This is a genomic window from Undibacterium sp. SXout20W, from assembly GCF_049340285.1.
Classification (GTDB): Bacteria; Pseudomonadota; Gammaproteobacteria; order Burkholderiales; family Burkholderiaceae_D; genus Undibacterium.
This window is the reverse complement of record NZ_JBMPPH010000015.1, coordinates 1-57,671: the sequence shown is the minus strand read 5'-3', so window position 1 is coordinate 57,671 and position 57,671 is coordinate 1. Positions and strand designations below refer to the sequence as shown.

Annotated in this window: 58 protein-coding genes (1 of these 58 running past the window's edge); 19 read left to right on the top strand and 39 right to left on the bottom strand. The window is 46.8% G+C overall.

The window, feature by feature from the left end:
- From ACO0K1_RS10055 to ACO0K1_RS10035, 5 genes are all read right to left on the bottom strand, one after another.
- On the bottom strand, positions 1 to 85 hold the 5' portion of the coding sequence (locus ACO0K1_RS10055; RefSeq protein ID WP_423025245.1) for a hypothetical protein. It extends 353 nt beyond the left edge of the window; only the first 85 of its 438 coding nucleotides appear in the window; it begins with the start codon at positions 83 to 85; its stop codon lies off the left edge, out of view.
- A 464-nt stretch (positions 86 to 549) separates the two neighbouring features.
- Positions 550 to 1,014, bottom strand: coding sequence for a DUF2726 domain-containing protein (locus ACO0K1_RS10050; protein WP_423025243.1), 465 nt, complete (start codon positions 1,012 to 1,014; stop codon positions 550 to 552).
- 377 nt (positions 1,015 to 1,391) lie between these two features.
- A complete protein-coding gene (locus ACO0K1_RS10045) occupies positions 1,392 to 2,093 on the bottom strand; it encodes an alpha/beta fold hydrolase (RefSeq protein WP_423025241.1) in 702 nt (233 codons plus the stop codon).
- A gap of 82 nt (positions 2,094 to 2,175) precedes the next feature.
- The gene (locus ACO0K1_RS10040; RefSeq protein WP_423025239.1) at positions 2,176 to 2,877 is read right to left on the bottom strand and encodes a DUF1045 domain-containing protein; all 702 of its coding nucleotides are present in this window, start codon (positions 2,875 to 2,877) and stop codon (positions 2,176 to 2,178) included.
- A gap of 10 nt (positions 2,878 to 2,887) precedes the next feature.
- A complete protein-coding gene (locus ACO0K1_RS10035; RefSeq protein WP_423025237.1) occupies positions 2,888 to 3,772 on the bottom strand; it encodes an amino acid ABC transporter substrate-binding protein in 885 nt (294 codons plus the stop codon).
- 342 nt (positions 3,773 to 4,114) lie between these two features.
- On the opposite strand from ACO0K1_RS10035, the gene ACO0K1_RS10030 reads away from it, so the two are divergent.
- Positions 4,115 to 5,269 carry an alpha-D-ribose 1-methylphosphonate 5-triphosphate diphosphatase gene (locus ACO0K1_RS10030; protein ID WP_423025235.1) on the top strand — a complete coding sequence of 385 codons (1,155 nt, stop codon included), beginning with the start codon at positions 4,115 to 4,117 and terminating at the stop codon, positions 5,267 to 5,269.
- Between the two features lie 249 nt (positions 5,270 to 5,518).
- On the opposite strand, the gene ACO0K1_RS10025 is transcribed toward ACO0K1_RS10030, so the two are convergent.
- Entirely contained in the window at positions 5,519 to 6,388 is an 870-nt protein-coding gene (locus ACO0K1_RS10025; RefSeq protein WP_423025319.1) for an SIR2 family NAD-dependent protein deacylase, read from the bottom strand.
- A gap of 372 nt (positions 6,389 to 6,760) precedes the next feature.
- Here ACO0K1_RS10025 and ACO0K1_RS10020 point away from each other — a divergent pair, with 372 nt between their 5' ends.
- Together ACO0K1_RS10020 and ACO0K1_RS10015 are read left to right on the top strand one after the other, a co-directional pair.
- Positions 6,761 to 7,975 (top strand): ABC transporter substrate-binding protein, encoded by a 1,215-nt coding sequence (locus tag ACO0K1_RS10020; RefSeq protein ID WP_423025233.1) that lies wholly within the window; start codon positions 6,761 to 6,763, stop codon positions 7,973 to 7,975.
- A gap of 646 nt (positions 7,976 to 8,621) precedes the next feature.
- Positions 8,622 to 9,038: a hypothetical protein gene (locus ACO0K1_RS10015; RefSeq protein WP_423025231.1), complete on the top strand. Its 417-nt coding sequence runs from the start codon at positions 8,622 to 8,624 to the stop codon at positions 9,036 to 9,038.
- Positions 9,039 to 9,196: 158 nt separating this feature from the next.
- On the opposite strand, the gene ACO0K1_RS10010 is transcribed toward ACO0K1_RS10015, so the two are convergent.
- The 3 genes from ACO0K1_RS10010 to queC all read right to left on the bottom strand — a co-directional run bounded on the left by ACO0K1_RS10010 (position 9,197) and on the right by queC (position 12,269).
- Positions 9,197 to 10,624, bottom strand: a complete 1,428-nt coding sequence (locus ACO0K1_RS10010) for a protein kinase domain-containing protein (RefSeq protein WP_423025229.1) — start codon at positions 10,622 to 10,624, stop codon at positions 9,197 to 9,199.
- Position 10,625: 1 nt separating this feature from the next.
- Positions 10,626 to 11,369: a metallophosphoesterase family protein gene (locus tag ACO0K1_RS10005; protein ID WP_423025227.1), complete on the bottom strand. Its 744-nt coding sequence runs from the start codon at positions 11,367 to 11,369 to the stop codon at positions 10,626 to 10,628.
- A gap of 186 nt (positions 11,370 to 11,555) precedes the next feature.
- Complete coding sequence (queC, locus tag ACO0K1_RS10000; RefSeq protein ID WP_423025225.1) at positions 11,556 to 12,269, bottom strand: 7-cyano-7-deazaguanine synthase QueC; 714 nt, start codon at positions 12,267 to 12,269, stop codon at positions 11,556 to 11,558.
- A 107-nt stretch (positions 12,270 to 12,376) separates the two neighbouring features.
- Here queC and ACO0K1_RS09995 point away from each other — a divergent pair, with 107 nt between their 5' ends.
- Positions 12,377 to 13,672 (top strand): lipopolysaccharide biosynthesis protein, encoded by a 1,296-nt coding sequence (locus tag ACO0K1_RS09995; protein ID WP_423025223.1) that lies wholly within the window; start codon positions 12,377 to 12,379, stop codon positions 13,670 to 13,672.
- On the opposite strand, the gene ACO0K1_RS09990 is transcribed toward ACO0K1_RS09995, so the two are convergent.
- The 7 genes from ACO0K1_RS09990 to acpS form a co-directional block, all read right to left on the bottom strand.
- A complete protein-coding gene (locus ACO0K1_RS09990; RefSeq protein ID WP_423025221.1) occupies positions 13,632 to 15,482 on the bottom strand; it encodes an alpha/beta fold hydrolase in 1,851 nt (616 codons plus the stop codon). The two genes, ACO0K1_RS09995 and ACO0K1_RS09990, sit on opposite strands and share 41 nt — an antisense overlap.
- A gap of 73 nt (positions 15,483 to 15,555) precedes the next feature.
- Positions 15,556 to 18,093, bottom strand: a complete 2,538-nt coding sequence (locus tag ACO0K1_RS09985) for a glycosyl hydrolase 2 galactose-binding domain-containing protein (RefSeq protein WP_423025219.1) — start codon at positions 18,091 to 18,093, stop codon at positions 15,556 to 15,558.
- A 3-nt stretch (positions 18,094 to 18,096) separates the two neighbouring features.
- Entirely contained in the window at positions 18,097 to 19,086 is a 990-nt protein-coding gene (locus ACO0K1_RS09980; protein ID WP_423025217.1) for a DUF1839 family protein, read from the bottom strand.
- On the bottom strand, positions 19,083 to 19,994 hold the full coding sequence (locus ACO0K1_RS09975; RefSeq protein WP_423025215.1) for an amino acid--[acyl-carrier-protein] ligase: 912 nt from the start codon (positions 19,992 to 19,994) through the stop codon (positions 19,083 to 19,085). The genes ACO0K1_RS09980 and ACO0K1_RS09975 overlap by 4 nt, the downstream gene beginning before the upstream one ends.
- Positions 19,995 to 20,014: 20 nt before the next feature.
- A complete protein-coding gene (locus ACO0K1_RS09970; protein WP_423025213.1) occupies positions 20,015 to 21,181 on the bottom strand; it encodes an acyl-CoA dehydrogenase family protein in 1,167 nt (388 codons plus the stop codon).
- 1 nt (position 21,182) lies between these two features.
- Positions 21,183 to 21,422, bottom strand: coding sequence for an acyl carrier protein (locus ACO0K1_RS09965; RefSeq protein WP_423025211.1), 240 nt, complete (start codon positions 21,420 to 21,422; stop codon positions 21,183 to 21,185).
- 108 nt (positions 21,423 to 21,530) lie between these two features.
- Positions 21,531 to 21,908, bottom strand: a complete 378-nt coding sequence (acpS, locus tag ACO0K1_RS09960; protein ID WP_423025209.1) for a holo-ACP synthase — start codon at positions 21,906 to 21,908, stop codon at positions 21,531 to 21,533.
- 462 nt (positions 21,909 to 22,370) lie between these two features.
- Between acpS and ACO0K1_RS09955 the strand changes: the two genes are divergently transcribed.
- Positions 22,371 to 23,291, top strand: coding sequence for an alpha/beta fold hydrolase (locus ACO0K1_RS09955; RefSeq protein WP_423025207.1), 921 nt, complete (start codon positions 22,371 to 22,373; stop codon positions 23,289 to 23,291).
- 27 nt (positions 23,292 to 23,318) lie between these two features.
- On the top strand, positions 23,319 to 23,654 hold the full coding sequence (locus tag ACO0K1_RS09950) for a c-type cytochrome (RefSeq protein ID WP_423025205.1): 336 nt from the start codon (positions 23,319 to 23,321) through the stop codon (positions 23,652 to 23,654).
- A gap of 634 nt (positions 23,655 to 24,288) precedes the next feature.
- On the opposite strand, the gene ACO0K1_RS09945 is transcribed toward ACO0K1_RS09950, so the two are convergent.
- From ACO0K1_RS09945 to pabB, 10 genes are all read right to left on the bottom strand, one after another.
- Positions 24,289 to 24,501 (bottom strand): cold-shock protein, encoded by a 213-nt coding sequence (locus tag ACO0K1_RS09945; protein WP_423025203.1) that lies wholly within the window; start codon positions 24,499 to 24,501, stop codon positions 24,289 to 24,291.
- Positions 24,502 to 24,871: 370 nt separating this feature from the next.
- A complete protein-coding gene (locus ACO0K1_RS09940; protein WP_423025201.1) occupies positions 24,872 to 25,261 on the bottom strand; it encodes a hypothetical protein in 390 nt (129 codons plus the stop codon).
- Between the two features lie 111 nt (positions 25,262 to 25,372).
- Complete coding sequence (locus ACO0K1_RS09935; protein WP_423025199.1) at positions 25,373 to 25,912, bottom strand: hypothetical protein; 540 nt, start codon at positions 25,910 to 25,912, stop codon at positions 25,373 to 25,375.
- A 33-nt stretch (positions 25,913 to 25,945) separates the two neighbouring features.
- Positions 25,946 to 26,122 (bottom strand): hypothetical protein, encoded by a 177-nt coding sequence (locus ACO0K1_RS09930; protein ID WP_423025197.1) that lies wholly within the window; start codon positions 26,120 to 26,122, stop codon positions 25,946 to 25,948.
- A gap of 18 nt (positions 26,123 to 26,140) precedes the next feature.
- The gene (locus ACO0K1_RS09925) at positions 26,141 to 26,527 is read right to left on the bottom strand and encodes a tautomerase family protein (RefSeq protein WP_423025195.1); all 387 of its coding nucleotides are present in this window, start codon (positions 26,525 to 26,527) and stop codon (positions 26,141 to 26,143) included.
- A gap of 359 nt (positions 26,528 to 26,886) precedes the next feature.
- Positions 26,887 to 27,624: an ABC transporter ATP-binding protein gene (locus ACO0K1_RS09920; protein WP_423025193.1), complete on the bottom strand. Its 738-nt coding sequence runs from the start codon at positions 27,622 to 27,624 to the stop codon at positions 26,887 to 26,889.
- Complete coding sequence (locus tag ACO0K1_RS09915) at positions 27,621 to 29,456, bottom strand: ABC transporter permease subunit (protein ID WP_423025191.1); 1,836 nt, start codon at positions 29,454 to 29,456, stop codon at positions 27,621 to 27,623. Before ACO0K1_RS09915 ends, ACO0K1_RS09920 begins: the two co-directional genes overlap by 4 nt.
- A complete protein-coding gene (locus ACO0K1_RS09910; RefSeq protein ID WP_423025189.1) occupies positions 29,453 to 30,520 on the bottom strand; it encodes a branched-chain amino acid ABC transporter permease in 1,068 nt (355 codons plus the stop codon). The genes ACO0K1_RS09915 and ACO0K1_RS09910 overlap by 4 nt, the downstream gene beginning before the upstream one ends.
- 65 nt (positions 30,521 to 30,585) lie before the next feature.
- Complete coding sequence (locus tag ACO0K1_RS09905) at positions 30,586 to 31,749, bottom strand: ABC transporter substrate-binding protein (RefSeq protein ID WP_423025187.1); 1,164 nt, start codon at positions 31,747 to 31,749, stop codon at positions 30,586 to 30,588.
- 130 nt (positions 31,750 to 31,879) lie between these two features.
- The gene (gene pabB, locus ACO0K1_RS09900) at positions 31,880 to 33,769 is read right to left on the bottom strand and encodes an aminodeoxychorismate synthase component I (protein WP_423025185.1); all 1,890 of its coding nucleotides are present in this window, start codon (positions 33,767 to 33,769) and stop codon (positions 31,880 to 31,882) included.
- A gap of 414 nt (positions 33,770 to 34,183) precedes the next feature.
- Between pabB and ACO0K1_RS09895 the strand changes: the two genes are divergently transcribed.
- Positions 34,184 to 35,482, top strand: a complete 1,299-nt coding sequence (locus ACO0K1_RS09895; protein WP_423025183.1) for a diguanylate cyclase domain-containing protein — start codon at positions 34,184 to 34,186, stop codon at positions 35,480 to 35,482.
- 174 nt (positions 35,483 to 35,656) lie between these two features.
- On the opposite strand, the gene ACO0K1_RS09890 is transcribed toward ACO0K1_RS09895, so the two are convergent.
- The 4 genes from ACO0K1_RS09890 to argB all read right to left on the bottom strand — a co-directional run bounded on the left by ACO0K1_RS09890 (position 35,657) and on the right by argB (position 38,759).
- Positions 35,657 to 36,136, bottom strand: coding sequence for a DUF962 domain-containing protein (locus tag ACO0K1_RS09890; protein ID WP_423025181.1), 480 nt, complete (start codon positions 36,134 to 36,136; stop codon positions 35,657 to 35,659).
- Positions 36,137 to 36,250: 114 nt separating this feature from the next.
- Positions 36,251 to 36,826, bottom strand: a complete 576-nt coding sequence (gene slmA / locus ACO0K1_RS09885) for a nucleoid occlusion factor SlmA (protein WP_423025179.1) — start codon at positions 36,824 to 36,826, stop codon at positions 36,251 to 36,253.
- Between the two features lie 226 nt (positions 36,827 to 37,052).
- Positions 37,053 to 37,763 carry a pyrimidine 5'-nucleotidase gene (locus ACO0K1_RS09880; protein ID WP_423025177.1) on the bottom strand — a complete coding sequence of 237 codons (711 nt, stop codon included), beginning with the start codon at positions 37,761 to 37,763 and terminating at the stop codon, positions 37,053 to 37,055.
- A 72-nt stretch (positions 37,764 to 37,835) separates the two neighbouring features.
- Positions 37,836 to 38,759: an acetylglutamate kinase gene (argB, locus tag ACO0K1_RS09875; RefSeq protein WP_423025175.1), complete on the bottom strand. Its 924-nt coding sequence runs from the start codon at positions 38,757 to 38,759 to the stop codon at positions 37,836 to 37,838.
- 99 nt (positions 38,760 to 38,858) lie between these two features.
- Here argB and ACO0K1_RS09870 point away from each other — a divergent pair, with 99 nt between their 5' ends.
- The 5 genes from ACO0K1_RS09870 (at position 38,859) to ACO0K1_RS09850 (ending at position 41,128) form a co-directional block, all read left to right on the top strand.
- Positions 38,859 to 39,425 carry a sigma-70 family RNA polymerase sigma factor gene (locus ACO0K1_RS09870; RefSeq protein WP_423025173.1) on the top strand — a complete coding sequence of 189 codons (567 nt, stop codon included), beginning with the start codon at positions 38,859 to 38,861 and terminating at the stop codon, positions 39,423 to 39,425.
- A gap of 16 nt (positions 39,426 to 39,441) precedes the next feature.
- Positions 39,442 to 39,669 carry a zf-HC2 domain-containing protein gene (locus tag ACO0K1_RS09865; RefSeq protein WP_423025171.1) on the top strand — a complete coding sequence of 76 codons (228 nt, stop codon included), beginning with the start codon at positions 39,442 to 39,444 and terminating at the stop codon, positions 39,667 to 39,669.
- Positions 39,666 to 39,869: a cysteine-rich CWC family protein gene (locus ACO0K1_RS09860; RefSeq protein WP_423025169.1), complete on the top strand. Its 204-nt coding sequence runs from the start codon at positions 39,666 to 39,668 to the stop codon at positions 39,867 to 39,869. The genes ACO0K1_RS09865 and ACO0K1_RS09860 overlap by 4 nt, the downstream gene beginning before the upstream one ends.
- 54 nt (positions 39,870 to 39,923) lie before the next feature.
- Positions 39,924 to 40,631 (top strand): GTP cyclohydrolase I, encoded by a 708-nt coding sequence (gene folE / locus ACO0K1_RS09855; protein ID WP_423025167.1) that lies wholly within the window; start codon positions 39,924 to 39,926, stop codon positions 40,629 to 40,631.
- Between the two features lie 71 nt (positions 40,632 to 40,702).
- On the top strand, positions 40,703 to 41,128 hold the full coding sequence (locus tag ACO0K1_RS09850; RefSeq protein ID WP_423025165.1) for a BLUF domain-containing protein: 426 nt from the start codon (positions 40,703 to 40,705) through the stop codon (positions 41,126 to 41,128).
- 68 nt (positions 41,129 to 41,196) lie between these two features.
- Here the strand turns inward: ACO0K1_RS09850 and ACO0K1_RS09845 are convergent, their stop codons facing one another.
- The 3 genes from ACO0K1_RS09845 to ACO0K1_RS09835 are packed head-to-tail and all read right to left on the bottom strand — an operon-like array spanning position 41,197 to position 42,869.
- Positions 41,197 to 41,856, bottom strand: a complete 660-nt coding sequence (locus ACO0K1_RS09845; RefSeq protein WP_423025163.1) for a BON domain-containing protein — start codon at positions 41,854 to 41,856, stop codon at positions 41,197 to 41,199.
- Entirely contained in the window at positions 41,849 to 42,445 is a 597-nt protein-coding gene (locus ACO0K1_RS09840) for a phosphoheptose isomerase (RefSeq protein WP_423025161.1), read from the bottom strand. Before ACO0K1_RS09840 ends, ACO0K1_RS09845 begins: the two co-directional genes overlap by 8 nt.
- A gap of 25 nt (positions 42,446 to 42,470) precedes the next feature.
- Positions 42,471 to 42,869, bottom strand: coding sequence for a YraN family protein (locus tag ACO0K1_RS09835; protein WP_423025159.1), 399 nt, complete (start codon positions 42,867 to 42,869; stop codon positions 42,471 to 42,473).
- 40 nt (positions 42,870 to 42,909) lie between these two features.
- On the opposite strand from ACO0K1_RS09835, the gene rsmI reads away from it, so the two are divergent.
- Positions 42,910 to 43,824, top strand: coding sequence for a 16S rRNA (cytidine(1402)-2'-O)-methyltransferase (gene rsmI / locus ACO0K1_RS09830; RefSeq protein ID WP_423025157.1), 915 nt, complete (start codon positions 42,910 to 42,912; stop codon positions 43,822 to 43,824).
- Between the two features lie 26 nt (positions 43,825 to 43,850).
- Here rsmI and ACO0K1_RS09825 read toward each other — a convergent pair whose 3' ends face one another.
- The 6 genes from ACO0K1_RS09825 to ACO0K1_RS09800 form a co-directional block, all read right to left on the bottom strand.
- Complete coding sequence (locus tag ACO0K1_RS09825) at positions 43,851 to 45,098, bottom strand: septal ring lytic transglycosylase RlpA family protein (protein ID WP_423025155.1); 1,248 nt, start codon at positions 45,096 to 45,098, stop codon at positions 43,851 to 43,853.
- Complete coding sequence (rodA, locus tag ACO0K1_RS09820; RefSeq protein ID WP_423025153.1) at positions 45,095 to 46,210, bottom strand: rod shape-determining protein RodA; 1,116 nt, start codon at positions 46,208 to 46,210, stop codon at positions 45,095 to 45,097. Before rodA ends, ACO0K1_RS09825 begins: the two co-directional genes overlap by 4 nt.
- A complete protein-coding gene (gene mrdA / locus ACO0K1_RS09815; protein ID WP_423025151.1) occupies positions 46,210 to 48,177 on the bottom strand; it encodes a penicillin-binding protein 2 in 1,968 nt (655 codons plus the stop codon). The genes rodA and mrdA overlap by 1 nt, the downstream gene beginning before the upstream one ends.
- 45 nt (positions 48,178 to 48,222) lie before the next feature.
- Positions 48,223 to 48,741, bottom strand: a complete 519-nt coding sequence (gene mreD / locus ACO0K1_RS09810; RefSeq protein ID WP_423025149.1) for a rod shape-determining protein MreD — start codon at positions 48,739 to 48,741, stop codon at positions 48,223 to 48,225.
- The gene (gene mreC / locus ACO0K1_RS09805; RefSeq protein ID WP_423025147.1) at positions 48,738 to 49,835 is read right to left on the bottom strand and encodes a rod shape-determining protein MreC; all 1,098 of its coding nucleotides are present in this window, start codon (positions 49,833 to 49,835) and stop codon (positions 48,738 to 48,740) included. Before mreC ends, mreD begins: the two co-directional genes overlap by 4 nt.
- Positions 49,836 to 50,131: 296 nt before the next feature.
- Positions 50,132 to 51,175 (bottom strand): rod shape-determining protein, encoded by a 1,044-nt coding sequence (locus tag ACO0K1_RS09800; protein WP_176801730.1) that lies wholly within the window; start codon positions 51,173 to 51,175, stop codon positions 50,132 to 50,134.
- Positions 51,176 to 51,605: 430 nt separating this feature from the next.
- Between ACO0K1_RS09800 and gatC the strand changes: the two genes are divergently transcribed.
- From gatC to ACO0K1_RS09770, 6 genes are all read left to right on the top strand, one after another.
- Entirely contained in the window at positions 51,606 to 51,908 is a 303-nt protein-coding gene (gene gatC / locus ACO0K1_RS09795) for an Asp-tRNA(Asn)/Glu-tRNA(Gln) amidotransferase subunit GatC (RefSeq protein ID WP_423025145.1), read from the top strand.
- 18 nt (positions 51,909 to 51,926) lie between these two features.
- The gene (gatA, locus tag ACO0K1_RS09790) at positions 51,927 to 53,381 is read left to right on the top strand and encodes an Asp-tRNA(Asn)/Glu-tRNA(Gln) amidotransferase subunit GatA (RefSeq protein ID WP_423025143.1); all 1,455 of its coding nucleotides are present in this window, start codon (positions 51,927 to 51,929) and stop codon (positions 53,379 to 53,381) included.
- On the top strand, positions 53,378 to 53,878 hold the full coding sequence (locus tag ACO0K1_RS09785; protein WP_423025141.1) for a hypothetical protein: 501 nt from the start codon (positions 53,378 to 53,380) through the stop codon (positions 53,876 to 53,878). The genes gatA and ACO0K1_RS09785 overlap by 4 nt, the downstream gene beginning before the upstream one ends.
- Before the next feature lie 114 nt (positions 53,879 to 53,992).
- Positions 53,993 to 55,474 (top strand): Asp-tRNA(Asn)/Glu-tRNA(Gln) amidotransferase subunit GatB, encoded by a 1,482-nt coding sequence (gatB, locus tag ACO0K1_RS09780; protein WP_423025317.1) that lies wholly within the window; start codon positions 53,993 to 53,995, stop codon positions 55,472 to 55,474.
- Between the two features lie 48 nt (positions 55,475 to 55,522).
- Entirely contained in the window at positions 55,523 to 56,188 is a 666-nt protein-coding gene (pyrE, locus tag ACO0K1_RS09775) for an orotate phosphoribosyltransferase (protein ID WP_423025139.1), read from the top strand.
- A 140-nt stretch (positions 56,189 to 56,328) separates the two neighbouring features.
- Positions 56,329 to 57,102: an exodeoxyribonuclease III gene (locus ACO0K1_RS09770; protein ID WP_423025137.1), complete on the top strand. Its 774-nt coding sequence runs from the start codon at positions 56,329 to 56,331 to the stop codon at positions 57,100 to 57,102.
- Positions 57,103 to 57,671 lie beyond the last annotated feature (569 nt).

Here is a 57,671-nt window from a genome sequence, read left to right as displayed (position 1 = left end):
AGGGACCAAGCTTAAGTTCCTGCGCATTTGCGGCAGCGATCGAACTTGCCAGGAGAGTTCCAATAAGCAAGGCGCGTTTCATCATATCAACTCCATTGATGCGATCTGCAATTATTGATGTGTATTCGCATGGAATACGCTACTGGATGCTATTTGAAAAAAGCCACGCATTGAACTGCATCCCAAATAAACCACTGATAAGCATCGAATACCAACATCAAACGTAAACAATGTATTTATTTGAATATGATCGATGCAACTGTCATCCATAACAAGTTTTATTTTAACTGATGATGATGAGCCTCAGGCCAGTAACAGCGGATTGCGGTCGTTGATCGGGCCATAAGCGAATAAGAAGCGCTGGGCATGGCCGGATGATTTCATCTGGATAACAGAAGCCGCGATAGAGTAGGCATAATTTGATCTCGCCACCTTACAATATTTTGCCAGCCTCCGTAAGTTGACAATATCTTCAGGCTTACAACATCAATTGCCTACGCTTAGCAGGGAATTTTTTATTATGACAAGCCTTTAACCAACACACGACGATCAGGCATCGCTAGCAAGTAGCAGATCAAATTGTTCATAATAGGCATGATTTGGTGGATTATTTTTGGTGATCGTTGGTTCACTGAACGCGGCTTCGATCGAAGCCTCATCTGGCAATAGTTTGACATGCCAGCGGATGAGCCTTAGACCCGCATCCTTGCAAATCATATTTTTTTTCGCGTCCATTTCTTGTTGCGAGACGTGTTTGTGGCTGGCATCGTCGAGCTCAATCGCAGCAACCACATTGAAATTTTTTTCACACACAATAAAATCAAAACTGAGATGCTGAATGCGCGGTTGCCATTCGTCAAAATCGTAGTCTGGTTTTACATTCAGAATGCGCGAAGCGTGAACCTGCGCAAGAATAATGTGATCGGGAAGTGCATTCTGCAGACGAAAATACAAGACTTGCTCCGCCGCACCCATGGGTCGTTTGACGTAATAGGGCCACGCTTTTTGGTCCATATTTTTGCGTTTCGATTTTTTAAAAAATCCGCTAACGAGCAACGCGGAGATAAAAACAAGCAGAATGAGGATGAGCAACTTCACTGAACACCTCGCAAAAAGTTAAAATATTGACATTAAAATCAATAGTGAGGCATAAATATAAAAAAGGCAATAAAATAATTTTCATCCATTGCTGCACGTCATTAATGTCGACGTAAAATCGCGTAATTTCAATGTTAAAGTCGAACCACAAGCAGCGCAAAGTCAGTTATTTTTGAATGTTACAAACGATCTGGCCAACATGCGTTGAAGTCGTTTACTGCGAAAATGTTTTGATCAAGGTGAACGTATTCGTCTCGGTTGTGGTGAGAGGTTCGCGCCCTGCCAGGGCAGCTCTACGACAAGATAAAATTTCTCAATACCGCTGCTAATTCGTGCGGTTTTTCTAAAGGCGACATGTGGCCGCATTGTTCCAGGATGCAAAATGTAGCGTGTGGTAACGCTGCAACGATATTTTCAGCTTCGTTCAAATCTCGCATTTGATCCTGACGGCTAGCGACCACGAGAGTAGGACAGAAGATTTGCCGTAAATCAGCATGTCCATCTTCGCGGATGAGGCCTAGCTGTCGGATAAAAACCTCGCGCCCCAAGTTAAGGGACATGTTCTGCATCAGCGTCAGCAAAGCCGCATCATCGTTATTATCGGGATGCAATGCCCGTTTCAGCGCCGTCATGGTTTGCCCCTTGTACGGATATTCCTTGAGCATCTTAATTTGTTGCTGATGACGCTGAATTTCTACCACTGTTGTAGCGCGCGCTGAAGTGTTGAGTAACACCAGCTTATTGATTTTGTGTGCCGCCAAGACAGCGATGCGACGGGCAACGTAACCGCCCAAAGAAAAACCAATCAAGATGCAGGAATCGGGCAAATTGGCAATAGTGCGCGCTGCCATTGCCTCAACTGTGTCGCCATGATTGAGATCAGCTAAGTGAACTTGCCCTAATGTCGCTAGTTCGGGACGTATCAATTTCCATAAAGTAGCATCGCACATAAACCCTGGAATCAGTACGATAGGCGGCTTCTTTTGGGCAGGCACAGTCACGTTCGTCTTTCACTTAAGACACTCATTGGTTCGAATGTTCGTCATGCATCCAAGCATGGCACGTAAAACGTTCAGATCAAATAGCATATCCTGGACTGGCGAAAGCATAGCGCCGTAACAGGGTAAATTCATCTCCCGGGTTAGCCTCATGGAACAAGGCAATGCTACTTATTATCAATGGCTCGCCGATATCAAAATGTTTCTGAGCCGCCTGAAAAATTGCGGTGGTGGCGTCCGTATTATTGAGTGCGTCAGTGAGCGTCATATGAAAACGGTATTCTTCTTCCGTATAAGGATAACCCCAATGTTGCAATAATCGGAGTTGACGTGCACTCAATTGCTGTTGCTGACGTCGTGCCAACTCTTCAGGCTTGAGAGGGGCACGCAAATAATCAAAATGACTCACGCAATGCATCGCAAGCTGATTCAGCATTTTTGTATCACCCGAGGGCCGAAGTGCCAGAAAATCGCCCATCCATTCCAATTGTGGCGAAGGTACCACTACCGGCCTTTGTTGCAAACAAAACGCCTCCAATGCCCGTTCCAATTCGTCAAGTTGACAGTCTTGTGCCAAACGAAATGGTGCTTTTAAAGTCGCATGAAAGCCATAACGACGCGCATCGGCAGTCAATCGATGCAGAACATTCGGCATGACTGTCGGGATTCGAATTTGTGTCATTGACTGCGGACTGGCAGGGTCCCGGCCTAGCCAATGGCACCCTGCCAGCCACCATCTACTTTGTTGTTCAGGGGCGAAATAAAGGGCGTAACGACTCATGAGTGTAGTGTTAGTTACCGACCTTGTCGGTTGGAAAACGCAGTGAATCGCGCAATAAAAATCCCATGGGCATGTTCATGTTCGAGCCTTTAGGTGGGATCGGACGCATAAACCAACGGTCATAAATTTTATAAATCTCACCATCGTTGATGATGCGCAGCATTTCAGTATCGACAATTTTTTTAAAGGCGGGATCGTCTTTGCGCAACATAATGGAATAAGGCTCTACCGATAAGGCATCACCGATGATCATGAAATTGTCTGGCTTTTTCGCATCTGCACGCAGACTATAGAGCAACACATCATCCATAGGAAAAGCGTCGGCTTTATTGTCTTCAACCATTTTGAATGATTCTTGATCGCTGTTACCCTCGATCAGTTTGATATTGAGTGAATTAATATCATTGCGATCAGTTAATAGTTTGACCGTCGTCGTGCTTTTGGTAGTCACAATAGTGCGATTACGAAATTGATTCCAATTTCTTATTCCGCTGTCGGTGCGGACGATCGCTTTCACGCTGGAGAAAAAATGCGGTATGGTAAATTCATATTTCTGACGGCGCTCGGCGTTATTCGTCGTACTTCCACATTCAAGATCAATTTTGTCGTCTAACAAGGCACTAAAACGTGTCGTCGAATCCACCGGATAAAACTGTACTTTCATGTTAGGCAGCTTTAATTCCTTTTTAATCGCGTCGGCCACCTTCAGGCACAAGTCAATCGAATAACCCATGGCACCATTATTTGACGTTGAGAACGCAAATGGGGGACTTTCTCTGACACCAACCACCAAGGTTTGTGTTTTGCGGATTTTTGCCAAACTGTCGCCAGCTAAGGAATCAACAGACCACAACAGGCTGAGGACGGCAGAAAAAACAACAACGACAGAACGCATGATGTATCCCTGATGAAATTGACGCAGCACAAAACCACAAGCGGTAATGCAACAACGAGGCTAAAAAACGATAAAGTAAAAAACCAACATAAAAAATAAAAATAAAAAATCATTTACCTTATTTAATTTAACAGCCTATCCTCAATACAAAAGAGTGAATTCGTGAGAATTTGTGAATAAGATTTTGTGCTAAAGAAATAAAATTTTAAAAATTAAATGAATGTTGTAAAAACGATAGTTATTTATTTTACAAAATTTTTCGTCTTTCGATTAAGGTATGAGAAAATTTCATCTCAGGCGTGGTAATCTGCTGCTTGAATTAGTTTCCTTAAGGCAATCTTCATGCATTTTAACGACCACTCTGAATTTTCTATCCGTAACGCCCGTATTGTGACGGCTGACCAGGTATTTACTGGCAGTTTGTCGGTGCTTCGGGGTGAATTCGAGCAAATAACGCCAGGCAGTGGTGGTTTATCTGGTGCAGACTGGCAGGGAGACTACCTACTACCTGGTTTGGTTGAGTTGCATACCGACAATGTGGAAAAACATCTCATGCCGCGACCCGGCGTGTGTTGGCCAGTTCCCTCCGCCATATTGGCACATGATGCGCAAGTCGTCAGCGCTGGTATTACCACCGTATTGGACGCGATTGCCGTTGGTGATCTGGAGCCGGAAAGTTTAAGGACGCAAACCTTGCATTCGTGCGTCAAGGGCTTTGATGAAGCGCGAGATGCGGGTTTACTACGTGCTGAGCACTATTTGCATTTACGTCTGGAATTGGCTGAAGAGAATTTAACATCCTTATTTGCACCTTTATCGCGCCATCCACGACTCAAATTGGTGTCCTTGATGGATCACACACCTGGCCAACGGCAATGGACTGATTTGGGGGCATACCGTACGCAAGTAGCAGGTAGACATGGTTGGTGCGACGAAAAAATCGACGAGATGCTGTCCATTTTTTCTGATCGGCAACAGCGCTATGTAGAACCAAACCGCAAAAAAATTATGCAACTTTGTGCGGAAAATTCAACGCCAATTCCGCTCGCAACACATGATGACACGACACCAGAGCACGTCCTTGAAGGCGTAAAAGAAGGCGTCAGAATTTCTGAGTTCCCAACCACCTTGAGCGCTGCACAATGTGCGCATCAACATGGTTTGGGGATTGTGATGGGTGCACCAAATTCAGTCAGAGGACGTTCGCACTCTGGCAATGTGTCTGCCGCTGAGCTGGCTCGACATGGCTTGCTCGACATTTTATCATCAGATTATGTGCCAGCAAGCTTGCTGCACGGCGCCTTTCTACTGCAAGAAAGTAACTACAGCCTGCCACAAGCGATCGCCACGGTCAGCCGCAATCCGGCTCAACGTATTGGACTGACCGACCGCGGTGAAATTGCGGTCGGGCTCAGAGCCGATTTCTTGCGGGTCAGACTATTTCAAGGTATTCCTGTCGTGCTCGGCGCCTGGAAACAAGGACGCCAGATCGCCTGATCAAATCGTTTGGACCAGCGCAGTCTGCGACGTCACAAATTGTCCACCTCAAAGTGTGCTTCGATGTAGCAAATGCAAATCATCCCTCTTTATTCATTGATCAGTTTCATTGATCAGTTTCATTGATCGATTTCATTGATCGATTTCATTGATCGATTTCATTGATCGATTTCATTGATCGATTTCATTGATCAGTTTCATTGATCAGTTTCATTGATCGATTTCGTTAATCGATTTCGTTAATCGATTTCATTGAGCGATTTCATTGAGCGATTTCGTTGAGAGATAACCGTTTAATGCCTGCTCAATCGCTGTCAATGCCTCAACTGCTCCAGCGGCGAGCCCCAGATCATGTTGACTGGCAACCTGTGACTCACGCAAGTTAATGCGCAGCAAACGCCCACCATATTGACGCACAATTCTTTGACTGAAATGGCGCACAGTCGGAATAGCCGTGCCAGCCCCAATTTCTATGACTAATGGACGCGACACTGTGTCCAACCAATGTGTTTGTCGCGCGGCTTGAGCTTGCTGATAGTGATCGAGCCAATCCCAATCGTCAAACATTAAGATATTCGGACGAGCCATGCCATCGCAACGAGGACAGCGTGGCGCCGCATTTTTCAGCTGACAATGTATTTCATCAACAAGCGGATGAAATTGATGTGCTGACCAGATGGCATCGCCACAAGGCAACATACATTGCAATTGATGAATAGAGCCGTGACATTCATTCAATCGTTGTGGGTCAAATCCCGCCAACTGAAACTGACCATCGACATTGCTGGTAAAAACACTGTACCCAGCGGGTTTTGCTTTCGCCCATTCGAGCAATATCTGAAATCCTACATGGGGCACGGTACGTCGATAGAGCGCAAGTCTATGGCCATAAAATCCCCAGGCTTCTTGTGCTCGTCGCCGGAAGGCGGCAGGACTGGCGATTTCGTGAAATGGAATGTTTCTTGTACCGAGAGCGGGGTAAGCATTCCAAAAACCAGCATTCCCTCGAAAATCCGGTAAACCAGAATCCACGCCCATTCCAGCGCCAGCAGCAATAATGATGGCATCGGATTGCACGATCAATTCGATCGCATGTTGTAACTGGCTTTCAGAGAGCATACGAGGGATAGCAGTAAATAAAACGCTGTAAAACGCTGTAAAACGCTGTAAAAGTGAGCCAGAAATGAGATTAAACATCATCACCAGTGTAAATTAACAACACTTTGCCACTAATGGTACAACTAGACAATAGCCGTCGAACTGCTACTAATTCATCCCCCTAAAAATGAATAGACCTGCGAAGCGCCGCCTGGAGCATGGGAATTAGTTTGCGACAGCTAATAAGAAAAAATTTTATGAGCAACAATCATTCCAAAAAATTTGAATTGCTACCATTTTTCGATAAGCTATTATTCAACGCTGAACACTCTGGTCGTGTGAAAATAGCCGCCCGATAGTGAAAAAATTTCTATCGAAAATCCTGGAGAAAAAATGAGTATCAAACCCCTGGCCATCTTTGCTTTTATCACTGCTTTTCTTTACAGCAATGGTGTTTCTCTGAGTTTCGCTGATGAAGCACCGATACGGATTGGCATTATCGGCCCATTTAGCTCGAAATCGTCATCAGATATGGGTGAAAGTATCCGCGGTGGTGCCCGTGTTTTTGAAAGCGATTTAAATCAGATTGGCGGAGTGCTGGGGCGTAGGATTGAATTGGTCGAACGCGACGATCAGGCCAAGCCTGAAATCGGTGCTGCGTTAGCGCAAGAGTTGATAGAAAAAGAAAAGGTCGTTGCAGTCGTCGGCTTCGCCAACACGGGTGTCGCATTGCAAGCCGCACCGGTATTTCAAAACGCAAAAATTCCCCTCATTATCAGCGCAGCAACCGGGGCAAAAATCACCAGGCAATTTATGCCCCCTGCCGTACCAAACAGTTATATTTTCCGGGTGGCGGCGAGCGATAATTTGCAACCCGTATCGATGCTCAACGAAGTGATTGATAAACGTAAGCTCACACAAATTGCGATTTTGCATGACGATACGCCGTATGGCGAATTTGGTAGTGAAAGTTTGATCGCGGAAATGAAACGGCGTAATTTATCACCTGTTGCCGTTGAGAGTTTTAAAATCGGCGACCTCGATATGACGAAGCAAATTATTCATGCCAAGCAAGCAGGCGCACAAATATTTGTCTCGTATTGCCTCGCACATGAAGGGGCTGCACTGGCAAACAGCATGGGGAAAATCAGAGCAGGTGTTCCATTAGTAGGGTCCTGGACTCTATCGCATCGTGGTTTCATTGAACAAGCGGGAAATAATGCGGAAGGTGTACGGATGCCGGTGACGTTTATAGAAAATGAATCTACCCGAAGCGACAGTTTTATTTTGTCTTATCTGCGCTTAAATAACGTGAAGCGTATCCCATCGGCGGTAGCCGCCGCTCAGACCTACGATGCATTGCGAATACTCAGTCTTGCAATCATGCAGGCGAATAGCACTGCTCCAGATCAGATCAAAGCCGCATTAGAAGATATGAAATACGAGGCAACCTCAACTGTTGTCACACGTTACAAAAAGCCGTTCTCAAAAAATGACCACGAGGCAATCGCGCAAAATATGCTTTTCATGGCAGAAATCCGCCACGGTAAAGTTACCTACGCCTACAAAGAAGATGCCAGCAGCGCATTGATCGTGAGAACAAAATAAAAGTGGTAGATCAGGTCAGGTTAAATTAGTTTAGGTTAAATTGGCATAGGTTAAATTAGCTTAACTTAGGTTAGGTTAGGTTAGGTTAGGATAGATGTTATATCTGATCCGATATAACTCTATAAATTAAGCGTCAGGCAGCGTCAACTTATTTGTACTAGTTCAAACTTGACCTGACATGAACTGTCAGATGAGTTCAAATTCTGAAAGGCCGCTATCGGCCAGAAGCGGCCCTTTAGATACATTTCTAAATAAATATTGTTTAGGTAACTTTTTTATGGAATGATGCTTTAAATTTTTTTGCAATTTTTTATTAAAATATTATGGAATCAACAATTCTCAGCCTTCTGCCGCTAATTCTTATACAAACAATTTACGCGATATTCATTGCGCAAATTGCGAAAAGAACTGAAAAAAGCGTGCTCAAATATGTAGTCATCTCGCTCATACCTTTTATTGGGGCTTTCTTTTTTATCTACGTAATGTGGTCGACTATTTTAGGACTCTTGGACGCTGTCAATCAGCTCAAAGCGCAAATTAGGTCAAGTTGAGATAGAAGTGGTCAAACGGAGGGAAGCGGCCAGCAGCAGTCATGCGATACATAAGGCATTCTTACTCTTAAATTGATTCGAACCTAGGACGAACCGTGTCAGAAATAATTTTAATATTCGCACTGCTGACGACTGAAAGTAGTTATAAAGCGGATGTAGAAAGACCTATGGCAGCTGTTGGGGACACTATACAATTCTCCTTCGGAGCTCAAGGAACCTGGAGGGTTCGTACATTTGCCATGGACCATGATATTCATGTTTATTCCATTGGTACCCAAAATGACAACCACTCGTTTTCGGCAAGCGAAGCCGAGGAGCATATCAATAAGCACTATGGCGACGTATTGCGAAAAATCTACGTCATCCGTTTCAAGAGTCCAGCCAGCGACGCTGAAAACGCTCGTGTATTGCAAGAGAACGGTTTGTCTGGAAAGCTTGAAGTTACGCCAGCAGGCTTTGCTTTCTACAATCCTGACCGTGTTAAATACAAAACACAATCGACTCCGAAGTAAAACGTCGCCAGGACTACTAATTCAAACTTCACGCCAATATCCCATTATTATTGCTTTTGAACGTCCGCTATTGAGAAATGCGACCGACAGCTTAGGGGCGGAAGCCGCCGGTCGTCAGTCGAGTAACGTGTGTCAGGTCAAGTATGAATTAGTACAACTTATTTATCGTTATGCTTGACCACCGTCACCGTACATGCGGCCTCAGCCACTACCTGCGCTGACACGCTGCCGAGATAACGTCGTAAGGCAGAGGTGCCTCGCGAACCAATGATGATGTGATCGACATCATTGTTGTGTGCATAGTCAATAATCGCCATCGCTGGATCTGGCGACTCCAGCACATGGAAAGTAATTTTATCGGAACTGAGATTTAAGGGGCGCGCCCAATGTTTCAGTTCGACCAACTGCTTGACATGGATATTTTCGCCTTGCTGAATCAAACTTTCATCCATACCAATACGACTGGTTTTACGTATGGTAAGACAAGCTAGCCTGGCACCTGGTTCAGTCTGCAGCATACGCCGGGTAATTTGCCGAAGACTTTCGGCCAGTGCTAATGAGCCGTGTGCTAAATCCAGAGCAACCACAATAATAGGCGCTTTCGATAACTGCTCCGAAACACTGTGTTGCAAAACCAGATCAGCACCGACTGCTTTAAAGCGCCGTTTTACCACCGCCAAATAGCCATCTTGCTGGTCTTTGCGGGCGCGGCTCGTCAGTGTTAATTGCTCCGGATATTGCAACAGAAAAGCCAGTTGTGCCGCCGTATCAAAACGCGCATTAGGATCAACTTCAAGACAACGCAAAATAATTTCTTGCAACCAATCAGGAATGTCGGCGCGATGATTACGAGGTGGAATAGGATCGCGGTAAAGGCGTTTCTTTAAACCGGAGACTGAAGTAGGGTGACCAAATGGGCGCTCACCCGTCGCCAGATGATACAGCAACACCCCTAAAGAAAATAAGTCGCTGCGAGGTTCATTGCGCACACCCATCACTTGTTCAGGCGAAATGTAAGGTCCTGTCCCCATCGGTAACCGGAATTCTTCATCCAGCAGATCCGGTAAGCGGTCATGCCGGGATAAACCGAAATCAATTAAAACCGCGAGCCCATTGCGGAACATGATATTACTGGGTTTGATATCGAGGTGAATTACATGCTGACGATGCAAATCCTGTAATGCATTCGCAATTTTAATACCGACGCTCACTACTTCATCCAACGGTAGTGGCGCTTTTTCAAATCGGCTACGCAGCGACTCACCAGCAATGTGCTCCATCACGATATAGGGCTGCGCATCAAAATCACCGGCACCAAAATACCGTGGCACATGGTCACCCTTGAGTTTCGGCATGATCATCTGTTCGACTTCAAATGCCACGATCGCCGTCGGATCATCGCTGGAAAACAGCAACGGCACTTTCATGATCAGCGCTGGTACGCCATTTTCCAGACCGGGTTTATGACGATGACGCTCACGCAAATCGGTCACTCGCCATAGTGCAGCCATGCCACCGGTATGCAATTTTTCTTCTAGCCGGTAGCCGTCGAATTCCATACCTATCTGCAAGCTGCGCGTACTCATTTTAATCCCCCGTTAACAAGCGTGCAGCTAACGGAGCAGGAAGGCCAGCAGCAAGGATTTTCTTTGCCGCCAATTCGTGATCGTAAGGAACCCTGAAATAAGTCAATTCCTGTGTTTCGGTATCAAAAGTAGCGTAGCACGCTGCTGGATTGCCGTCACGCGGTTGGCCAACGGAGCCTGGAATGACGAGCCAGCGGCGTTGCTTACTCAACGGAATGCCATTTTCAGGCGTCGGTAAGAACTCGCCCGTCTTCCCGGTTAAGGTCATGTGATATAGGGTTGGCATATGTACATGGCCGCAAAAAGTGATGGCCGCTTTGCAGGCGTGCATGCTGCGCATTGCTTCCATGACGCCGTCGATGTATTCCCATTTATCGGGCGCCCAGGCATTTGCGTGAACGAATAGCAAATCCTGTAATTCTATGCGGTAAGGCAAGCCGGCGATAAAAGCCATTTGTTCCGCATTCAGTTGCGCCCTCGTCCACTCCACAACCTGACGTGCTACCGGATTCATCCCACCACGATCTTCCTGCAAAATTGCGGCATCGTGGTTACCAATTAATGCCCAATTACCCTTGGCAACATAATCCATCACCGTTTGCAATACCCACGCAGGATCAGCACCATAGCCAATCATGTCACCCAAAAAAGCGTAACGCGTCACCTTTTGTTGTTCTGCATGGGCCAGACACGCGGATAAAGCTTCGCGATTCGCATGGAGGTCTGTCATCAGGGCTAGCAGCATAATAGTGGGCGAATGAGAAAAAATAAAATCAAATCAAAGATCGATGCCGCAACAAATTGCAGATGCATCTATGTACTGAATGCTGTCATCTTCGCTCGATTGTACGGCGCTATCCTAACTCCTGCCTTACAAACTTACTGCGAAATCTCGTGACGATTTACAGTTTATGCCAGTAACCGCGGTTCATCACGAACGTTGCTTGTATTGCAAATAACCACGGGCGCGTAACTCGCAAGCAGGGCACGTGCCGCACCCATGACCCCATTCATGCAATTCACCACGTTCGCCAAGGTAGCACGTATGCGTATCGGCACGAATCAGATCGACCATAGCGCTACCACCTAAATTCTCAGCTAGTTCCCAGGTCTGGGCTTTGTCGATCCACATCAGAGGCGTTTCAAGTTTCAGGCGCGTCGCCATCCCTAAATTCAGCGTAACTTGCAGGGCTTTCATCGTGTCATCACGGCAATCGGGATACCCGGAAAAATCGGTTTCGCACATACCACCCACCAGCACATTTAAGCCACGGCGATAAGCCAGGGTCGCCGCCACCATCATAAACATGAGATTACGCCCAGGTACAAAGGTATTCGGCAAACCGTTTTCTTGCATTTCAATGGCAATATTTTCGGTCATTGCCGTTTGTGATAACTGAGAAATAAGAGACAAATCGATCATGTGATCTTCGCCCAGGCGCGCTTCCCAATCGGGGGAGAAGGTGCGCATTTTTTTTAACAATTGGGGTCTGACAGTTAATTCAATAGCATGGCGTTGCCCATAATCAAAACCGATCGTTTCGACGTGCGCATAACGTGCCAATGCCCACGCCAGACAGGTAGTAGAATCTTGTCCGCCGCTAAACAGGACGAGAGCACGGTCATTATTGAGAATTGGTTTCATATAACGCAAAGTAAATGTTGATGCCAAATTGTAAAATATAGAAACTCTTTTTACATCTGACTACAGTGATGGTAAGGTTCGCCTGATACGAATGTTAACGCAAGCCCATGAATTTTTCTAAAAAATTTCTTTCTACCTCTCTTATATCGATTATTGATCAAGGCATGTTAAGTGCTTTGAATTTGGCGATTGGCATGTTGCTCTTGCGCATGGTGGAGAAAAGTGAATATGGGCTATATGCCCTCCTTTACTCCATTGGCTTATTAGGGGGGTTGGTGATTGATTCGTGGATCGCCGGTCCGCTCGCCACAGTCGCCAACGTCGTTCAGGAAAACACCCGTAAAATCCTATTACGACGCTATTGGTACCGCCAAATCTTCTGCACCTTGTGGTTGGGGGGTATCGGTTTTGTGGTGGTGGAATTTATTCCACTTTTTTCGACACATAACGAAATCGACAGTTTGATGGCATTGGTCTTTGCCAGTTATGTCATCGGCAATGGCTTGCGAGAGTATGGTCGTACGGTCGGGTTTATTCAATCCGATTTACATAATGTGTTCCGGCAAGATATCGTTTACGTTTTGGGAGTCATTGCCGGACTGGCAATTTTAATCATTGTTGAGCGTATCGACGTTATTTCTGTGCTGGAAGTGATGGCGGCGGCGTCATTCCTGTCGGCGCTATTTGGACGTGAGCGACTACGTGATAGCACCGAAGCAACCGCATCGGAGATCAACACGGTTGACCTGAATCTGATCGACGAGCATCAAAAAACGATTACCCGACATGGTCGCTGGGCAGTAGTCGGTGTGATTGTCGGATGGCTGACCAATTATAGCTATGTGTATTTGGCAGACATCTTGATGAACAGCGAGGCTGTTGCGGATTTAAACTCCTCAAGGCTCATGTTAATGCCAATTCCTCTCATTGTCGCAGCATGGTCACGGGTCGCTCGACCAGAAGCAGGACGGCTAATTGCAGCGCAAAAATGGGAACGTTTAAAAAAATTCACACTAATGTCGATTGCCGGAATAGAACTGATCGTTGTCGCCTATGTCGGGCTGCTGCTGCTCACCTTCCCGTATATTGAAATTCACCTGATCGGCAGCCAGACTAAGTACCATGGATTAGATCCGTTGATGATGATGTGGGGCGGCTACTTTGCAGTGAATGCCGTGCGCTGGATTGGTACGACCTGGTTGATGAGCGGCGGTGCTTTCCGTTCGATGTTTTATTTAGGCGCAATTACCCTCCTGCTCGTGGTGGGTATTACTGCCTACACTATTCCCCATTGGGGAACGATGGGCGCTATCTTTGCATTGATTTTTGTGGAAGTGTTTGAAACGATCGTTGTCTGGAAATTTATTTTTCCGCGTTTACGGAATCCACTTGAAACCGCTTGATTAAATGCGTTGTAATCAATTCGATCACATGTTGTTGCGCCCACTGCGGGGTGAACGTGTGATCAGAACCTTTAAAAATTTCGAGTCTGATACGTGGGCTTTTTCCTAACAACATACCGTGTCTGCCGAAATTTTCTGTCATCAAATCGACGCTGCTATCGCCCGCATCCATAATCATTAAAATTTCGGTTCCGCGGGCTTCCATCTGGCGAAATTGGCGTGCAACTTTGCCTAAAAAATGATGGCTTTCGACAAATTTTGTAATGAATGCTTGCGATAGAATATGCAGTCGTTTTGTAATGCGCTGCGACATTTTAATAAAGATTTGGCGGAATTGAATTTGTCCGCGGAGCAGGCGCTTCCAGGTGTCAAGATTACGCACTGCTTTGGCATAAAAATGCGTTGATTTGATCGATTTTTTTTGCCGTACTTCCAGACTATCACCCTCGTTCCAGTGATAGACCAACTGATTCATTAAAATCAATCCCTTCATCTGTGGCTCACTCAAACCAGCCAGATAACAGAAATACGCACCCGAGCAAAGGCCACCCGCAATAAAGCTTTCTGCGCCCAGCGTCGTGCGCAGAAATTGCATGGCAGTTTGCATATCCGCCAAACCATCGTTGGCGTAGACGTCATTTTCTTTACCGTCTGTCGTGGTTTTACTGTAACCGATGCCCGATTTATCGAAACGCAAGACAGTAAATCCCGCTGCCGCCAACGATCGCGCTAAATTTACATACAACTGATGGTTCCCGACGCGATGGTTCGCCCCGATATTGATCAGTAACACGACAGGTAGCTGCTGCATGTATCCCCTGGAAGGCAAACTAAGGACGCCAACCAGTTCATCAAAGCGCACCAATTTCTCAACCACCGCACTGTTTTGGCTATCTAAAGTAGCGCTCGTCTCCAGGTGTATTTCTTTACTTGGTGAGACGGGTTGACTATCAAACAAAGGTGAAAGCCAGGCTGTTACTTCTTGCCATAATTCGTCAGGTACTTTGGTTTCATGGGCATCGGCTTGCATCATCGCCGCATAGCCAGGTCCGCTACTAAAATGTAAATGTGTATTGGTCTGGCTCCAGCTGGCAATCAACTTTTCTTCCTGCCCCGGCACGTCATCGCGTGCTATTACCAGGACCGGCATAGCTGGGACTGGCATTTTCAACATATCTAATTTGGCGATGCTACCGCGCGTAGCGGCACTGAATTCGTAACCAGTTAATTCATCATCGCTCACCTGCCGTTCGCTCCCTTCTTGTGGTGCGGAAGTACCTGCTGGCGTTTGAGGTGCAGCTTGTAACGCACTCATGTTTCGCAATACTTGTAATTCACGGCAATATGCACGCCCTGACACCGCCGGCGCCAACATGATCAAGGCCGCAGCATCTATCTCAGTGGCAACACTGGCTGCAAGTAACGCACCTAAACGTAATCCAAACAAACAAATCTGATTGACGTCGGCGATATGGCGTAACCGGGTGGCGGCAGCCCGAATATTCGCTTGCCATAAAGCTACCCGGTCGCCCTCGGCCTGTGCCGAATCACCACTGTTGTTGTAATCAAAAAAAAGGACGTCAAATCCGGCTTTTGCCAGCATGTTTGCAAGGTGTTTATACGATAGATACGACACCATGTATTCGTGCCCAAATGGCGGACACAAAACCACACCGCATTTCCTGCTACCACTATGATCACCCTGATGCGCTGAGTGATACCAGCCTAACAACGGTGCGTGTGCTTCCCCGAACCAGAAGGCTTGTGGGGTCGATAATTTTTCTTTACCAGAGTGTCGTTGTACTTGCACGTTAGCCTGCGAACAATGTTAATGAAGCTGGATTATAGCGATTTCAGTTCAATGTAGATAAGATCAGCGCTCGTCAGGCGAGGTCATCTGGCGAGGTCACCTGGCACTTAACGCTGCTTTGCATGTTCAGCGCCTGCACACTGACCTTGGGCGCTGCATTTTGCTGCGTTGCGCTTAAATGGACACGTTTAAGTGTCCCCGGGCTCAGGTGAAAGTAATTGTCATCCGTCGTAAACCCTGGTGCGGTAATGTAGACCGCCTGCGCCACACGTTCCGTTTGCAAAGACAAAATCACGTCACCCTTAATATCTTGCGTCATCGTTCCGGATAAACCCATATCGCGCTCAATCTGGAGGTCGTGACCGCTAGTGAAATGAATATCGCTGCACACCGGCAGATCCTGTCCGGCAGCATATAAATGCAGCACCGCCTGATGATATCCTGCGGGACCGAAACGATAAGCATAGCTGGTATCTAAAAAATACGGTAACAACGCATCCGCGCTGATTTTCACGCTACTATGTGCTGCAACACACAATGACTGACGCCCGCGAGCCACGGCAATCTCACCGTGCTTGTACAAACAAAGCTCGATCTCACCGCTGAATTCTCGTGCAGTATCATTGACTATATGTAGCGCTAAACCGTTCAAACCTTCATCGGTAAAAAATGCAAGCAATGGCGCCATTGCACGTTTCAAGAAGTAATAAGCGGCCTTCGGATTGCCATTAGCATCAATAATGCCCCAACCGGCTCCGGCCCATAAATCGCGCCAAAACCAGACCAGCGCACCATGACAAGCTGATCCATGCCGACGCCATTCGCGTATCGTTTGCGCCATCACTTCGCCCGTCGTGGTGCGCGCTAAGGCAAGATAACGTTCGCGCTCGGCATAACGCAGACGCATGGGGTCGACGCGATATAAGCCCGCCATGTAATGATCACGAACATCTTCAAAATCCCAGCCTGTACCGTGATCACGGGGAACACGGCGCTTCCAGTCTGGATGCGGGCCGGGTACAACACCGTTTGCCAATAAACTATCGATGAGCGTATCGTCAGGCATATTTGCGAAGCCCAGACATTCGGACGTAAAACGCACGCCACTGCGACGCGCATCCTCTAGCGGTCGCAAATAAGCACCGACACCAAAATAGTGTGCAACCCCCGCATCAACCTGAAATGGCATAACGCCACCAGATGGGCTGGAAGTCCAATAGAGCGCATCAGGTCTGAGCTCATGACACAGCTGGGGCAAGGTCTCACCAAAGAAGCTGTTGCACCATAATTCTTTGGGTTGCCCTAACATCGCAGCCTGTTGTTCAATTTCACTATTGCCACACAAGACGGCAATACAAGGCGACATTTGCGTACGTTTCAAAAACTGTTCGGCTTCGTTTTGAATATTAAGTGCAAATGCCAAATCGGCGACCGGATAGTCCATGTTGGCAAACATAAAATCCTGCCACACCAGAATACCTAATTCATCACAGAGCCGATAAAAAATAGAATTTTCATACACCATCGTGCCGACCACACGCAGCATATTCATGCCTGCATCACGCGCTAAAGTCAGCATTTTTCGTTGTGCGGCTTCGTCGGCGTTGAGTGATAGCAGATCGGTTGGTGTCCAACATGCGCCACGACAGAACACCGAAACGCCATTCACATGTAAATGAAAATCATCATTCGTTTGCGTGACATGAATGTGACGAAAACCAATTTCACCAAGTGCAATAAACTGGGATTGCAACGCACCATGGCGTTGGCTGACTACTTCAACTAATGCCGTGTACAAATGCGGCTTACCGTGTGTATGTGGCCACCACCATTCGGCATCGGTATAGAGCAGATCACCTACCGCAACAACGTCGCCAGAATCATTTTTTTCCAGACGCAACTCTTGCGCGCGGTCACCGATATGCAATCTGACCTGGCTGATGTCAACACAATCAGCAAATGTGAACACAGCATCGACGATACCATCGGCACCCATGAGCTTACTAAGAAGCTGGTGACTTTTTAAGCGTACCGGTGTGCGTTTTTCAAATCTGATTTCGCGAAACGGGCCGACTGGTGGAACCGGTGGCGACCAACCGGGCATCCGGCCAATCAGACTAGTCCGCAGCCAGCGCAATTGTTGTTGTTCAACCAGCTTAGTTTTCCAACGCGGGCGAGAGCGACGTTCAGCGAGTATTTTATTCAGTGCGTTGAAACGTAAACTGAGTGTGCCGCGACCACTGATTTGATGTGCTTGCAGATCCAGACTGTGACGAACAAACATATTGTCACAACGCATCAGAAGAGCATCGTTCCAAAATAGATCCGCGATACCTGCAAGGCCATCAAAATGTAGAAATGCTGCGTCTTCAGGAATCTCGGTAGCACAAACAAACCAAACATCCAACGCATCAAGTTGATGCTGATCCTCGTCGAACTGCCCCGCATCACGCAGAGCAGAAGCGACAGTACACGGGATATGAACCACGGTTTCTGGCAACTGCTGGCGCAGCAATTCGGAAGGTAAAGCATGTGCCGATGGCGCGGTCAGCCACATGCGCCAATCGTCAGCCAGCAATTGCATCGCTTGCTCTGAAGTGTGACTTAACACTGCTCAGTCTCCCTTGTGCAGGCTGCTATCCAATGCGGCCATACCCTGATCCCAATGACTTGCTAATTGGGCGGTCAACGGTCCAAGGTCAACGGCTTTTTTACCCATCACTGCACGGGCAGTTTTGAGCAATAAGGTTTTGGTGGTATCCGATATTTGTTCAAATTCATGGGCTGCGATGCTGAAATCGCCTTGCCCTTGTTGTTCCAGCCAACGTAAGTACTGTGCGCCCAGACTAAAGCCGGCGCCGAGTTGACGCAACGTCGCAAAAGCGTACGCATGATAGGCTGCCATACCGTCTTCTTTGAGCTGTTCCACATCGCGTAAAAAGACCGGTTCGAAAGCGCGTACGGGATTTTGTTCCGGACGCCGGGCGACATGCTTATGCAACAATTCAAGTGAAATTTTTGCGAGCGATGATTCGTCACGTCGCTGAACGCGGTCAAGACGCACGAACTCAGCAAACAGTGGCATAAAAGTCGGATCAACTGGTTTGCCGACACGGAAAGTTTCAACGAAATCTTCACCGTGTAATTCGTGATAACTACTGTTATGAAAATAGCCCAAACGTTGCGCAGCAATATCAATTTCCTGAATCGCTATCGTGGTTTTGACGTGGTTCGTTCGATAATCTGTGCCGGACGTATCAGGCAAATAAAAGGCATCGCTTTCCGTCAATACTAAGCGTCCACGACGCACTTGCTCACAGGCGTTCGGCAACAGCCCGCGCCAGACATTCAGCTCCTGCACATCAATGCCATACAAGGCAAACAAATCTTCGTGCGGCGGTTTGTAAAACGTCCACTGATCGCCATCAAAATCGTTGGCAAACACCATCGGCAAGCAAGCCAAAGGATTGAGGCCTTGCGCATGCAACACTTCAACCCAGACATCAATATAGCAATTCGTTTCAGCCCACGCACGTTCAGCCCCATGCAGTGCATGAGGCTGATACAGGGTGACATCAATTTTTGGTAATGCGCACAGACTCATAGACCAAGAATTTCGCGAGTTGCAGTTGGCCAGGTAGCGATGTCCATACCGTGCGTTTTAAACAATGCCATCACGATCCGTTCCAGACCAAAGCCCAGACACGCTGTATGTGCTACTTCGCCTTCGGCTGTATTGATTTCAAACAACTTACCAAAATGATCCTGATGGTAATTGAAGGAACAAACCGCCGTTGGCTTTTCTTGCGAAATGACAGGAATCACGACTTCAAATTTCAATTGCTGTTCACGCTGATTGGCCGCCAACATGCGTCCACCACGACCAAAGAATGGATCAGAAGCAACTTCAGAATGTGCTGGCAACTCCAGCGAGAGCAGAATATCAATCCCACGCTGTAACCAGGTATCTCTCCAGGCAACCACCATCTCCGGTGTACCTACGCGGACAAATTCACGCACGCGGAACGACTGCATACGGGTTGGCTCTGGCGATGGCTCGTTGCGGAATACCCAGTTCTGCATATCAACCAACTTACCTTCGGCAGGCAGTGTGCCGGTAAAACTAGGATAAACCGGATAGCAAGCTGCAGGCGTCAGACACACTGCAGTCATGGTTTGCAGGTGCGTCCAAGGACGACCTTCATGGACATTTTCAATCAATTCTTTATGCTGTGCTTCGGTACCTGTAAAACTGAATATCGTCCCCGCCAATTGTGGAAAAGAATCGAGGTATTCACTACGCTCTAATACTTTACGATCCAGGCATGGTGGGAAAGACATTTTAGTCGCATTATCATTCGCAGCAACACGCGACACATAGTCATCAAACAAGCGTAATACTTTTTCAAATACTGGACCGCGACCAAAAATACCTTGCACGCCAACCGGAATAATGTGGCCAGCTTCGACCAGGTCATTGGTCAACAACTCAGGTGAAAAATCGATAGACATGGGCATTTCCTCTTTGAATTTTAGTCGTCTTTGAGTACTAATAACAGATTAGCGTTGGTTGCTAAAATACGGTCATTACCTACCATTAACATGGATGATAGTCCGTCACGCAAATGCCGGCCCATGCTAAATTTGTTATTATTTTTATAGGCTAGAATGCCACAAATTGATAAAGCTTTGATCACGATTTGTGGTAGTGCCTGGGTTGCATCGACTTTCAGATTATTCATTTTGAGTGAATAACCGATTGATGACAACGGGCCAACAGCCGCATCCTCGGCGGCTGACAATTCTTCGTACTCAGTCAGGCATGCACGGACTGATGTACGTAAGCTTTGCAACATGCTGACCAATTCAGCCAGACGCAGTGCTGTTGGCGGCACGGTCCCGGGATTGGCACGTGCCTGACCACGCACAAACGCCCGTGCTTTATTGACAGCCGCTGCCGCACATCCAGTCCAGCAACCACCCCACAAGAGATGTGACACTGGCACTACCGTTTGTGCAGACATATCACCAAAATGTGCGTCGATAATTTGTGCAACGTCGCCGCTGGAGGTCATTAAAAATGGGGGGCTGCATGTACCGCGCATACCCATCGTGTCCCAATTACCTTTTTGTTCCAGCGTATAGTCGGCTTTACGCACGAGGATTAATGATTGATCACTATTCGGCGCATCCGGTGCACGACGGGCGGTCACCAATAAATCATCAGCCTGGGCACCGTAAGAAATCGTGGTCGCATCTTTCACTAAAGAAAACCGTGTGCCTTCAATGTGCACAGCACACTGACTACGGCGCATTTCGCCACCAACACCAACTTCAGAAGTTACGGAAGCGATCAGATATTGATGCTGTGCCAATTCCTGCAAATAATTGCGATACCAAGGATTGTCTAATGCATGTTTCACAATCGTAATGACCTGAATCTGATGCATCGCAAAAATCATCGCTGTCGACGCACACTGGCGTGCAAGCACGTCGCAAATTTCCACCAACTCGCTCAGGCTGGCTCCCGCGCCACCGAGCTCGACGGGGACATACGCACTCAACAATTTTTCTTGTTTTAGCGCGTTGACCGCTTCAATGGGAAAACGACCATCTTGATCGACTGCATCAGCATTCGATGCGGCAAACTCCGACGCCACCAGTCGCGCCGAAGTGAGTAGAGTGGAATCGGTTTTCATATCAGGCAGTCAATTCTTCAATGGCAGCATTGATGGCATTGATACTTTCAAAAACACTGCGTTTTAACATGCGATCCGGGAATTCCAGGTCAAATGTGTCTTCCAGCGCCAGCATCACGTTAACGCTGGCGTGCGAAGTCATGCCGGCTTCATATAAATCAGCATCATCAGCCAATGTGTCGATGTTGGCCGAAAATTTTCCATGTTCTTTTAATACCTGGCGGATTTGCTCTTTGCTCATAAATTTCTCTCAATGACTAAATGAAATGTAAATGGTGTTAATGAATATTTCTGAATAGTGATCAACATACTTCATCGGCATGCTTACTTTATTTTTTTGAGCCAACTCTTATCGTGATGTGCCAATAACCGTCGCGATGGCATAGTCATGTTCATGACTAAGACTTAGTACACATTCGTCAATACGTGCCGCACGAGCGAATGCCAGCGCCTGGCGATGCAAACGTAAAACAGGACTGCCGTTTTGACGACGGATGACTTCAATTGAGTTCCAAGGCACGACCGACTCTTTTGTCAGCCCTAAAATTTTCATTGTGGCTTCTTTTGCGGCCACTCTTGCTGCCAGACTGGCATAGTCATTCTGATGCAAACTATGACAATCAGATAACTCTTGCGGACTGAACATACGCTGCAAGTAACGTTCTCCGAATTGCATTATAGAACGCTGAATTTCAGGTATCCAGACTAAATCCGTGCCAAGCAGCATCTTTTCCGGCCGCGACTTTGTCGAACAACGCGGGCGAATCTGAAAATGTGGGAACGCCTGAAAACACGCCATAGCCGATAATAATTAGTTACTTTTAAGCACACTAGAATAGCCGAATACCAACTTTTCAGCGTTAAAAATAGTGAAGTTTTTTGTCTATTTTCGTTATATTTTGTGAAAACTTCATGAAAAATTTCCGCAAAGAAATTTTATTTAATTCTTATGAAAATAATAGCTTGTCTACCTGTAACAAAATTGACGTAAACCAAAAACTTTCGTTAAGGGCACGATACACACTATTTCCTCTTTGCTGATTCGTCATACACCAAGCCGAAATTGGCATAAATGTTCGGTTCGTGTCGTCTCATCAACATATAATCTCGGATTCGGTTCAATGAAGTAAATTACATGTCATCAACATCCACCCCTTCCAGTCTAAAAAAGAAATTACTACTGGTATGCATGATCATACTTTCTGCCATCGCTGGAATGGTCTTCATTTCTTTAGCGTTGACTTGGGCACCAGACCGAAGTGTTGCAGAACTCACTCAACAATGGGCGCCACCACCATCCCAATTTGTTGATGTGAAAGGGTTTTTAGTGCATGTCCGGGACGAAGGATGGCATGAAGATCCAGCCCCAATCGTGCTCATTCACGGCACGTCGTCGAGCTTGCATACCTGGGAAGGATGGGTCAAAGAACTCAAAAAACAACATCGCGTCATTACCATGGATTTACCAGGCTTTGGATTGACAGGACCTAACCAGACTGATGATTACCATATTGCAAACTATAGCCAGTTTATTCTGGATCTGATGGACGCCATGCATGTTAACCATGCAGTCATCGGTGGTAATTCTTTAGGAGGTGAGATCGCCTGGCATGTTGCGGTAGCAGCGCCAAACCGGGTAGATAAACTGATTTTGGTTGATGCGGGTGGATATGCGTTCACACCGCTGGCAATACCGCTGGGGTTCAAGCTTGCGCGGTTGCCTGCCATGTCTTGGCTCATGACGCACACACTGCCGCATTCGATGATGGAACAGAGCGTAAAAAATGTGTATGGTGATCCTGAAAAAGTGACCTCCGCATTGGTTGACCGTTATGAGGCGATGACTTTGCGTGCAGGTAATCGCCACGCCCTGGGAATTCGTATGAAACAGCTCGATCAGGGAGCAGACGCCGATCTGATTAAGAACATCCATGTACCCACGCTAATTTTGTGGGGTGGCAAAGACAAATTAATTCCGCCCGAAAACGCCGCATGGTTTCAACGAGATATTGTCGGTAGCAAGTTGATTATGTTTGATGAGTTAGGGCATGTACCGCAGGAAGAAAATCCCGTCGTCACGCTTGCTGCTGTGAATATATTTTTGCAGTAAAACCAATTTTCAGAAGGGCACTGAGTAATGAAACTAATACTGAAAATATCGACGTCCTATGCGTTATTGTTGCTCGTTGGTGCAACAATTGGCAATGTAGCGGTAGGGCAAAATATCGAAGAACAAGGCAAACTAATCTTTAATCAAAAAGCCGTGCCAGCCTGCTCGTTTTGCCACAGCTTAAAGCATGCTGATTCAATGGCAGAAAGTGGGCCGGATCTTGATAGTTTGCAACCAAATGCTGAGATAATAGAAAACGCCGTGCGCCACGGTAAAGGTGAGATGCCAGCCATCAAGGGTTTGAGTGACGACGAGATTAAAATATTAGTACGTTACCTGGTCAGTGTCACCGGTAAAAAGTAATGCTGTCACGTTGATAGCGACACAAATGGTTATCGTAATTCCAAAAACAAACCAGAAATAAAAAAGCCCACCAAAAATTTGGTGGGCGATACATTCATTGCAACGACTCGTCAACAACCCATGCTATCTGCGTGGTGCCGTCGACTAGAGCAATGCCCGTGCTATCTGCGCGGTGCTTGCGGGGTGAGTCGCCTATTCCTGTCTATGTCAGCTTTATGCAGATGACAGAGTTAAAACGAATGTGAACTTTCACAAATCCTTCAGAGCAAAATCTCGTTGAATTCTATGCAGCGCATGCCGCACATCATTTCAATAGTCTTTGATAAAAGGATGCATGATGAAACATCTGACACCCACTACGCCATTTCCCAATAACCCACACTATCTGTGTGGTGCCACTGGCCGGTGAGAATGGGTGATGCATCAGTAATTCGCTTGAGAGCGTCTTAGTGACATGTGAAAGTTTGTCGCAAAGATGAAGCTTGTTCACCAGGCACCTATGCTATCTGCATAGTGCACCAGGCCGGTATTTCAGAACAATCAGAGCATCGATACGACGAAAACGATACAGCGAAAAGCAAATTTCAATCTCAACAAATTAAGGCGGAAAATTCAGCCAATTGAAAAAATAAAATTATGCGAGAACCTGAATGTTACTTGCTTTGTCGCCTTTAGGACCAGAAGTGCGTTCGAAAGAAACGCGCTGGTTTTCACTCAAGCTTTTGAAGCCATTGGATTGAATGTCCTGAAAGTGAGCGAACAAATCTGCGCCGCCTGCATCTGGAGCGATAAAGCCGAAGCCTTTAGCATCATTGAACCATTTAACGATTCCTGTTTGAGTACTCATGTTATTTTCCTTTTTATTATCTGGCGCAGACGACATTGTCCGCATGCCTGTAGGCACTTGAAACCAAGAAATAAAACCGGAGGAGAAAAAACAGAACAGCCAGAGGATACAGCTATGCGGAATTGGGACCAACAATATAACGACTTGATGCAAGTACAGGACGCAATATACACACCTTTTGCAAAATCACCTAATCTTTTTTTCTGCTTACATTTCTGGTGATTTAAGAAACAGTCTAGAAGTAGTCAAAACAAAACCAAACCAAACCAAACCAAACCAAACCAAACCAAACCAAACCAAACCAAAACCAGGATGCAACGATTATTAATCGACAATCAATTCAAGATTGCGAGCAACACATTACACCGTTTCAATTGGCTCGTTCTCGATGCTGTGTACCTACTCCCGCAGTGATAAATACCACTGTCGCTGATACGACAATATCTGCCGTATGCCATATCCCTGGCGGGTTAATCGCATAATCACCTGACTTCAATATCATGTGCGTTTTCTCTCCATTAGGATGTTCCTGATATAAAGTCAATTCGCCGGCTGTACACAGCACCAACTCGGCGCCGTGAGGATGCATTCCCCCCATATCCCATGAACGATCAAAGGTATGCATTGATACCAACCTACCCTCTACGCCGTCGGACAGATGTCGGCTAACGTAAGCTTCGTACCACTGCATGTCACCAGTGAAAGCGGGTTCTGCGCTGACTGTCGCACCCAGACCCAGGTGCGCCGGAAAATTTGTCATTGAAATTCCCGTCATATTTGCCCCGCATTAAGTCAAAGAGTGCTTCAACGAAATCTGCTCTGTTTGTTGATGCGATTTTTCAAAGGTTGTTCACAAAACGATTTACCTTAATCATCCACAAGCATCAACATTTTTAAACCTGGTGGAACGTGTCCAACCCATTTTGCCCTTGCTGTTTCTCACAAGCTTCCACCACGTCATCGCACCGTATTGGTCATCGCGCGGCACCGTCCTCAGGCCATCACCACTTTGATATACTTTACCGTGATACCAGAATGTAAAATTGCCTTCGCCCAACGGCGCCAAGAAGTACACGACATCACCGGTATGTAGCGTCAGTTGCGACACATTTTCACCATTATTAAAACCATCTTCTACCGTTCTATCGATCGTCACGATCATCGGCTTTTCTGTCACCACAACGCCCGTCAACCCCGTCACCTGTTCATCACGCTGTAAACGAAAGACGACTGGCGACTTATCATCACGGCGACGGTGCACTGGCGTATCTTCCTCTGACGTCCAATCACGATATGTGCAACATTCAAACGGACAAACGCCCCAACTTTCATAATTCAATGGCGGTTTTTCTTGCGCTACGCTTAATCCGCTCACGAGCAACAAAAAAACTGCCGTCAAAGGTTTGATCACGGTTTTTCTTTCCAATTTTTTAATATTGCGTTTTTATTCCGCAGGATAACTTTTTTTATCATCAGATGTCGGCACAAAAGGGCCTTGCATTTGCATCTTGCGGTATCGTTCGCCGTCTTTTCCTCCATAGGCTTTGATATGCAAGAAAATACCGACACTGACCGCCAGGATGACAAGAATCAACAAACTGTCTTCTGACAAGATTTCCATTTTTGCCTCTCGTAGTTTTCAGACATGCAAATTAAACCCCAGATCAACTTCAGACGCGGGTAAGCCGCGAATACCCCAATTCTCTAGCGGTGGTTCGTGCAACACAATCAGGATGTCAGAGGCCTGAATCCCCATTGCACCAAAACGTTGGACGATGCCTTGATATAAGCGACGTTTTGCTTCGAGAGAACGACCCGGAAACAGTAAAAATTCAACGAAAGTGTAATTCCCTGTTTTGCCAGGTGGAATCGGGCAATGCTCTGGCTTGTGTTCAATATAGCGTATTTGCTTGTCGTCCGTGGGTACCTTCAGCGCCTCCAATTGCGCCTGATAGACGGCCTCAATCATTGCCGCCACCTGCTCTGGAGGCCGCGCACGACACACTTCAATTTTAGCGATGGGCATTGAGCTGACTCGTGATACGTTTAGGTGAAATTTATTATAGACTATTTGATAATCTTTACAATCTTTACAATCTTTGTAATCTTTGTAAATCCACAATTGCGCGATGATCGGGTTCGGCGCGATGCATCCGTCTACATACGTCTAAGTGATTCAAAAGGAAGCTGTTGTTGCAACCAAGCTCATCCCCAAACCTTTCTTCCGCCTACGGAAAAAAGGAGCAATCGCTGCAATGATTGATCGCGAGGTTTGGGTTTCACCGCTGTAGACAAAGGAATTTGTCATTGAACCATGCTGATATGGCACGGTGCGCTTTGACAGCTCAATAACTTCACAACTCGATAACTCCACAACTCGACCGTTCACTTCTTCGTCAAGCCCAGATAGGTATCAACCACACGTTGATCTTCGGCCAGATCGCTGGCCGCACCTTCTAAAACGACGGCGCCGGTTTCAAGTACATAACCATAATCTGCCACTTGCAAAGCTGCCCGAGCGTTCTGTTCGACCAACAAAATCGCCACACCTGTTTGCTTTAATCGCTGAATAATCTGAAAAATTTCTTTGACGATCAGTGGTGCTAACCCAAGACTAGGCTCATCCAGCATCAGCAAACGTGGTTTAGCCATCAATGCACGTCCCAAAGCCAACATCTGCCTTTCACCACCGGATAAGGTACCTGCTTGCTGTTGACGACGTTCTTTAAGACGTGGAAACAAGTCATACACCACGCGCATCTGATCGGCATACTCTTTTTCACCCGCTTGATAGCGTCGGTAACTCCCGAGCAATAAATTATCTTCCACCTTCATGCTGGCAAATAACTCACGTTTTTCTGGCACCAACGACATCCCGACAGCAACACGTTTTTCTATTGCTACGCCCACCAAATTTTGTCCGCTAAAAAGAACATTTCCAGTTTGACTTCCGGTCGCAGGTAACGCGCCGGCAATGGCATTAAGCATCGTGGATTTGCCTGCGCCGTTTGGACCAATAACGGTCACAATTTTTCCCATATCGACATTGATCGCAGTAGGCTGTAAGGCTTGTACCTTGCCATAGAATACTTCCAAATCAGAGACCGTCAGCAAGTTCATCAATCCACCCCACCCAGATACGCCTCTAACACCGCGGGATGCCGTTGTATCATTTCTGGTTGACCTTCAGCGATCTTGGTTCCAAACTCCATGACGACCAGATGATCGGTTAAATTCATTACAAAATCCATGTCATGTTCTACCAACAAAATACTCATCCCTTCCGCGCGTAATTTATTTAAAAGAGCCGCCAATTCTTGCTTCTCTTTATAACGTAGGCCAGCCGCCGGTTCGTCGAGTAACAACAGAACGGGGTCACAACATAGAGCGCGGGCAATTTCTAAAATACGCTGTTGCCCCAAAGCCAGGCTTCCTGCTTCTTCATGCATCAGATGTGACAATCCAACACGTTCTAACTGCCTGCTTGCCTCAGCGAGCAAACTATCTTCAACGTGACGATCACGTCGACAAATACTGGCGACGACATCCGTTACGTCATGTCCTTTGTTGCGCAGATGAGCACCAATGGCAACGTTTTCCAAAACACTCATCGTGCTCAGTAAGCGCACATGTTGAAAAGTGCGCGCCATGCCTCGGCTGACGATATCCCGAGAAGGAAGCCCGGCAATATTCTGTAAGCTTCCGTTCGAATAAAATCTGACCGCACCGGACGTCAAGGGAAGCACACCCGTAATCAGATTAAACATCGTCGATTTACCAGCGCCATTTGGGCCTATCAGACCGAGAATTTGTCCTGCATGGACGCTGAATTGCATGTCATTGACGGCCAGTAAGCCGCCAAATTGCTTGCGTGCCTGATCAACTTCCAAAATGACGGTATTGGCTGCTGGCTTTTGGCGATGAGATAATGTGGCAGCTTGTTGATTCACCATAAAATCAGAATTTCCTGGTAACCAGGATTTACCAATCGTCCTAAAAAAACGTGCCAGATGAGGCCACACACCATCACGTGCGTGCTGTAACAGAAATACAAGTAAAACACCAAAAACAATAATTTCAAAATTACCTTCACTGCCTAACAACGCTGGCAAAAACGATTGTAATTTGTCCTTCAGGATCGTCAGCAAGGCGGAGCCAAGTACCGCACCCCAGAGATATGCAGCCCCGCCAACGACGGTCATAAACAGATATTCAATACCGGCATTGAGACCGAATGGCGTGGGGTTTACCGCCCGTTGTAAATGGGCGTACAACCATCCAGAAATGCTCGCCAACATGGCGGCAATGACGAAGATAATCAATTTCATTCTGAACGTATTCACGCCCATTGCTTCTGCCATAACGACACCGCCTTTGAGCGCGCGGATGGCGCGCCCTGGACGTGATTGCAACAAATGTTGGAGCGCAATAATGCAAATGAATAAAATCAACCAGATCAGGGCAAACATAGTGCGCCCATTATCCAGACTAACACCCAGAATAGTAATGGCGGGAATGCCATTCAAACCATCATATTTACCCAAAAATTCTGTATTACCGAAGAGATAAAATAGAGACAATCCCCAGGCAATCGTACCCAATGGAAGATAGTGGCCAGATAAGCGCATCGTAATCACGCCTATCGCGATCGCTGCTAGCATTGTAATAAGCAAGCCAACCAACAAACCCACCCACGGTGAGAATCCCATCGCCGTGCTTAAATAGGCCGTGGCATACGCACCGATACCCACAAAGGCCGCTTGTCCGAACGAAGTCAACCCGGCGATGCCGGTCAACAACACCAGCCCTAGGGCGACGATCGCAGACAGTCCGATGTAATTCCCTAGCGTAATCCAAAATTCTGGGACCGGAAAAACGGGTAGCAATAACAACAATGCCATTGCCAGATATTGACCGAAGTTAAACAATCCTTTTTGGAGGATATTCTTTTTCATGCTTCATCCTCCTCGTCATGCGCGGTGGTGGTCAATGAACGCCACAAGAGCACCGGAATAATCAAGGTGAACACGATCACTTCTTTGTAAGCACTCGCCCAAAATGACGAATAGGATTCCAATAAACCAACCAATATTGCACCCGCTGCCGCTAAAGGGTAACTGACTAAACCTCCAACAATCGCGCCAACGAAACCTTTCAGTCCGATCAAAAAGCCGCCGTCGTAATATACGGTCGTCATCGGTGCAATCAATACGCCACAGAGCGCGCCTATGGTGGCCGCCAAGGTCAATGCCAGGCGACCTGCTTGCGTTGTACCGATGCCGACCAACTGCGCGCCAAGGCGGTTGACGGCAGTCGCACGTAAAGCTTTACCGGATAAACTGCGTTCAAAATAAAAATACAAGGCGACAATTAATAACGCAGACACCGCAATCACGACCACGCTTTGTCCGGAAATCATCAGTGCACCAATTTCAAAGTGAGCATCACTAAATGCAGTAGTACGAGATCCCTCGGCACCAAACATGACCAAACCCAAACCCGTCAATGCAAAATGCACACCCACTGAAACAATCAGCAATACCAATGTACTTGCCTCTGCCAGCGGTTGATAGGCGAGTCGGTAAATCATCGGCCCCATAGGAATTACTAACGCTAAGGCCAATAAAACCTGTCCGAATAAAGGCCAGTCTTGCAAGTTGAATTGATGCGTCGTACCCCACATTACAGCAGGTAACACAACCAATATAAAACCGGATTGTAAAAGTCGCTTGACAGTATGACTAGCGGGTGAATTTTGAGAACGACTGCGAATTGCTACAACGCTTTCCTTTATCCAACACAACACCCCCAGCACCACCAACAACGTCGCTGTATGTGGCGCCTTACCATTTTGTATTGCCGCCAGAGTTAAGGCACCAAATGCAACAAATTCGCCTTGTGGAATAAAAATAATGCGGGTGACCGAAAAAACTAACACCAAAGCTAAGGCCAGCAACGCATACACCGCGCCGCTGGTAATGCCATCTTGCGCCAGGATGGCGGCAATTGAAAAATCCATAGAAAGCAGACTTTCACATCAGAAAAATAGGTAAATAATGGCGCTGAAATGACCGCAGTAAAATATCAATTTCCCTGGCTGATCAGCTTCCATTTACCACCGACAATTTGCACCATCACGCGTGAGCGCTGGTCGAATCCTACGTGATCGGTTGGACCCATATTGACAATGCCATGCGACACTGCGAGATTGGTCGTATTTTCAATCGCGGTACGCAACGCTGCACGGAACTCTTTGCTACCCGGCTGGCCTTTTTTGAGGGCCGCTGGCACAGCATTTTCCAGCAACATACCTGCATCCCAGGCATGTCCACCAAATGTCGAAATGCTGCCTGCGCCATAGGCTTTTTCATAGGCAGCCGTATATTTTAAAGCGGATGCTTTGACCGGATTTTCAGCGGCCAATTGTGCTGCCACCAACAAAGGTCCTGCCGGTAAAAAGGTAGCTTCGCAATCTTTCCCACAGACCCGTAAAAAATCATTGTTAGCAACGCCGTGAGTCTGATAGATTTTTCCTTTATAGCCGCGCTCTTTCAGGGTCTTTTGCGGTAACGCTGCAGGCGTACCTGCGCCGGCAATCAACACTGCATCAGGATTGCTGGCCATGATTTTTAATACCTGCCCAGTTACCGAGGTATCCGGTCTGGCGAACCGCTCATTAGCAACGATTTTGATTTTTTTTAATTCTGCCAATTTAGAAAATTCTCTATACCATCCTTCACCGTAGGCATCATTAAAGCCAATAAATGCAACGGTTTTGATGCCTGTATCTGCCATGTGACTGGTAATCGCTGTCGACATATGGGAATCGTTTTGTGGTGTTTTAAAGACCCAATAACGTTTGGCATCCATCGGCGCGACAATAACCGCCGAGGCCGCCATCGAAATCATCGGTGTCTCGCTTTCTGCAGCAACGTCAATCATCGCCAATGACGGCGGCGTAATCGTCGAGCCAATCAGCAAATCAACTTTGTCTTCAGAGACTAATTTGCGGGCATTTTTAACTGCTGTGGTCGTGTCTGATGCGTCATCTAAAATGATGTACTCGACTTTCTTACCGGCAATTTCTTTGGGCAATAAAGCGAATGTGTTTTTTTCGGGAATCCCCAATGAAGCGCCAGCGCCTGTGGCAGATACATTGACACCCACTTTGATTTGCGCCGATACAGGTGCACAGATGATTAAAGACAGCAGAGCAGGCAAAGCTGCGAGAACGAAACGTTGCTTCATGGGTAGGTCTCCGTATAAATTAAATAGGCAGACATGTTCCTGCCTTATTTTTTGAGTGTAACTCGCTGCTTAAAAAAAGTACAAACTCTCAACTAAAAAGTCTGGTATTTCTCATAAAAATTGCGCTGTATCAGATCGCTTGTGTGACTAATTCCACACTGAATACACCTCGAAGTGAATTGCACAACATAATTTGTTGCGCGCTCTCGAGGTCATGACGAGTTAATGTTTGTTCAGTTAAACGATAGCGTTGATCGAGAAGCAATTGCGCACGCATAATGCCTGGCAATACACCATCAGATAAAGGTGGCGTTAACCAACGGCCTTCTTTGAGTAGCAGGACATTACTGCGTCCGCCTTCCGTCAGATGTCCTTGCTCATTAAAAAAGAGCATATCAAATGCGCCATGTTGTTCTGCCTTTTTCCAGGCGTTGTCATAACATTCGCGGATGCTTGTTTTATGTTGCAAAAACAAATCGTTGCTATCGGTTGGTTGGTCGGCTAAAAGCACCTTGGGCTGCGTACTAAGTGGGTTTAATACACCAGTGCTAATTTCAACCTGCCCTTGTGGATTCAACCTTAAACGCAGGCGATGCGGTATTTGTGGTGGTAACGCATCACAAGCATCTTGTAGCAGACGATTGATCTTGGATTCTTCCCATATAAAACCAAAATAATTGGCCGATTTACGTAATCGTTCAAGATGATGATACCGATGTCGACACCCGCCTTCATGGGTCGCGTACATGGTTTCAAATAGCTCAAATTGGGCTTGCAATCCTGTTAAAAATTTGGCCTTAAGCTGACACTCGGCAAATTCTTCGTGTGCCACGCTGTCATATACAATTCCTGCGCCAACCCCCATCACACCGCGTCTCAGCTGTCGCTTTCGTGGTGGCTCGGGCGCCTTTAGTTGCAAGGTTCTGATAGGTACCGACAAACAGAAATCGCCCGGTGTTGTTGTATCTGTGGGAGGATCAAACCAACCTATCGCTCCGGTGTACAAGCCACGTGACGCGGTTTCAATTTCACGAATAATTTCCATCGTGCGACGTTTCGGTGCGCCAGTGATCGAGCCACATGGAAACAACGCAGACAAAATGTCGATCAGACGCAAATTCTGGCGTAAGCGTGCATCAACAGTGGACGTCATTTGTAGCACACTGGAAAAACGATTAACCTCGAATAACTTTGGCACGCTGACCGATCCGACTTCGGCGATACGTCCTAAATCATTGCGCAGCAAATCGACGATCATCAGATTTTCTGCACGATTCTTGGTATCCTGCGCCAGCTCTGCTGCGATTTTTTGGTCTATTAATGTGTCACCCGTTGCGGCTGCCGTGCCCTTCATCGGACGGGCTTGCAATTGCCCACGACTGTGGCGCACAAACAGTTCTGGCGACATCGACACTATTGCCTCACCATCAGGGAGCTGGATCAGCGCTCCATAAGGCACTGGTTGCCGTTCTCTTAACCGGCGATACAAATGTAAAGGACTACCATACGCATCAAAATGCCATCGATACGTATAATTCACCTGATAAGTATCACCCGCCGTGATATATGCCTGAACCTTGCTAATGGCTTCATCGAATTGTTGTTCATTCACACTAGGACGAATATTCGCAATTCCGGCGATAGATGCCTGCGGCGATCTGTCAAGCAATGACATGTTCGTCAAAAATTCCTGCACCTGCAATGGGTTAAGCTGGTAACAAGTAGTGAATATGAGAATTTTAGATATCGCAGGCGTGTCGCGCGGTGCAATGTTTTGCAACTGGGCGCCGGTTTCGTACGACAGCATGCTGACAGCGAAATATCCTTTTTCAAGCGCGGCATCGAGATTCTGTATGAATGCAGGCCATTCTGCCTTATCAGCACACAGCAATACCTCCTGCAAATCTACATAAAGGCGGGATTGTGCGGATTCAGTATGCGCATCGTCAAGCAAGGCAAAGGCGCGGCGTTCATGCTGCAAACCCGCGACGACAGTTGGGCTATCAAAAATTAGAGGCACGGTTTTACTTAAACTTGAGGTGGTGCCAGAGTTTACTCGCAGATCGAGCTCTTTGCATTAGTTGTTAATTGCAGCTTTACGTTGGAAAAATCTTGGGCAAGCAAAATTTCTATGATCATTTATACATTATGCAAAAATGGCAAGGTGTTGCATTAGAGGCGGGACTAGACGTTTTTTCTTGCCACAATGCAAAACTTACGTAAAACTATCTCCTGTTATGAAGCTGCAAATAATAAACTCGCCAATAAATTGATGGAAATTTAAAACAGCTAAAGCCAGATTTCCACCGGAAAAAACGACTAAATCCACCCCACCCCACACCTGAGCACGATGCACCCACCGGGTTGTACGTCTCTCCCAACTAACAGAGCATTACATATCACTTTTCATAGGGTCGTTAGACATCAGAGTCACATGGAAAAAATTTACCTCCGCTCACCGGCAGCAAAACAAATGTTCGTACAACATCTGCGCCTGCTCACACTGGCGATGAGTGCTGCACTATTGCTTTGTTCTTTTATTGCTGGTTTTGAGGTGCACAAACAAATCCGCAGCGAAATGCTACTGAAGACCGTGGTCCTCGCCAACAATTTATCTGATCAGTTGGTTGCAGGTGATTTACGAGGCATGCAAAGTCTGGTGTTAAATACAGAAAGCGATACAGATGTCATCGCCATCACACTCTACGACCGCCGAGGACATGCTCTACTTGGCTCCAATGCCAGTGCTTTAATTAACGTTGAAAGCATGCCGGATATCGTTTTAGAGAAAACCTCGGAAGTCCATTTCTCCGCCTTAAGCGTGGTAATTAGCACACCGATTATTGACGCCGCAGGCGTACACGGTCAGTTGGTCGTGCAAAGTAAAACATCCGCCATGTATCGACGGATTTTTCAGTTATTTATTTGTGACTTGGCTGGTTTTGCTTTCATCGCCGTCATCACTGCTTACGTGCTAACCAAACATCAGCTCAAATTATTGCAACCCGCGTTGCAGCTGGCTGATATGGCAGAAAAGGTCGCTACGACGGGTGATTTCAGCTCGCGTTCTGCGGTAAATTCCGATCAGGATTTTGGACACCTACACCGACATTTTAATTTGATGCTAGCGCGTATTGAGGCGTGGGAAGAGGATGTTCATAGCGAAGCCCACGAACGACGCGAAGCAGAAAATCGCCTGAATATTTTAGAGAATCACGATAGTTTAACGAAGCTTCCTAACCGACATTACTTCCATCGTTTGTTGACCAATAATCTGGAAGATGCCATTGCCAATCAGGAAATGATGGCGCTGATGTTTATTGATCTTGATCATTTTAAAAACATCAGCCAAGTCTATGGCTACGATGTCTGCGATCAAATCCTGGCAATTATGGCGCAGCGTTTATCTGAAGTATTACGCAATACGGATACTTTATGCCGAGTGGATGCTGATGAATTTGCCGCCGTTCTACCTGATGTCGATAATCTCGATACAGTCAAAAATCTCGCGGCAAGGTTGGTTCAGGCAATGCAAAAACCATTAACACTAGAAGGCAAACGTTTGGTTGTCACCGGAAGTATTGGCATTGCTTGCTGCCCTTTACATGCGGTCGATCAACGTTTATTTTTGCACTTAGCTGATCTTGCACTTAAGGCAGCTAAAAATGCAGGTAGGAATACTTGGTCTTTGTATGATCCGAACGGGATGAGTCAAGTTGATCACATCCTCTGAACCATTCACCATTCACCATTCACCATTCACCATTCACCATTCACCATTCACCATTCACCATTAAGCATCCACCAAACACCGACTGCCGCTTACCTTTTACCATTAACTAAACCATCGTGTATGTCAGCGGAGCACGATTGCTCTGCTGACAAATGAGGGTTATCTTTTAGTATCTTAGTACTTCAGATTCAAACGGCGATACAACAATCCGAGAACAAATAATGGCCCGATCAATAAGTAGCGCAAATCGTCAAAAAACGATGGTTTTTTGCCCTCAATTTTGTGTCCGATGAACTGCCCTATCCAGGCAACGACGAAGATCAGCAAAGAAATTTTCCAGATACCTGCAGGTGGTAACTGCTGCAATATCAAGAGCATCACCGCCGACATCAGCAACATGCCTATGGCAAAACGCACAGATAGAGAAAAATAATAAAGCAGACTCGTCATGACGGCAGCACAAGCTGCTAAGGGATGCGCCGACCAGATCATTCCCAGGAAAGAAAACACGATCGCTGGCACACAAATACAATGAATTATTTCATTCACTGGATGTAAATGACTTTCCGCATATTTACCCAACAAAATGTCGATGTGGCGACGCCTTAACTGCGCGTCCGTCCCGTCGACCATCCGACTTTCAGATACTTTCATTGTTGTCTCCTGTCACAGTTTTTTCTGTGTAATTTTAATATCAGGCTACCGTGCTTTTTAGCATCGGCGCACCATGATACTGCGGAAACAGGAGAAATTGCACGAATTGCGGCTTTAGCGTAACAGCATTGCGATTTGCAGTGCAGCATTCTCGGTCGGCAATTGCTTGAATCCAGTCTTTGCAAAACGCATCCACCGCCCCAATACAAAACTGCTCAGCAATGAAGCACGAACGCCAGCCTCAGTCTCAGGTAAATGGCCTTGAGTTGCAGCTAAACGTAAAGATTGCCGAAATGCCATTTCAATACGATCAGCCAATTGATTCATACGCACTTGCAATCGTTCATCCTCGTTCACCAGAACATCGCCGATCAATACTCTGGTCATGCCCGGATTTCGTTCAGAAAAGTTAAGTAGCATCAGGATAATGGCCTGTGTTTGTGCAAGTCCATCTTCCTGTTGGGTGCTGATCTGATTAATCAGACCAAAAATCGAGGCCTCGATAAACTCAATCAAGCCTTCGAACATTTGTGCCTTGCTGGCGAAATGACGATACAGCGCTGCCTCGGACACCTCAACTCTGGCGGCTAGTGCGGCCGTCGTTATTTTTTCCCCTTTCGGGTTTTCGAGCATGCTTGCCAGCGTCTGTAATATCTGTAATTTGCGCTCGCCAGGTTTGGTACTTGCCATTTTTCTTTGTTCTGAGTAACGAAAAAATTTGATGAGGTGACAAATCAAACTCCAACACCAAACGGCGCGGATGTTACATTGTCACGGTCTGCGACTCCGCAATCATTGCGGGCTTCAGATTCTATGTGAAACCGGCTATGAATGTGAAGCGATAAAAAGAATATTCTGTCAGAAATTAGACTTGACTAAAGCTTACATGTTATCAGCTTAATGCAAAATGCCCGTTTTATGGTAAAAACCCGCGTCGGCGTCTCGATAAACTACCCACTGACTTAGCACTGATATCAACACAAGCCGCAGGGCGGTTACGTAAATGTGCGGGCGTATAAGCGTTGACCAACACGGTCCGCAAGCCGACTTTTTTCGCGGCACGTAAATTATCCAGACTGTCTTCGACCAAAACACAATTTTGGGCCAACCAACCATGCGTCGCTAACAATTTCCGCAAAAAAGATGCCGAAGGTTTCGGTTGCAAATTGCCATGGACATGCATTTCTTCGACGGAAATATGACCGTCAAAATATTTATGTAGCTTCAAATGGCGCATCACACGCTGTGAATAGTCACGCGGGGCATTGGTAAACAATACTTTCTTACCCGGCAATTGACGCAATAAACGAAGCAACCCACGTTGAGCCCTGATCATTGTCTGCAAATCATCAAAGTCATGCGCCGCCTGCAAAAAATCATCTGCTTTGACGCCATGATGTCGAACCATCCCTACCATGGTGATGCCATATCGTTGATAATAATCCTGGCGTACCGCATTGACGGTTACCTCATCAGCTGGGGTGATCCCATCACCTAACACCTTCGCAATGTACGCATTCATATTCCGGTTAATCGCCGGAAAAATGGCGTGCGACGCATTATGCAGCGTGTTGTCAAGATCAAACAGCCAGACCAATGAAGACCGCTGTGTAAGTGCGTTCTTCATCAGATTTTTCCAACATGGACAATATGCTTCACGTCAGGGCAAACGTGAAGCCATAGATAGGTCGGCAACAAATTAATGACTACGAATCATGGTACCGAACGCTTGTTCAGTTAACACTTCGAGCAACAAAGAATGTTCAATACGACCGTCGATAATATGCACCGTATTCACGCCTGATTTTGCAGCATCGAGAGCCGAAGAAATTTTTGGCAACATACCACCAGAAATCGTGCCATCAGCGAACATTTCATCAATTTCACGCGCGGACAAATCGGTGACTAATTTACCTTGCTTATCCAATACGCCTGGAATATTGGTCATCATAATCAGCTTTTCAGCTTTCAGAATCTCTGCAATTTTGCCAGCAACCAGATCCGCGTTGATGTTATAAGCCTGACCATCGTCACCAAAACCAATCGGCGAAATAATAGGAATGAAAGCATCATCTTGCAAAGCCTTGACGACAGCCGGGTTGATCGCATCGATCTCACCGACGTAGCCAATATCTAACATTTCGCCCGGATTTTCACGATCCGGCATCATCATTTTGCGGGCGCGAATCAAGCCGCCATCTTTGCCCGTCAAACCTACTGCCTGACCGCCATAATGATTAATTAACATCACGATATCTTGCTGTACTTCGCCACCAAGCACCCATTCAACCACTTCCATAGTTTCTTCATCGGTAATGCGCATACCTTGAATAAAGGTCCCCTGTTTTCCCATTTTCTTGAGCGCATTGTCGATTTGTGGACCACCACCATGCACGACGACGGGGTTCATGCCAACTAATTTCAACAAAATAACGTCACGGGCAAAACCATGTTTCAGGCGCTCTTCGGTCATTGCGTTACCACCGTATTTGACCACGATGGTTTTACCGTGGAATTTACGGATATAAGGCAGCGCTTCTGCCAGAATCTCCGCTTTAATGACGGGTTCGACACCGGCTAATTTATCAACTGGCACTTCTGCTTTTGCGTTCAAATCGCTCATAATGACGGTATCCTGAAAGTATCATGAAGGGTTTATTCGTTAGCCCCGAATTTTACAGGATAATACCGGTTTTACCTGTGCCAATTCATTATTGAATTTATGACCAACCTTATCGACTTGCATCAACAGCTTGAAAGCATGCGACCGTTACTGCTACGTTTTGCTTTTTTGCAATTACGCAACGAAAACGCAGCAGAGGATGCTGTGCAGGAAGCTTTACTCGCTGTACTGGAAAAACCGGATAGTTTTGCCGGCCAATCTAGTTTGCGTACCTATGTGACCGGTATCCTGAAATTCAAAATAATTGATCATTTGCGCAGTTTAAAGCGGGAAGTTGCACTTGATACCGCCGACGATGAATCAGAAGCTGATCTGATTGACAATTTATTTAAGGCAAATGGCCATACGGTCAGTATGCCGAATGCCTGGGGCGAGCCTGAATCGAGCTTGCAACAAAAGGATTTTTTCCGTGTGTTAGAGATCTGCCTTGAAAATTTACCTGAAAAAACAGCAAGAGTTTTTATGATGCGTGAGTGGTTGGAACTTGATACTGAAGAAATTTGTAAGGAATTGAGTCTGACTACGTCTAATCTTTGGGTGGTCTTATATCGTGCGCGTTTAAGACTGCGCGAATGCTTAGACCTCAATTGGTTTGGCAATCACTAATACAGGTAACCAATATATGCGATTTTTCTTATACTCTTGCAAACAAGCTCATCGGATCGTCTCCGAAGGGCTAGACCGGCCATTGTCGGTCAGCGAACGCGCCCGTTTAAAACTGCACCTGTCGATTTGTGATGCCTGTACCAATTTTAATGGTCAAATGCATCTATTACGTAAAGCCATGCACACTTTATCCAAGGACGTGGATCCGGGCAGTATTTCAACACCAAAAAATAAACAACGATGAGTGTTTGTCAACGTTGTCAACAAGACTTTACTTGTGCGGTCGCAGACAAAACCAATCAGCCGTGTTGGTGTATGGTTTTACCTGCTATCGACGCGCCCACTTTACCTAAAGCCGACATCGATCCCAACGCCACTTGTCTTTGTCCACACTGCCTGCCGCTCTGGAAATCTGAGGTAATCGCGGCCAAAAGCAAACTATAAAGAATTCAGTTACCATAGGCATTCCGGTATAGGCCTTTCCGATAGGAATTATGCATGTCTAACGATACGTCCATCGCTTACCAAGCGGTCAACATCCCTACCTCTCAACGCATACGGGAACGCCTGCTTGCGAGCAAAACGCGGTTTCACGCGAATGATAATATTGCCAAGTTCATTGAGCCTGGTGAACTTGCAGAGCTGCAAGCAGAAGTCGAAGAAAAATTACGCGCAGTGCTGAAAAGCCTGGTGATTGACACCGACAGCGATCACAACACCCAGGATACCGGGCGGCGTGTCGCTAAAATGTTCATCAATGAAGTGTTCCACGGCCGTTACGTACCAATGCCATCGGTCACCGAGTTTCCCAATGCATCGCATTTAAATGAGTTGATGATCATTGGCCCCATCACGGTCCGAAGTGCATGCTCACATCACCTTTGCCCTATTATGGGTAAGGTATGGATAGGTGTCATGCCGAACGAACATTCGAATTTGATCGGTTTATCAAAATACGCGAGGATTGCTGAATGGATCATGAGCCGACCACAAATTCAGGAAGAAGCAGTCGTGCAACTCGCCGATGCCCTGCAAGAGAAAATGCAACCAGATGGTTTGGCGGTGGTCATGGAAGCAGATCACTTCTGTATGCATTGGCGCGGCGTGAAAGATACTGAAGCCAAAATGATCAATAGCGTGATGCATGGTTCTTTCTTGAAAGACCCCAATCTGCGCCGTGAATTTTTATCGTTAATCAAGCGCTGATTATCGATAAATTGTCGATAAATAAACACCAAATAAGCACCAAATAAACGTTAATCCAGACAGGGAATCCTATGTTAGTTCGTTTGTTGTATGCCAGTCGTGCCATTGATACAAATATTTGCGATACGGTGCAATCGATCATGCAGACTTCTCGTTCGCATAATCCACAGAACGGTATTACTGGCGTTTTATGCCATACCGACACCGTGTTTATGCAAGTTCTGGAAGGTGGACGCGATGCCGTCAATCAGTTGTATAGCCATATTTTAAAAGATAGCCGTCATCATGATGTGATCTTGCTTGATTATGAAGAAATCACTGAGCGTCGCTACGGAGGCTGGACGATGGGACAAGTCAACATGAGTAAACTCAATCCATCGATGTTGCTCAAATATTCACCATTGCCGATTCTCAACCCACACGATATGCCAGGGAAAATGTTACTGGCGTTGATCGACGAGTTAATGGCGACTGCCTCTATTATTGGCAGATCCTGATATCTGGCATAGTAAAACAAAAAAACCGATGAAAATTCATCGGTTTTTTTGAATCAATTTGCTAAAACTCAATTGCCAGATTCACTTTTTTCTGACTTGGCAGGCTGCACCAGCATCGCCTTTAATTCTTCTTCGGTAATGTACTCAAACACTTTCACAACTTTGCGTACCCCACTGACACTACTCGCGACGTCCGCCGCACGGTCACCTTCACGCTGGGTAACCCGGCCCATCAAATAAACCACACTGCCTTCAGTGATGACCTTATAAGAATTGGCATACAGATCTTTAGTATCAACAAACGATGCTTTGACTTTCGTCGTGATCAAGGCATCGTTCGAACGTGCGGAGAAATTGGAATTACCTGAAATTTGGATCTCATTAATCACCGACACGACACCTTCGACAGCTTTCAGTTCATTCTCAGCTTTGTCCTTCGTTTGCTGATCAGCGACTTCGCCAGTTAACAAAACATGGCGGTTATAGGAGTTCACATTAACATGCGCCGTATCGCTCAATGCTTTTGAAAGACGTATTTCTCCTTTGACTGCAATGGATTTATCTTCGGTTTGGGCGCCAAAGGTACGACGGTCAGCAGTGGCGAACGTGCCTACGACAGCACTACCTACCATGAGTTCTACACAACCTTGCAAGCTCATCAGGACAGCACAACAGGCGCCTGTTAATAACAAAGACCGCGAGAGCTTACCAAAACGTTGTTTAATCATCAGCTTCACCTCCAAAGAGCGCGGTATCAATACCGTCGCAAATACAGTGTATGGTTAGCAAATGCACTTCCTGAATACGTGCCGTTTTATCGTGCGGAACGCAAATATGCACATCTGTGTCACCTAATAAATTTTTGATTGCACCGCCACCTTTGCCAGTCAGGGCAACCACGCGCATGTCCCGCTCTAATGCCGCGTTGATTGCATTGACTACGCCAGGCGAGTTACCTGAGGTGGAAATAGCTAACAAAATATCGCCCGACTGACCAAACGCCTGTACTTGCTTCGAAAATACTTCCTGAAAACTATAATCGTTAGCAATCGCAGTCATAATAGAACTATCAGTCGTCAATGCCATGGCGGGTAAAGGCAGGCGTTCACGCTCAAAGCGCCCAACTAATTCTGCGGCAAAATGTTGGCAATCTGCAGCCGAGCCGCCATTCCCGCACGCGAGAATTTTGTTACCGTTAGACAGCGCCTGGAACATAAGTTCCACTGCCTCAGAAATAGGCAGCGCCAATTCATCAGCGGCCTGGATTTTTAATTCGGCACTTTCGTGGAAGTGCGCCAAGATACGTTGGTTTGTCATAGTGTGTCAGATTATACGATAGGCGCTAGGCAACAATTACGTTTTGTAACCAGTGAATTGTACCTGCTTCGATGGCAATCACGTCAAATCGACACGCTGGCTGTTGTTTCAATTGCAGTAAAAAGACTTGTGCCGCATGCTGCATCTTTCTTTGTTTAGCTGGCGTAATGCTCGACACGGCACCGCCAAATTGCATCGAAGCACGTACTCTGACCTCGACAAAGACCAGACTTCTACCATCACGCATGATGAGATCGAGCTCGCCCCCCTTGCACAAAAAATTTCTTTGTATCAGAGTCAACCCTGCTTTTTCGAGATAACGTAATGCCAACAATTCCCCCTCGTCACCCCGACGACGTCGACCCGTTCGCAGGTCTTTAGATTGATCGGCTACAGTACTTTCTTGAACGGCTTCACGTCTCATTGTCGTACAATCTGGTTTTGATTAATTTGAATGGCCGGGTATGAGCACTACCGAATCAACACTGTTTTCCAGCCCCACCATCATTGATGCTGTTGTCCGGCAACATTATCCCGTTGGCACATTATATGTAGTCGCTACACCCATTGGGAATGTCGCTGATATTTCCTTACGGGCGTTACATTTGCTTTCAATTGTCGACGCCATTGCTTGTGAAGATACGCGTAATACAGCACAACTATTGAGTCGCTACGGTATCCATAAGCCATTGATCGCCGCACATCAGCATAATGAACGTGAAGTCGCAGAAAAAATCCTGCACCGCTTACAAGCCGGTGAACGCATCGCTCTCGTATCCGATGCAGGCACACCCGGCGTCTCTGACCCGGGCGCAAAAATCGTTGACGTTTTAAAACTTGCCGGTGTGCCCGTAACACCCTTGCCAGGTGCATCTGCGGCGATTAGCGCTTTGTCAGCCAGCGGTTTGTTAGCTGATCGCTTTTACTTCGTCGGATTTTTGCCTGCCAAAGCCGGACAACGCGAAACCGTTTTACGCGACTTACTGAATACACCAGCCAGTTTGATATTTTATGAAGCACCACACCGGATTATTGACACGGTCCAAGCGATGCTGGACGTGTTTGGCGGCACACATCAGGTCGTGCTGGCCCGAGAAGTCAGTAAATTATTTGAAGAAATTCACCGCTGCCCTTTACACGACGCCCCTGCCTGGCTGGCTGCTGATGCTCATAGAGAAAAAGGCGAATATGTTATTTTGCTCGATGCCAGTCAACAGGCTGAAGGTGAAAATGATTTAGAAGCGCGCCGGGTATTGGGAATTTTGCTGGAAGAGTGTTCCGTCAAACAGGCCGCCAATCTGGCCGCCCAATTAACGGGTTTGAAGAAAAACGCTTTATACCAACTTGCGCTGACGTTGAAGCAAAGCGAGGCTGAATAAGCTTCGATACGCAGAAACAACTGGGCTTAACGTTGTACGACCAGCGGACGCCCAACACCTAAGTCACCCGCTTGTGCCAACGCTGACATCGCTTCTGAACGACTCTGAAAAGGGCCGCTGACCAAGCGATAGAGGCTACCTTGCTGAACTATATCGAAACCGGGTAAGCGATTTTCTGCGTGATTTTTTAAATGAATGAGAATGTTTTCGGCATTAGAACGGATCGCATAAGCGCCGAATTGCAAATAATATGCCGCATTTGTCGCATTTGTTGCATTTGTCGCATTCCCTGTTGTTGGGGTGCCTGATGCAGCGACCGTTGCCTTATCCGTGTCTTTTGGAAGAGGTGTTACGGTGAGCGAATCTGACGCAATCAGTGGTAATGTCGTGACGGGTGCGGCTGTCTGCAGTCCATTTTGTTTTGCCTTCTGTGAAGCCATGAGATCGTCGATCGTGATGGTATCACCTTGTGCGGATAATTTTGACGAACTCGATTTAACAGAGGGAATCGCCGCCTGAACAACTTGCGGCGCTGGCACCAACGCTACGGGTTGGTTATGCGTTGTATCGCTCGCTGCGGCCATGCGTGTATTGGTGTTTGTTTGATTTTTCCGATTTTCTGCCATGCGCTCAATATCTGCAGGCAACAAGCGTTCAACCTCGATCTGACTGCTGCCCTTGCCCAACAAATCCAGCTTTAACGCACCTGTGTACGACAAATCAATAATCCGATTTGAATGAAAAGGGCCCCGATCATTGATGCGGACGATAATCTGTTTGCCGTTGCTCAGGTTAGTGACTCTGGCGTAAGAAGGAATCGGTAAGGTAGGATGGGCGGCGGTGATCTTATACATGTCATACAACTCGCCTGAGGAAGTCTTCTGACCGTGGAATTTTTTGCCGTACCAACTGCCGATACCGCGTTGAATAAATGGCGTCGAATTATCAACTAAAGGGGTATAGGTTTTTCCAAAAACGGCGTAAGGTTTATTTGCAGACCGAGAAAAGTCTTCGATTACCGGAATCGGGTCAACCGTATTTTCCAAACCCGGTGGCGGATTATCACCTGGCCCGTCATCTTTATAATAGCCACCTTTACCTGACCCGGCCTTGGGCAAGGTCGGTGATGGATTGACTGGAATGGACGCTGGCCGTGCCGACTCTGCAATGATTATGGGTTGTTTTGGTGCGGTACCGCATGCGACCAGTAACATCGCCGGCGCCGCTAACAGACAACATCGTTGTAACTGCGTTGTTGAAAAAAGTTTTTTCATGTCTGCACCAACTTACGATTGCGTTGCACACTCATCATGATGCCAGCACCCATACCCAGAGTGACGAGCGCAGTACCGCCATAACTCAAAAATGGTAATGGCACACCCACCACTGGCAAAATCCCGCTGACCATTCCCATGTTAACAAATGCATAAGTGAAGAAGATCATGGTAACCGAACCCGCCATCAGCCGAGCAAACAAAGTCGGCGCGTTTGCAGCGATCATCAGGCAACGTAGTATCAATAAAAAATACAAACTAACCAATACCAGATTACCAATAAAGCCAAATTCTTCTGAAAAAACCGCAAAAATAAAATCTGTTGTGCGTTCAGGAATAAACTCCAGATGCGCCTGGGTACCTTTCAACCATCCCTTGCCATGTAAGCCGCCTGAACCCACTGCAATAGTCGACTGAATAATGTGAAAGCCTTTACCTAAAGGATCACGGGTGGGATCGAGCATTGTCAACACGCGATCTCGTTGATAATCATGCAACATATAAGGCCAAACGACAGTCGGCGTCACAATGGCAACGAAAGTAATCAAGGAAATCAAAATTTTCCACGACAATCCCGCCAGAAAAATGACCGCAAACCCAGCGGCAACCACCAGCAACGCTGTCCCCAAGTCCGGTTGCTTAGCGATCAAGCCGGTCGGAATTAACAGAATGACGGTAGCGACGATGAAGTCTTTCAAGCGCAATGCCCCTTCGCGTTTTTGAAAATACCACGCCAACATGAGCGGCGTGGCGATTTTCATAATCTCGGAGGGTTGTATCGGGGTGCCCACATTGAGCCAACGACGTGCGCCCTTTTTCACCATGCCAAAAGCGGCTACAGCAAGTAACAAGGCGACGCCAAAACTGTAGATTGGAATCGCAAAACGCATCAAAGTCTGTGGCGGGATATTAGCAAAAATCCACATGATGACGAATGACACCAGAATATTGCGCAATTGATCCTCAACCCGTCCCGGAAAATCAATCCCCGCCGAGTACAAGGTCACAATACCGATCGACATGATCAAAAACAATAAAATGGCCAGGGGCGCATCAAACACCATAATGTGCGAACGCATCGAATGCCAGTTAAAGCGTGAATGTTGCATCATCAATCCCTTATCTCTTGCGTGCCCGGATCTGTGTTGCCATCGGCTTGCGTTGCCGATGTCGCTGCCGTTGCTGCATCCGCTTTGATGCCAGACAATTTATCCTTGTCGGAAGGACGTTTGCCTAACAAATAGTAATCGAGTGCTTTGCGTGCAATAGGTGCTGCAAATTCGGCACCAAAACCAGCATTTTCAACGACCATTGCCAACGCGATGCGTGGCTTGTCCGCAGGTGCAAAGGCAATGTATAAGGCGTTGTCTCGTTGACGTTCCGCGGTATTTTTAGCATTATATTTTTCGCCTTTTTTAATACCCACTACTTGCGCTGTACCAGTTTTACCGCCAGAGATGTATTCGGCATCATGAAATTTTGCATAACCCGTACCACCAGCGACCGTCGTCACGCCGACCATCGCATTTTTGATGATATCGATATTTTCCTGTTTCAATGGAATACGAAAACTTTCCTTTGGCACAGTCAGTGTCTTTTGATGGGATTTGGGATCTTCGGTCATTTTCACCAGATGTGGCTTCATGACAATACCATTGTTAGCCAATGTGGCCATCGCATGGGCCATCTGCAATGGGGTAAAACTGTTATAGCCCTGACCAATTCCCAGCGAAATGGTTTCGCCGGCATACCATTTCTGTTGTACTGCTTTTTTGTAGGCTGTACGCTTCCATTCAGTCGACGGTAATAAGCCCATTTTTTCATGTTCCAGATCGATCCCTGTCTTCTGACCGAAACCAAAAGGTTTCATAAAGTCATGAATCGTATCGACCCCAAGATCATTGGCCAGCATGTAATAGTAGGTATCGCAAGACACCACAATAGAACGGAACATATCAACCACACCATGACCGCCCGGTTTATCGTCATTAAAACGATGGCCGCCAAACATAAAGAAGCCCGTATCTGAAACGGACTGTGAAGGTGTACGTTTGCCTAACTCAAGTGCTGCGAGCGCCATATATGGCTTGTATGTTGATCCAGGCGGATAAGTACCGGACAAAGGCCGGTTTAACAAAGGCCGATCTTCAGACGTGTTTAATTCTGTCCAGCTTTGTTGATCAATACCTTCGACAAACAAATTGGGGTCGTACGTTGGCTTGGATACAAAAGCAAGCACGTCACCGGTTTCAGGCTCAATCGCAACCAGCGCCCCACGACGGTCACCAAATGCTTCTTCGATCACTTTTTGTAATTCGATATCGATCGAAAGAATCAAATTCTGACCTGAGGTGGGTGGCGTACGCGACAAGGTACGAACTGCCCTGCCATTGGCAGAGACTTCAACGCGCTCAAAGCCAGTCGTGCCGTGCAACGCGGTTTCATAGCTTTTTTCAAGTCCTTCTTTGCCGATATAGTCAGTGCCGTTGTAATTGGCGCTATCTTCCATATCATCAATCAAATCGGCGTCATTCGGACTGATGCGGCCGATATAGCCGATCACATGTGACGCACTATCTCCCTGCGGATATTGACGGAATAAACGCGCCTGAATATCAACACCAGGAAACCGGAAGCGTTGCGCGGTAAAACGAGCCACCTCTTCATCCGTCAATCGAGTACGAATAGGCAGACTCTCAAAATTTTTGGATTCATCCAATAATTTCTTAAAACGCTTGCGATGTTTAGGTTGAATATCAACTAAGGCCGACAAGTCATCGATCAGCCTATCCATATCCTCGGTGATTTTTGACGGTGTGATTTCCAAGGTGTAAGCAGAATAATTTTGCGCCAGAATCACGCCGTTTCTGTCCAGAATCAATCCACGATTCGGTACAACCGGAACGATATCAATACGATTTTCATCCGCGAGCAAGACATAGTCGTCATGCTTGATGATCTGTAACCACACAAAGCGCGTAATCAATGCCGCAAAACAGGCGAACACGAATATGCCGATAAAAATCAGCCGCATACGGAAAAAATAGAGTTCGCGTTCCGTGTTCTTTAGTTCGTTCATGATGTTGAGTTTGCTTACAGCTGCGGCTAAAAATGAGCAGTTAGGTCAGATTGGACGAGTATCGTCTTTATTGATCGCACGACGTTGAGGTGCCAGCAATATCAACGTCGCCACTGGCCAGAGCGCCGTCGTCACGACACTTTCTGAAAAATATAACCACCCAGGGAAATGCGCATCAGGTGCAACGATGAGGCGCACCACAATTTGCAAACATTGGACAAATAAAAATAGTGGAAACACATACAAAGACTGCGTCAAAGGATGGAACCACAATACACGCCGGTGTATCGTAATCGCAAAATAAGTGAGCAAGGTGTAGGCCAAGGCATTTTCACCTAAATGAATCGCGTCATGCACATCCATCAACAAACCCATTGCAAACGCTACGCCAATCCCTACCTTACGCGGCTGATGGATGCTCCAAAATACCAATACCAATGCAACAAAATCAGGCACCGCAATAAAACCGCCCCACGGCAAAAAATTCAACAAAAAAGCAAGTGCCAAACTAAATGCAATAAAGATTGGATTAACGGGCAACAAAATGTAATGTGGTTGCGTCATTTCCCGGTTTCCTTCATAGCTGGCTTGAATATAGATGGTTTTGCAGTATCAGCTTTTGCAGGTTCAAGTGTTGCAGTGCTCGCTTTGACCGCCTCAACTTTGGGTGCTACCGGGCTAACAGCTTCTTTACTCGCACTCTGGGCGATGGACTGTTGGTCGACTGGCTTCACATCAGTTGGTGGCGGCGCGGTATCGCGGGTCACCTTACGGTTAATTTTTTCTTTCTTTGCTCTGACATCTTCCGTATCAGGTGGCGGCAAATTATTCGTCGACACCTGCAAGATCAGCAGTTGCTTATTGCGATCAATACCAGCCGTCGGCACACATAAAATATTTTCTAAGGTAGTGACCGCCTTACTCTCAACCTGTACTACTTTTGCAACAGAAAGACCTGGCGGGTAAATTCCATCGATACCCGATGTGACGAGTTGATCACCATTCTGAATATCAGCATTTGAGGTCAGACGCATGTCCAAGTACGTTGATTGGCCGCGACCGTAAGCGACACTGCGCAAGCCATTACGCAAAATTTGCACTGGAATCGCCTGATTTTTATCGGTAAGAAGTGTCACTTCCGACGTCAGCGGAAACACGCGCGTCACTTGCCCGACCACACCCTGATCATCGATCACCGGCTGCCCCAGACCCACGCCATCTTTAATGCCACGGTCTACGATCACTTTGCGAGTGGACGGATCACGGGCATCGTAAATAATTTCTGCGAGTACAGATTTGACCGGCAAGCGTTCACGCGCATCCAGCAATTTGCGTAAATGGTTATTTTCGGATTGCAGTTGTGCGGTCTGCTGCAAAATATCGGCATTCGCAGTACGTTGTCGCTTTAAATTTGCATTCTCTTTATCTAAATCATTCACAGTGACAAAATAATGCGACATATTTTTGGCGGTCATACTAGGAATGACGGCGACCATTTGCACAGGATAAAGGACCGTTCCCAATACCTGGCGAACCAAGGTCAAGGATTTCAGGCGGGAATCAACGATCAGCAAAAAGATCGCCAGAATCGTAAAGAAAATCGCTCTGGCACGCGCCGATGCGCCTTGCTTAAAGAGTGGTGGCGGACTGTAATCCATACAATATCAATCATCAGTAACAGGTTTGCCTATCCGCATCGCGGCATCGAATCAGGCCGCAAGCGTTCCAAAAGCAAAAAGCCGACAGATTAGCAGCCGGCTCTACATCAATTCTAAGAGACTATCAGGTAAGCGAAATCCAGTAAGAGCACCATCACATCTACCCTCAACTTTCTATCATCTTTTTATCGTCCGATGGTTTTCTGCTATCACGCCTTCGCAACTGCAGAGCACTCAACAAAACGATACCGGCGCTTTACCCAGCCCTACCGGTATCCTTTTGCAGCCGTCTATAATCACTCGTAAGAGAAGATCGAACCGAGCTTGTCCATGCGTTCCAAGGCCATACCAGAACCACGCACCACACACGTCAATGGATCTTCTGCAACGATGACTGGCAAACCTGTTTCTTCCATCAGCAAACGATCCAGATCGCGTAACAAGGCGCCGCCACCGGTCAACATCATGCCTTTTTCGGCAATATCTGCGCCCAGTTCTGGTGGTGTCTGTTCCAACGCATTTTTGACAGCAGAAACAATATTGTTCAGCGGATCAGTCAATGCTTCCAGAATTTCATTGCTGGAAATAGTGAATGAACGTGGGATGCCTTCTGACAAATTGCGGCCTTTGACTTCCATTTCTTTCACTTCCGATCCTGGGAACGCAGAACCGATGGCTTTTTTAATCGCTTCGGCAGTTTGCTCGCCGATTAACATTCCGTAGTTACGGCGAATGTAATTGACGATTGCTTCATCGAATTTATCGCCACCAACACGGACGGAGCCTTTGTAGACCATGCCGCCGAGCGAAATAATACCGACTTCAGTAGTACCACCACCAATATCAACGACCATTGACCCTGTTGCATCAGACACTGGCAATCCAGCGCCGATGGCCGCGGCCATTGGCTCTTCAATCAAATACACCTGTGATGCGCCTGCACCCAGCGCCGATTCACGGATCGCACGGCGCTCAACCTGTGTTGAACCACAAGGAACGCAAATGATGATGCGCGGGGATGGCTTAAAGAATTTTGTGTCGTGAACCATGCGGATGAACTGCTTGAGCATTTGCTCTGTCACCGTAAAATCGGCGATCACGCCGTCTTTCATCGGGCGAATTGCCTCGATATTGCCAGGAACTTTGCCCAGCATTTGTTTTGCTTCTTTACCAACGGCCTGAATCGTTTTTTTACCGTTAGGTCCGCCTTCTTGACGGATCGCCACAACGGACGGTTCGTCAAGGACAATGCCCTGACTACGGACGTAGATCAATGTATTTGCGGTACCGAGATCGATCGCGAGATCGTTTGAAAAATAACTGCGTAAGAAACCAAACATGTGTTGTCCTGTATTTTAACGATTGTTGCGTGCAGCGCCCGGCTGATCAATGAGATCACCGGGGTCAGCTGCACCACGAAATTTTTACCCTGTCTGCAATGAGCGCAACGCTGTGCTAAACCACGGATGAGACTAAGTTAAGGGATTTAGTAAGCCATTAGGGCATTAACCCGCCATTCTACCTTATAATCTTCTTAAATTTACTCGATACCAACACCTAAAAATGCAGTATTGAGTTTTATAAAAATTTACATGGAATTAACACAAATTTGCGGCAATAAATTGCCAATAAAGCATCAATAGATATTTATTGGACAGAGCTACAATACCACTTGCACTCTCACCGGATAGCGCCGATGATTTGTAATAATTCCAAAGTTTTTATTTGACAATTCTCTGGACTACATTGCGCTTTAAGCGCCCATAAATCATGTCACTGACACTCAACGATGTAACACGAATTGCCAATTTGGCAAAATTAAATATTTCTCCCGCGCAAGCAGACTCCACGCTGGACAAGTTGAATGGCATTTTTGCGTTAGCCGAACAACTCCAAGCGGTCGATACTTCGGGCGTCGCGCCTTTGAGCCACCCGATTGCGGCGTTATTGCCAGAATTGGCGCTGCGTCTGCGCGAGGATGTGGTTACTGAGACGAACCACCGTGAAGAATACCAACAATGTGCACCGGCCACGCAAGACGGCCTCTATCTGGTGCCTAAGGTGATTGAATAAGATTTTCGGAATAGACAAATGCACACTAAAACCCTTGCCCAATTATCTGCCCTGTTGCACAGCAAACAGGTTTCCGCGACCGAACTCGCCCAACATTTTTTAACGCGTATTGCAGCGAGTGATTTGAACGCGTTTTTGCACGTTGATCCTGCTCTGACCCTGCAACAAGCAGCGGCAGCGGATGCGATGCTGGCTAGCGGCACTGCGACCGCGTTAACTGGCATTCCTATTGCCCATAAAGATATTTTCGTCACTCGTGGTTTGCGCTCTACCGCGGGCTCACATATGCTGGAAAACTACGTCAGCCCTTTCGACGCGACTGTCGTTGAAAAATTGGCGCAAGCAGGTATGGTAACGCTCGGCAAACTCAATTGCGACGAGTTTGCAATGGGTTCTTCGAATGAAAATTCTTATTTTGGCCCGGTTAAAAACCCATGGGATAAAACGGCTGTCCCTGGCGGTTCATCAGGTGGTTCAGCAGCGGCAATCGCAGCCCGCCTGACACCAGCAACCACGGGTACCGATACTGGTGGTTCTATCCGTCAACCTGCTGCTTTTTGCGGCGTGACAGGCATCAAACCAACCTACGGTAGTGTGTCACGTTATGGCATGATCGCGTTTGCGTCGTCACTCGATCAAGGTGGTCCGATTGCCCAGACCGCCGAAGATTGCGGCATGTTATTAAACGCTATTGTTGGCTTCGATGAAAAAGATTCGACCTCGGTAGAGCGCAAAGCCGAAGACTTCAATCGCGATTTGAACAAATCGCTGCAAGGCTTACGCATCGGCGTTCCAAAGGAATTTTTCAGCGAAGGCCTTGCGCCTGACGTCGAACAAGCAGTGCGTGCAGCACTTGCTGAATACGTCAAACTGGGCGCGACCTTGGTCGATATCACGCTGCCAAAAACGGCCTTATCGATTCCGGTTTATTACGTCATTGCACCCGCTGAAGCCTCTTCCAATCTAAGTCGTTTTGACGGCGTTCGTTATGGCCATCGTGCGGCGGATTACAAAGATCTCAATGACATGTATCGCCAATCGCGTACCGTAGGTTTTGGGGATGAAGTAAAACGCCGGATTCTGGTGGGTGCGTATGTGTTATCGCATGGTTACTACGATGCGTATTACCTGCAAGCGCAAAAAATCCGTCGTTTAATTGCACAAGATTTTGCGGCAGCATTTGAACAATGCGACGTCATCATGGGGCCGGTAGCACCGACCGTCGCCTGGGACTTGGGCGCGCAATCGGACGATCCGGTTGCCAACTATCTGGCTGATATTTTTACCTTATCCACTAGTTTGGCTGGCTTGCCCGGTATGTCGATTCCTTGTGGTTTTGGCCAAGGCGAGAAAAATGGAAAACGTCCCGTGGGCTTGCAATTAATCGGTAATTATTTCGATGAAGCACGTTTACTGAACGTTGCTCATCAATACCAACAAGTCACTGACTGGCATCAACGTTCACCTGTATGAAAATGCGCCTCTTTAAGCTCAGTGTAGCGTTCGCCTTGCTGTTCAGCGCAGTCAGCACCGTCACGTTGGCGCAAGAGCCAGCAATAGATTTGCAGTTGCAATGTACGCAGACCAAGCTTGAAGATGGCGATGGCGAACGCCTCATTTTTGCCGATCAGGCGCATATAAAATTGCGCGGCAGCACGATCGATGATTTCCAGTGGGAATCATCCTTATTCCGCAGTGATCATGGTCACGAATGTAGCATCGATAAAGCGGATCAATTAAACGCTGAAGTTACAGAAAAAGGCTGGCGCATCAGCTTAAAAGATGCCGTCACCACCCGGACTCAGCGTGGCTATGATTTTGATCGCGGTTACCAATGCAGCATTCGGGTGGAGCGTGATGGCGACGAGGTTCATATTAAACCAAGCTGCCCGGCCTTATGCGGTTCAAGAATGAATTTCACGGAGCTCAAAGTCAACGTCAACAATGGCAAATGTGAGTATCAGGACTGAGAATAAGTGAAGCAGATTAATACCGATTAATACAATTAATTAATACAAATATTAATACAAATATTAATACAAAAATTAATACAAAAATTAATACAAAAATTAATACAGATTAAGATTAGATACGAAGGAACAACTATGCAATGGGAAGTGGTTATCGGCTTTGAGACGCATGTACAGCTCAAAACCAATTCAAAAATTTTTAGCGGCTCATCAATTCAATTTGGCGCAGAGCCAAATACGCAAGCGAGTCCGGTGGATCTGGCTTTGCCTGGCGTATTGCCAGTGATGAACAAAGCAGCCGTAGAAAAAGCAATCCAGTTTGGCCTCGCTGTTGGAGCGACGATTGCGCCAGAATCGATTTTTGCGCGTAAAAATTATTTCTACCCAGATCTACCAAAAGGCTATCAGATCAGCCAATTTGAAATTCCTGTCGTTCAAGGTGGTTATGTCGCTTGCGTGGTTGAAAAAGACGGCAAATCAGAAGTCAAAAATATTCAATTGACGCGCGCTCATCTGGAAGAAGACGCTGGTAAATCGCTGCACGAAGATTATCAAGGCATGACCGGTATTGATTTGAATCGTGCCGGTACACCATTGTTAGAAATCGTCACTGAACCCGTCATGCGTAGCGCCGCCGAAGCAGTGGCTTATGCCAAAGCCTTGCATTCATTAGTAATGTGGCTCGATATCTGTGACGGCAATATGCAAGAAGGTTCGTTCCGTTGCGATGCCAACGTTTCTGTGCGTCCAGTGGGTCAAAAAGAATTCGGCACCCGTGCCGAAATTAAAAACCTGAACTCGTTCCGCTTTTTAGAAGAAGCAATCAATCACGAAGTCCGTCGCCAGATCGAACTGATCGAAGATGGTGGCACCGTGGTGCAAGAAACACGCCTGTATGATCCGGACAAAAAAGAAACCCGCTCCATGCGTAGCAAAGAAGATTCGCAGGACTATCGCTACTTCCCTGACCCAGATTTGCCACCGCTCAAAGTCAGTGCTGAATGGGTAGAAAAAGTCCGCAGCACGATGCCAGAATTGCCAGGTGCGATGCGTCGCCGTTTTGTGGAACAATTTGGTTTGCCTGAATACGATGCAACTGTCCTTACGCAATCGAAAGGTATCGCTACTTATTTCGAAGCGGTCGTCAATGCGGCAGGTGTAGCACAAGCCAAACCAGCCGCCAACATGATGATGGGCGACGTCGCCTCTACCCTGAATCGTGAAGGCATAGAGATTAGCGCCATACCTGTTAGCGCAGCGCAATTAGCTGTATTGTTGCAGCGAATTGCTGACGGTACGATTTCCAACAAGATCGCCAAAGAAGTCTTTGCAGCGATGTGGCAAGCTCCTTCTGCCGATGTGAATCTGGCGGATCAAGTGATTGAATCCAAGGGCTTGAAACAAATTTCCGATGTTGGCGCACTTGAAAAGATCATCGACGAAGTGATGGCTGCGAATCAACAATCCGTTGATGAATATCGCGCTGGCAAAGAGAAAGCGTTTAACTCCTTAGTCGGACAAGCCATGAAAGCGACGAAAGGCAAAGGCAATCCAGCGCAAGTCAACGAGCTACTGAAAAAGAAATTAGCGGGCTGATACCAGCTTTGCATAGATAGCTGAAATAGCTGAATAAGAAAGAACATTATGAGCAATTTAAGACAAGAATTCATCGAATTTTCCGTCAAAGCCGGGGTGATCCGGTTTGGTGATTTTGTCACTAAAGCGGGCCGTAACTCGCCGTATTTCTTTAACGCTGGCTTGTTTAATGACGGCGCAAATTTGGGAAAACTGGCGGCTTTTTACGCCGATACGCTGATCAATTCCGGCGTTGAATTCGATATGTTATTTGGCCCTGCATACAAAGGTATTACACTCGCATCTGCAACAGCTGTGGCGTTGGCCGCACGTGGTCGCAATGTGCCATTTGCGTACAATCGCAAAGAAGCGAAAGACCACGGCGAAGGTGGCACCATTGTTGGCGCGGAGCTCAAAGGCAAAGTGGTGATCATTGATGACGTCATTTCTGCAGGTACGTCGGTACGTGAATCAGTAGAAATGATCCGCGCTGCCGGTGCCACACCGTGCGCTGTATTAATCGCCTTAGATCGCATGGAACGCTCCGGCAAAGATGGCGCATTATCTGCACATTCTGCCGTCCAGGAAGTCAGCAACACCTATGACATGCCGGTGGTATCGATTGGTAATTTGAATGATTTATTCGAATACCTGTCTGCGGCTGGGGCAGATGCGCAGTTGACGCAGTACAAAGACGCCGTCGCAGCATATCGCGATCGCTACGGCGCAGTCTGAGTGCATCGACGATCCACTCTAGGCAAAGTTGTAGAAGCATTGCGCTCAAAAGGAAACTGCTCTTCATCGGTTCATCGATTCATCAATTCATCCGGTGATCAGTTTCTTTTGGTTTCTTGACCTGACATTTTAAATTCGCTATGACAAAAATTGTTTCTGCCAATTTGAACGGAATCCGTTCTGCTGCAAAAAAAGGCTTTTTTGAGTGGATGAAAAAAGAAGACCCTGACTTCGTTTGTGTGCAAGAATTAAAGGCACAAGCAGAAGATATGACGGAAGACTTTTTATCACCGCATGGCTTTCATGGCCATTTCCATTACGCAGAAAAAAAAGGCTATTCCGGCGCAGGTGTGTACAGCAAGCAAAAACCGGATGCCGTACATATCGGTTTTGGCAGCGCAGAATTCGATCCGGAAGGTCGTTATGTACGCTGCGATTTTGGTGACTTATCGGTGATCTCCGTATATTGCCCATCAGGTTCTTCATCACCGGAAAGACAAGAAGCCAAATTCCGTTTTATGGAGGAATTCTTCCCGCATCTGGCAAGCTTAATTGCTGAAGGTCGGGAATTGGTCATCTGTGGCGACTGGAATATTGCGCACAAAGAAATTGATTTGAAAAACTGGAAAAGTAATCAGAAAAATTCCGGTTTCTTGCCAGAAGAACGCGCATGGTTGACACGCTTATTTGATGAACAAGGTTGGGTCGACGTCTATCGCCACCTGCATCCGGAGACAACCGCAGAAGCCTACACGTGGTGGAGTAATCGGGGACAGGCTTGGGCGAATAATGTTGGGTGGCGCATTGACTATCACGTCGCCACGCCAGGTATAGGACGTAAGGCGAAGTCGGCAGCAATTTATAAAGAAGAACGTTTTTCTGATCACTCACCTTTAATCATCACTTACGCGTAAAGGCTTATGATTTTATGGGCGGGAGCAACCTCGCCGCACTTAGATCTTCGGTCTTATCAAGTGTGACGGGTTGCACCCATCCTAAGATTTAGTCGCCATATCCACCGCAATATCGCTTTTGACTTTCACCGCTTTATACAAAGTAAACCAAAGCAAAGCAAAGCAAAGCAAAGCAAAGCAAACCAAAGTAATTTGTCCTTCACGGAAAATGGATCAAAAAGTATCTTTGTTTGAGCGTAGCGAGTTGAGATACTTTCCCGTTTTACGTGACGAACACATTGTGCCAACAAAATAATGGTACCCACAGGGCAAAGTCGCAGCGTCGCCTTTTTGAGCTCACCTTTTCTGGTAACGCAACAAAGGTAAGTGGCTGCCGGGCCACGCCCGGCTTAGCTCTCCAAAGAGCGATCGTTTTAAATAGTAGAAATGACGCAAATATGACACGCGAGTTCAACTATGAAGTGCAACTGAAGATAAATGGTTAAAGGTGGGAAGATGCAGTAGCATCCGGCCTTCCAGACCTCCAAGTCAAAGTTGCCCGAAATGACATACACACATCTTACCCAAGA

Excerpts from the sequence above, each read along its gene's own strand:
- ACO0K1_RS10050 (WP_423025243.1), bottom strand. The coding sequence starts at position 1,014 with ATGGACCAAAAAGCGTGGCCCTATTACGTCAAACGACCCATGGGTGCG.
- ACO0K1_RS10040 (WP_423025239.1), bottom strand. The coding sequence starts at position 2,877 with ATGAGTCGTTACGCCCTTTATTTCGCCCCTGAACAACAAAGTAGATGG.
- ACO0K1_RS10035 (WP_423025237.1), bottom strand. The coding sequence starts at position 3,772 with ATGCGTTCTGTCGTTGTTGTTTTTTCTGCCGTCCTCAGCCTGTTGTGG.
- ACO0K1_RS10030 (WP_423025235.1), top strand. The coding sequence starts at position 4,115 with ATGCATTTTAACGACCACTCTGAATTTTCTATCCGTAACGCCCGTATT.
- ACO0K1_RS10025 (WP_423025319.1), bottom strand. The coding sequence starts at position 6,388 with ATGCTCTCTGAAAGCCAGTTACAACATGCGATCGAATTGATCGTGCAA.
- ACO0K1_RS10020 (WP_423025233.1), top strand. The coding sequence starts at position 6,761 with ATGAGTATCAAACCCCTGGCCATCTTTGCTTTTATCACTGCTTTTCTT.
- ACO0K1_RS10010 (WP_423025229.1), bottom strand. The coding sequence starts at position 10,624 with ATGAGTACGCGCAGCTTGCAGATAGGTATGGAATTCGACGGCTACCGG.
- ACO0K1_RS10005 (WP_423025227.1), bottom strand. The coding sequence starts at position 11,369 with ATGCTGCTAGCCCTGATGACAGACCTCCATGCGAATCGCGAAGCTTTA.
- queC (WP_423025225.1), bottom strand. The coding sequence starts at position 12,269 with ATGAAACCAATTCTCAATAATGACCGTGCTCTCGTCCTGTTTAGCGGC.
- ACO0K1_RS09995 (WP_423025223.1), top strand. The coding sequence starts at position 12,377 with ATGAATTTTTCTAAAAAATTTCTTTCTACCTCTCTTATATCGATTATT.
- ACO0K1_RS09980 (WP_423025217.1), bottom strand. The coding sequence starts at position 19,086 with ATGAGTCTGTGCGCATTACCAAAAATTGATGTCACCCTGTATCAGCCT.
- ACO0K1_RS09975 (WP_423025215.1), bottom strand. The coding sequence starts at position 19,994 with ATGTCTATCGATTTTTCACCTGAGTTGTTGACCAATGACCTGGTCGAA.
- ACO0K1_RS09970 (WP_423025213.1), bottom strand. The coding sequence starts at position 21,181 with ATGAAAACCGATTCCACTCTACTCACTTCGGCGCGACTGGTGGCGTCG.
- ACO0K1_RS09965 (WP_423025211.1), bottom strand. The coding sequence starts at position 21,422 with ATGAGCAAAGAGCAAATCCGCCAGGTATTAAAAGAACATGGAAAATTT.
- acpS (WP_423025209.1), bottom strand. The coding sequence starts at position 21,908 with ATGCTGCTTGGCACGGATTTAGTCTGGATACCTGAAATTCAGCGTTCT.
- ACO0K1_RS09955 (WP_423025207.1), top strand. The coding sequence starts at position 22,371 with ATGATCATACTTTCTGCCATCGCTGGAATGGTCTTCATTTCTTTAGCG.
- ACO0K1_RS09950 (WP_423025205.1), top strand. The coding sequence starts at position 23,319 with ATGAAACTAATACTGAAAATATCGACGTCCTATGCGTTATTGTTGCTC.
- ACO0K1_RS09945 (WP_423025203.1), bottom strand. The coding sequence starts at position 24,501 with ATGAGTACTCAAACAGGAATCGTTAAATGGTTCAATGATGCTAAAGGC.
- ACO0K1_RS09940 (WP_423025201.1), bottom strand. The coding sequence starts at position 25,261 with ATGACAAATTTTCCGGCGCACCTGGGTCTGGGTGCGACAGTCAGCGCA.
- ACO0K1_RS09930 (WP_423025197.1), bottom strand. The coding sequence starts at position 26,122 with ATGGAAATCTTGTCAGAAGACAGTTTGTTGATTCTTGTCATCCTGGCG.
- ACO0K1_RS09925 (WP_423025195.1), bottom strand. The coding sequence starts at position 26,527 with ATGCCCATCGCTAAAATTGAAGTGTGTCGTGCGCGGCCTCCAGAGCAG.
- ACO0K1_RS09915 (WP_423025191.1), bottom strand. The coding sequence starts at position 29,456 with ATGAAAAAGAATATCCTCCAAAAAGGATTGTTTAACTTCGGTCAATAT.
- ACO0K1_RS09910 (WP_423025189.1), bottom strand. The coding sequence starts at position 30,520 with ATGGATTTTTCAATTGCCGCCATCCTGGCGCAAGATGGCATTACCAGC.
- ACO0K1_RS09905 (WP_423025187.1), bottom strand. The coding sequence starts at position 31,749 with ATGAAGCAACGTTTCGTTCTCGCAGCTTTGCCTGCTCTGCTGTCTTTA.
- ACO0K1_RS09895 (WP_423025183.1), top strand. The coding sequence starts at position 34,184 with ATGGAAAAAATTTACCTCCGCTCACCGGCAGCAAAACAAATGTTCGTA.
- ACO0K1_RS09890 (WP_423025181.1), bottom strand. The coding sequence starts at position 36,136 with ATGAAAGTATCTGAAAGTCGGATGGTCGACGGGACGGACGCGCAGTTA.
- slmA (WP_423025179.1), bottom strand. The coding sequence starts at position 36,826 with ATGGCAAGTACCAAACCTGGCGAGCGCAAATTACAGATATTACAGACG.
- ACO0K1_RS09880 (WP_423025177.1), bottom strand. The coding sequence starts at position 37,763 with ATGAAGAACGCACTTACACAGCGGTCTTCATTGGTCTGGCTGTTTGAT.
- argB (WP_423025175.1), bottom strand. The coding sequence starts at position 38,759 with ATGAGCGATTTGAACGCAAAAGCAGAAGTGCCAGTTGATAAATTAGCC.
- ACO0K1_RS09870 (WP_423025173.1), top strand. The coding sequence starts at position 38,859 with ATGACCAACCTTATCGACTTGCATCAACAGCTTGAAAGCATGCGACCG.
- ACO0K1_RS09865 (WP_423025171.1), top strand. The coding sequence starts at position 39,442 with ATGCGATTTTTCTTATACTCTTGCAAACAAGCTCATCGGATCGTCTCC.
- ACO0K1_RS09860 (WP_423025169.1), top strand. The coding sequence starts at position 39,666 with ATGAGTGTTTGTCAACGTTGTCAACAAGACTTTACTTGTGCGGTCGCA.
- folE (WP_423025167.1), top strand. The coding sequence starts at position 39,924 with ATGTCTAACGATACGTCCATCGCTTACCAAGCGGTCAACATCCCTACC.
- ACO0K1_RS09850 (WP_423025165.1), top strand. The coding sequence starts at position 40,703 with ATGTTAGTTCGTTTGTTGTATGCCAGTCGTGCCATTGATACAAATATT.
- ACO0K1_RS09845 (WP_423025163.1), bottom strand. The coding sequence starts at position 41,856 with ATGATTAAACAACGTTTTGGTAAGCTCTCGCGGTCTTTGTTATTAACA.
- ACO0K1_RS09840 (WP_423025161.1), bottom strand. The coding sequence starts at position 42,445 with ATGACAAACCAACGTATCTTGGCGCACTTCCACGAAAGTGCCGAATTA.
- ACO0K1_RS09835 (WP_423025159.1), bottom strand. The coding sequence starts at position 42,869 with ATGAGACGTGAAGCCGTTCAAGAAAGTACTGTAGCCGATCAATCTAAA.
- rsmI (WP_423025157.1), top strand. The coding sequence starts at position 42,910 with ATGAGCACTACCGAATCAACACTGTTTTCCAGCCCCACCATCATTGAT.
- ACO0K1_RS09825 (WP_423025155.1), bottom strand. The coding sequence starts at position 45,098 with ATGAAAAAACTTTTTTCAACAACGCAGTTACAACGATGTTGTCTGTTA.
- rodA (WP_423025153.1), bottom strand. The coding sequence starts at position 46,210 with ATGATGCAACATTCACGCTTTAACTGGCATTCGATGCGTTCGCACATT.
- mrdA (WP_423025151.1), bottom strand. The coding sequence starts at position 48,177 with ATGAACGAACTAAAGAACACGGAACGCGAACTCTATTTTTTCCGTATG.
- mreD (WP_423025149.1), bottom strand. The coding sequence starts at position 48,741 with ATGACGCAACCACATTACATTTTGTTGCCCGTTAATCCAATCTTTATT.
- mreC (WP_423025147.1), bottom strand. The coding sequence starts at position 49,835 with ATGGATTACAGTCCGCCACCACTCTTTAAGCAAGGCGCATCGGCGCGT.
- ACO0K1_RS09800 (WP_176801730.1), bottom strand. The coding sequence starts at position 51,175 with ATGTTTGGTTTCTTACGCAGTTATTTTTCAAACGATCTCGCGATCGAT.
- gatC (WP_423025145.1), top strand. The coding sequence starts at position 51,606 with ATGTCACTGACACTCAACGATGTAACACGAATTGCCAATTTGGCAAAA.
- gatA (WP_423025143.1), top strand. The coding sequence starts at position 51,927 with ATGCACACTAAAACCCTTGCCCAATTATCTGCCCTGTTGCACAGCAAA.
- ACO0K1_RS09785 (WP_423025141.1), top strand. The coding sequence starts at position 53,378 with ATGAAAATGCGCCTCTTTAAGCTCAGTGTAGCGTTCGCCTTGCTGTTC.
- pyrE (WP_423025139.1), top strand. The coding sequence starts at position 55,523 with ATGAGCAATTTAAGACAAGAATTCATCGAATTTTCCGTCAAAGCCGGG.
- ACO0K1_RS09770 (WP_423025137.1), top strand. The coding sequence starts at position 56,329 with ATGACAAAAATTGTTTCTGCCAATTTGAACGGAATCCGTTCTGCTGCA.